At 28.4% G+C, this 57,671-nt stretch carries 54 protein-coding genes, 1 pseudogene and 1 riboswitch (1 of these 56 running past the window's edge); of the genes and pseudogenes, 2 read left to right on the top strand and 53 right to left on the bottom strand.

Annotated features, from left to right (window positions below; genetic code table 11):
• The 4 genes from lepA to gpr all read right to left on the bottom strand — a co-directional run.
• Positions 1-441 carry the 5' portion of a translation elongation factor 4 gene (gene lepA / locus CLPUN_RS17465; protein ID WP_077848583.1) on the bottom strand. The gene continues 1,365 nt to the left of window position 1, outside the view, so only the first 441 of its 1,806 coding nucleotides appear in the window; it begins with the start codon at positions 439-441; the stop codon falls past the left edge of the window.
• A 249-nt stretch (positions 442-690) separates the two neighbouring features.
• Complete coding sequence (locus CLPUN_RS17460) at positions 691-1,029, bottom strand: hypothetical protein (RefSeq protein WP_077848524.1); 339 nt, start codon at positions 1,027-1,029, stop codon at positions 691-693.
• A 417-nt stretch (positions 1,030-1,446) separates the two neighbouring features.
• On the bottom strand, positions 1,447-2,514 hold the full coding sequence (locus tag CLPUN_RS17455) for a stage II sporulation protein P (protein WP_077848523.1): 1,068 nt from the start codon (positions 2,512-2,514) through the stop codon (positions 1,447-1,449).
• Between the two features lie 255 nt (positions 2,515-2,769).
• Positions 2,770-3,753, bottom strand: a complete 984-nt coding sequence (gpr, locus tag CLPUN_RS17450) for a GPR endopeptidase (RefSeq protein WP_077848522.1) — start codon at positions 3,751-3,753, stop codon at positions 2,770-2,772.
• Positions 3,754-3,926: 173 nt separating this feature from the next.
• On the opposite strand from gpr, the gene rpsT reads away from it, so the two are divergent.
• A complete protein-coding gene (gene rpsT, locus CLPUN_RS17445; protein WP_077848521.1) occupies positions 3,927-4,190 on the top strand; it encodes a 30S ribosomal protein S20 in 264 nt (87 codons plus the stop codon).
• Between the two features lie 99 nt (positions 4,191-4,289).
• On the opposite strand, the gene holA is transcribed toward rpsT, so the two are convergent.
• From holA to CLPUN_RS17390, 11 genes are all read right to left on the bottom strand, one after another.
• Positions 4,290-5,321 (bottom strand): DNA polymerase III subunit delta, encoded by a 1,032-nt coding sequence (gene holA, locus CLPUN_RS17440; RefSeq protein WP_077848520.1) that lies wholly within the window; start codon positions 5,319-5,321, stop codon positions 4,290-4,292.
• Positions 5,322-5,410: 89 nt separating this feature from the next.
• Positions 5,411-7,114 carry a ComEC/Rec2 family competence protein gene (locus tag CLPUN_RS17435; protein ID WP_077848519.1) on the bottom strand — a complete coding sequence of 568 codons (1,704 nt, stop codon included), beginning with the start codon at positions 7,112-7,114 and terminating at the stop codon, positions 5,411-5,413.
• Between the two features lie 4 nt (positions 7,115-7,118).
• Positions 7,119-9,638: a P-type ATPase actuator domain-containing protein gene (locus CLPUN_RS17430; protein WP_077848518.1), complete on the bottom strand. Its 2,520-nt coding sequence runs from the start codon at positions 9,636-9,638 to the stop codon at positions 7,119-7,121.
• A gap of 398 nt (positions 9,639-10,036) precedes the next feature.
• Entirely contained in the window at positions 10,037-10,393 is a 357-nt protein-coding gene (spoVAE, locus tag CLPUN_RS17425) for a stage V sporulation protein AE (RefSeq protein ID WP_077848517.1), read from the bottom strand.
• 82 nt (positions 10,394-10,475) lie between these two features.
• Positions 10,476-11,495 (bottom strand): stage V sporulation protein AD, encoded by a 1,020-nt coding sequence (spoVAD, locus tag CLPUN_RS17420; protein ID WP_077848516.1) that lies wholly within the window; start codon positions 11,493-11,495, stop codon positions 10,476-10,478.
• A gap of 187 nt (positions 11,496-11,682) precedes the next feature.
• Complete coding sequence (spoVAC, locus tag CLPUN_RS17415; RefSeq protein ID WP_077848515.1) at positions 11,683-12,150, bottom strand: stage V sporulation protein AC; 468 nt, start codon at positions 12,148-12,150, stop codon at positions 11,683-11,685.
• Between the two features lie 366 nt (positions 12,151-12,516).
• Positions 12,517-13,272 (bottom strand): RNA polymerase sporulation sigma factor SigF, encoded by a 756-nt coding sequence (sigF, locus tag CLPUN_RS17410; protein WP_077848514.1) that lies wholly within the window; start codon positions 13,270-13,272, stop codon positions 12,517-12,519.
• A 10-nt stretch (positions 13,273-13,282) separates the two neighbouring features.
• Complete coding sequence (spoIIAB, locus tag CLPUN_RS17405; RefSeq protein WP_077848513.1) at positions 13,283-13,714, bottom strand: anti-sigma F factor; 432 nt, start codon at positions 13,712-13,714, stop codon at positions 13,283-13,285.
• A gap of 14 nt (positions 13,715-13,728) precedes the next feature.
• A complete protein-coding gene (spoIIAA, locus tag CLPUN_RS17400; protein ID WP_077848512.1) occupies positions 13,729-14,064 on the bottom strand; it encodes an anti-sigma F factor antagonist in 336 nt (111 codons plus the stop codon).
• Positions 14,065-14,590: 526 nt separating this feature from the next.
• Positions 14,591-16,906 carry an AAA family ATPase gene (locus CLPUN_RS17395; RefSeq protein WP_077848511.1) on the bottom strand — a complete coding sequence of 772 codons (2,316 nt, stop codon included), beginning with the start codon at positions 16,904-16,906 and terminating at the stop codon, positions 14,591-14,593.
• Positions 16,907-17,430: 524 nt separating this feature from the next.
• Positions 17,431-18,477: a DNA polymerase IV gene (locus CLPUN_RS17390; protein WP_077848510.1), complete on the bottom strand. Its 1,047-nt coding sequence runs from the start codon at positions 18,475-18,477 to the stop codon at positions 17,431-17,433.
• Positions 18,478-18,705: 228 nt separating this feature from the next.
• Between CLPUN_RS17390 and CLPUN_RS17385 the strand changes: the two genes are divergently transcribed.
• Complete coding sequence (locus tag CLPUN_RS17385; RefSeq protein WP_077848509.1) at positions 18,706-19,134, top strand: hypothetical protein; 429 nt, start codon at positions 18,706-18,708, stop codon at positions 19,132-19,134.
• A 148-nt stretch (positions 19,135-19,282) separates the two neighbouring features.
• Here CLPUN_RS17385 and CLPUN_RS17380 read toward each other — a convergent pair whose 3' ends face one another.
• The 38 genes and pseudogenes from CLPUN_RS17380 to CLPUN_RS17200 all read right to left on the bottom strand — a co-directional run bounded on the left by CLPUN_RS17380 (position 19,283) and on the right by CLPUN_RS17200 (position 57,618).
• Positions 19,283-21,883: a calcium-translocating P-type ATPase, PMCA-type gene (locus tag CLPUN_RS17380; protein WP_077848508.1), complete on the bottom strand. Its 2,601-nt coding sequence runs from the start codon at positions 21,881-21,883 to the stop codon at positions 19,283-19,285.
• Positions 21,884-22,064: 181 nt separating this feature from the next.
• Positions 22,065-23,711: a putative manganese-dependent inorganic diphosphatase gene (locus CLPUN_RS17375; RefSeq protein WP_077848507.1), complete on the bottom strand. Its 1,647-nt coding sequence runs from the start codon at positions 23,709-23,711 to the stop codon at positions 22,065-22,067.
• Between the two features lie 248 nt (positions 23,712-23,959).
• Positions 23,960-24,727 (bottom strand): flagellar hook-basal body complex protein, encoded by a 768-nt coding sequence (locus tag CLPUN_RS17370; RefSeq protein WP_077848506.1) that lies wholly within the window; start codon positions 24,725-24,727, stop codon positions 23,960-23,962.
• 30 nt (positions 24,728-24,757) lie between these two features.
• Positions 24,758-25,534, bottom strand: a complete 777-nt coding sequence (locus CLPUN_RS17365; RefSeq protein ID WP_077848505.1) for a flagellar hook-basal body complex protein — start codon at positions 25,532-25,534, stop codon at positions 24,758-24,760.
• Complete coding sequence (locus tag CLPUN_RS28360; protein ID WP_207652752.1) at positions 25,535-25,690, bottom strand: hypothetical protein; 156 nt, start codon at positions 25,688-25,690, stop codon at positions 25,535-25,537.
• A gap of 38 nt (positions 25,691-25,728) precedes the next feature.
• Positions 25,729-26,331 carry a hypothetical protein gene (locus CLPUN_RS17360; protein ID WP_077848504.1) on the bottom strand — a complete coding sequence of 201 codons (603 nt, stop codon included), beginning with the start codon at positions 26,329-26,331 and terminating at the stop codon, positions 25,729-25,731.
• A gap of 14 nt (positions 26,332-26,345) precedes the next feature.
• Positions 26,346-27,077, bottom strand: coding sequence for a FliA/WhiG family RNA polymerase sigma factor (locus CLPUN_RS17355; RefSeq protein WP_077848503.1), 732 nt, complete (start codon positions 27,075-27,077; stop codon positions 26,346-26,348).
• A 75-nt stretch (positions 27,078-27,152) separates the two neighbouring features.
• Positions 27,153-27,794: a flagellar brake protein gene (locus CLPUN_RS17350; RefSeq protein WP_077848502.1), complete on the bottom strand. Its 642-nt coding sequence runs from the start codon at positions 27,792-27,794 to the stop codon at positions 27,153-27,155.
• A gap of 12 nt (positions 27,795-27,806) precedes the next feature.
• Positions 27,807-28,667, bottom strand: coding sequence for a MinD/ParA family protein (locus tag CLPUN_RS17345; RefSeq protein WP_077848501.1), 861 nt, complete (start codon positions 28,665-28,667; stop codon positions 27,807-27,809).
• A complete protein-coding gene (flhF, locus tag CLPUN_RS17340; protein WP_077848500.1) occupies positions 28,661-29,986 on the bottom strand; it encodes a flagellar biosynthesis GTPase FlhF in 1,326 nt (441 codons plus the stop codon). Before flhF ends, CLPUN_RS17345 begins: the two co-directional genes overlap by 7 nt.
• On the bottom strand, positions 29,987-32,053 hold the full coding sequence (flhA, locus tag CLPUN_RS17335; protein WP_077848499.1) for a flagellar biosynthesis protein FlhA: 2,067 nt from the start codon (positions 32,051-32,053) through the stop codon (positions 29,987-29,989). It abuts the gene before it with no gap.
• A gap of 29 nt (positions 32,054-32,082) precedes the next feature.
• Positions 32,083-33,927, bottom strand: coding sequence for a fused FliR family export protein/FlhB family type III secretion system protein (locus CLPUN_RS17330; RefSeq protein ID WP_077848498.1), 1,845 nt, complete (start codon positions 33,925-33,927; stop codon positions 32,083-32,085).
• 16 nt (positions 33,928-33,943) lie between these two features.
• The gene (locus tag CLPUN_RS17325) at positions 33,944-34,213 is read right to left on the bottom strand and encodes a flagellar biosynthetic protein FliQ (protein WP_077848497.1); all 270 of its coding nucleotides are present in this window, start codon (positions 34,211-34,213) and stop codon (positions 33,944-33,946) included.
• 11 nt (positions 34,214-34,224) lie between these two features.
• Entirely contained in the window at positions 34,225-35,007 is a 783-nt protein-coding gene (gene fliP, locus CLPUN_RS17320; protein ID WP_077848496.1) for a flagellar type III secretion system pore protein FliP, read from the bottom strand.
• Positions 34,997-35,395: a flagellar biosynthetic protein FliO gene (locus CLPUN_RS17315; RefSeq protein WP_077848495.1), complete on the bottom strand. Its 399-nt coding sequence runs from the start codon at positions 35,393-35,395 to the stop codon at positions 34,997-34,999. Before CLPUN_RS17315 ends, fliP begins: the two co-directional genes overlap by 11 nt.
• A 9-nt stretch (positions 35,396-35,404) precedes the next feature.
• The gene (locus CLPUN_RS17310; protein ID WP_077848494.1) at positions 35,405-35,890 is read right to left on the bottom strand and encodes a flagellar basal body-associated FliL family protein; all 486 of its coding nucleotides are present in this window, start codon (positions 35,888-35,890) and stop codon (positions 35,405-35,407) included.
• A gap of 43 nt (positions 35,891-35,933) precedes the next feature.
• Positions 35,934-36,125 (bottom strand): flagellar FlbD family protein, encoded by a 192-nt coding sequence (locus tag CLPUN_RS17305; RefSeq protein ID WP_077848493.1) that lies wholly within the window; start codon positions 36,123-36,125, stop codon positions 35,934-35,936.
• Between the two features lie 194 nt (positions 36,126-36,319).
• Positions 36,320-37,396, bottom strand: coding sequence for a flagellar hook-basal body complex protein (locus tag CLPUN_RS17300; protein WP_077848492.1), 1,077 nt, complete (start codon positions 37,394-37,396; stop codon positions 36,320-36,322).
• A gap of 107 nt (positions 37,397-37,503) precedes the next feature.
• Positions 37,504-37,899, bottom strand: a complete 396-nt coding sequence (locus tag CLPUN_RS17295) for a TIGR02530 family flagellar biosynthesis protein (protein ID WP_077848491.1) — start codon at positions 37,897-37,899, stop codon at positions 37,504-37,506.
• Positions 37,900-38,706, bottom strand: a complete 807-nt coding sequence (locus tag CLPUN_RS17290; protein WP_077848490.1) for a flagellar hook capping FlgD N-terminal domain-containing protein — start codon at positions 38,704-38,706, stop codon at positions 37,900-37,902.
• Between the two features lie 10 nt (positions 38,707-38,716).
• Entirely contained in the window at positions 38,717-40,087 is a 1,371-nt protein-coding gene (locus CLPUN_RS17285) for a flagellar hook-length control protein FliK (protein WP_077848489.1), read from the bottom strand.
• Between the two features lie 81 nt (positions 40,088-40,168).
• A complete protein-coding gene (gene fliJ / locus CLPUN_RS17280) occupies positions 40,169-40,606 on the bottom strand; it encodes a flagellar export protein FliJ (RefSeq protein ID WP_077848488.1) in 438 nt (145 codons plus the stop codon).
• A 102-nt stretch (positions 40,607-40,708) separates the two neighbouring features.
• The gene (fliI, locus tag CLPUN_RS17275) at positions 40,709-42,025 is read right to left on the bottom strand and encodes a flagellar protein export ATPase FliI (protein ID WP_077848487.1); all 1,317 of its coding nucleotides are present in this window, start codon (positions 42,023-42,025) and stop codon (positions 40,709-40,711) included.
• Between the two features lie 119 nt (positions 42,026-42,144).
• The gene (locus tag CLPUN_RS17270) at positions 42,145-42,939 is read right to left on the bottom strand and encodes a FliH/SctL family protein (protein WP_077848486.1); all 795 of its coding nucleotides are present in this window, start codon (positions 42,937-42,939) and stop codon (positions 42,145-42,147) included.
• A complete protein-coding gene (gene fliG / locus CLPUN_RS17265; RefSeq protein WP_077848582.1) occupies positions 42,923-43,939 on the bottom strand; it encodes a flagellar motor switch protein FliG in 1,017 nt (338 codons plus the stop codon). Before fliG ends, CLPUN_RS17270 begins: the two co-directional genes overlap by 17 nt.
• Positions 43,940-43,948: 9 nt before the next feature.
• Entirely contained in the window at positions 43,949-45,511 is a 1,563-nt protein-coding gene (fliF, locus tag CLPUN_RS17260; protein ID WP_077848485.1) for a flagellar basal-body MS-ring/collar protein FliF, read from the bottom strand.
• 21 nt (positions 45,512-45,532) lie between these two features.
• Positions 45,533-45,850, bottom strand: coding sequence for a flagellar hook-basal body complex protein FliE (fliE, locus tag CLPUN_RS17255; protein WP_077848484.1), 318 nt, complete (start codon positions 45,848-45,850; stop codon positions 45,533-45,535).
• 13 nt (positions 45,851-45,863) lie between these two features.
• The gene (flgC, locus tag CLPUN_RS17250) at positions 45,864-46,271 is read right to left on the bottom strand and encodes a flagellar basal body rod protein FlgC (RefSeq protein ID WP_077848483.1); all 408 of its coding nucleotides are present in this window, start codon (positions 46,269-46,271) and stop codon (positions 45,864-45,866) included.
• Positions 46,272-46,348: 77 nt separating this feature from the next.
• Entirely contained in the window at positions 46,349-46,750 is a 402-nt protein-coding gene (gene flgB, locus CLPUN_RS17245; protein ID WP_077848482.1) for a flagellar basal body rod protein FlgB, read from the bottom strand.
• A gap of 308 nt (positions 46,751-47,058) precedes the next feature.
• Positions 47,059-47,150: riboswitch (cyclic di-GMP riboswitch) on the bottom strand.
• Positions 47,151-47,338: 188 nt separating this feature from the next.
• Complete coding sequence (locus CLPUN_RS17240) at positions 47,339-48,181, bottom strand: flagellin (RefSeq protein WP_077848481.1); 843 nt, start codon at positions 48,179-48,181, stop codon at positions 47,339-47,341.
• Between the two features lie 33 nt (positions 48,182-48,214).
• A complete protein-coding gene (locus tag CLPUN_RS17235; protein WP_077848480.1) occupies positions 48,215-48,394 on the bottom strand; it encodes a YjfB family protein in 180 nt (59 codons plus the stop codon).
• Between the two features lie 130 nt (positions 48,395-48,524).
• A complete protein-coding gene (locus CLPUN_RS17230; protein ID WP_077848479.1) occupies positions 48,525-49,760 on the bottom strand; it encodes a motility associated factor glycosyltransferase family protein in 1,236 nt (411 codons plus the stop codon).
• 26 nt (positions 49,761-49,786) lie between these two features.
• On the bottom strand, positions 49,787-50,878 hold the full coding sequence (pseG, locus tag CLPUN_RS17225; protein ID WP_077848478.1) for a UDP-2,4-diacetamido-2,4,6-trideoxy-beta-L-altropyranose hydrolase: 1,092 nt from the start codon (positions 50,876-50,878) through the stop codon (positions 49,787-49,789).
• A 192-nt stretch (positions 50,879-51,070) separates the two neighbouring features.
• Positions 51,071-52,051 (bottom strand): SGNH/GDSL hydrolase family protein, encoded by a 981-nt coding sequence (locus tag CLPUN_RS17220; RefSeq protein WP_077848477.1) that lies wholly within the window; start codon positions 52,049-52,051, stop codon positions 51,071-51,073.
• 30 nt (positions 52,052-52,081) lie between these two features.
• Entirely contained in the window at positions 52,082-54,061 is a 1,980-nt protein-coding gene (locus CLPUN_RS17215) for a glycosyltransferase family 4 protein (protein WP_242954168.1), read from the bottom strand.
• A gap of 37 nt (positions 54,062-54,098) precedes the next feature.
• Complete coding sequence (pseI, locus tag CLPUN_RS17210; RefSeq protein ID WP_077848476.1) at positions 54,099-55,151, bottom strand: pseudaminic acid synthase; 1,053 nt, start codon at positions 55,149-55,151, stop codon at positions 54,099-54,101.
• A gap of 91 nt (positions 55,152-55,242) precedes the next feature.
• Positions 55,243-56,265, bottom strand: a complete 1,023-nt coding sequence (locus CLPUN_RS17205) for a glycosyltransferase family 2 protein (protein ID WP_077848475.1) — start codon at positions 56,263-56,265, stop codon at positions 55,243-55,245.
• A 90-nt stretch (positions 56,266-56,355) separates the two neighbouring features.
• A pseudogene (locus CLPUN_RS17200) lies at positions 56,356-57,618 on the bottom strand (IS701 family transposase).
• Between the last annotated feature and the right edge of the window lie 53 nt (positions 57,619-57,671).

Below are 57,671 nucleotides of genomic sequence, written 5' to 3'. Positions count from 1 at the left end.
CTCTTCTGGTCTTGCAGATGGTAAATCAATCTTATTTATTACTGGTGCAATTTCTAAGTCATTATCTAAAGCTAAATAACAATTAGCTAAAGTCTGAGCTTGAATACCTTGTGTTGCATCAACAACTAATATAGCACCTTCACAAGCTGCTAGACTTCTTGAAACCTCATAGTTAAAATCTACATGTCCTGGAGTATCAATTAAATTAAGGATATATTCTTCACCATTATCTCTTCTATATACAAGCCTCGCTGCTTGAGACTTTATTGTAATTCCTCTTTCTTTTTCTATCTCCATATTATCTAGAACTTGTTCTTCCATTTCCCTTTTTGTTAAGGTCCCTGTAGTCTCAAGTAATCTATCCGCAAGGGTTGATTTACCATGATCAATATGTGCTACTATTGAAAAATTTCTGATATGTTTTTGTCTTTCACTTTTCATACGCATAACTGCCATTTACTAAGTTAAGGCAGTTTCTTCACCCCCGTTATAATTAAATCAGCTAAATTATAACATACATCTATTTAAAAAGGCTAGAAGAAAATGTGCTACAAAGACTTTTCACTAAGCAATTGACAGTTGATTCCCTTTATCGACTGTCTGTAGTAAACATGTACCTTAGTATAAAGTTCACTAATAAAGTTCGAGCAATCAAGTGTCAATTCTCTATTAACAGATTTCACTACTTCACTACTTCACTAAATTAGGAATCTGCTTAAACATTTCTTCTATTTTTTCTATAAAAACAGATTTGTTTCTTATTTTAAATTCACTATCGCCTAACCTTACTAATATGTCTTTCTCTGGCTCTTTGTAAATTTTTAAAAATGAATTATCCTTAATAAAATTCGAAAAATCTTCTCCAAATTTTTCATTTACAATTTTATAATTTTCATTAGTGTTTCCAAGTGGTGATAATGCTTTTGTATTAATCATATCCACTTTAATAATTCCACTAAAAACCAAAACTAATATAAAAAATGCCGGTAATATTTTTTTTAATATGTAACCCTTAAATAAACTCTTCATCAATAAACACCCTTTTCAAATATAATATGTATTCATTATTTAAAGCTTTTATTAAAATCCTTTCCTAGTTTAGTAATTTTATTCACTTATTTATAAATATTTATTGTTTTTAATTATATTCAATTCTATTGCTAGATAAAAATATATATTTATCTTTAAAAAATTCTGCAAAGAAAAATTAATAAATAATTTAAAGCTGGTTTACTTTATAAAATTTGTAATTTTACTAGTTTAAGAACACCTTTAATTAAAAAATTTCCTCAAGGAAAGAGTGAGAGTGAAAATTTACATTTTTGTTCTCGAACTTTCCCTTTGGACTTTTTCATTCATTTTTTATTATTCACCCAATTACTTAGACTTTTGTATGGTCATATTCTTCACCATATATATGATTGCTTTTTAGTGTTGTACATATACTCATTTATTTATAATTTCAGCAATTACTCTAGCCATACATTCTGCTGTAACCTTACATTCTTCTGGAGTATTGGTATGTGAACCTATTTCAAAAAGCATACATCCATCACTCTTACTTTGATTAAATGCATTTTTTCCTCTATTATATGTTAATATTTTTATAGGTAAGCTTGGAAACAATTCAGAAGTTTTTGCAAATACCTTTTCTGTAAGGACTTTATTTTTATCATATCTCGTACTGTTCTTTGCATTCACAAACATTATTTTTGCTGCACTCATTCCATAAATTTCTGTTGTCGTTAGAGCTTTATCCTCTACAGAATCTCTATGCAAATCTATAATCATTTTAAAATCTCCATATTGCTTTAAATATTTATCAACAGTTTCTCCTGATCTTGTATAACTATCATTATAAGAAATACAATGATCAGTCTTATCATGTAATACAGCAATTCCATAATTTTCTTCAAGCTCTTTAGAAAGAACATCTCCAACACCAACAACATTGGTACTTTCATTTAAACTTTCTGGTTCTGTTGCATTATAATTTTCAGTAGTGTGACTATGGTATATTAATATTTCTGGTTTAGATTTATCTAATTGTTTTTTTAGACTTGCATCATATATTTTTGTATTTTTGCTATCATTATTTACTGGTAGCTTAGAAATACTTTCTTCACTTATTTGGAATGGGTTAAACGTAAATGTTGATCTTGTTCCTTCATCATTTATATCACAGAAAAAGCTAATTTCATTTTGGATTATTCCTTTATAACTTAAATTCTTTAACCCAAGTACTTCAAGAGAAACATTTCTAAGAGAAAGTCTATTTTCAACATAATTTCCTTCGTCATAAACTTGGGATTCTATTATTGGCATTCCCAAATTAAGCAGTTGTACATATGCAAAAGCGCCTCTTTCTCTACTACTTTTTAAAACATTTCCTAACCTTATAAATAATATACTTATAATCAAAATCAATACAAGTACACCTATATTGATATTGGATTTTATTTTTATCTTTTTGTTATTTTCATACCACTTCAAACTTCTGCTCATATATACCATCCTACTCCCTCCTTTACATTCTTCTATCTGATATTTAGCATTTCTAACATTTCAAAGCCCCTAAGAACTGCACGACCTAGATTAGTTCAAGTAAATTATTTTAGAATATAAAATTTCTAAATAATAGTTGAACTATATAATTATATTAATGAATTTACATAATTATTCTAACTAAATAACTAATAAGAAAAAATGAAGTATAAATCTAAATTTTAGATTTTACACTTCATTTTTTCATAATTAATATTTAATATATTAACCCATAAATTTATTTATCTCTTCCATATTCATGTTAGGCTGCAAGGCCATATTAATTCCATTTGCTATTATTTTTGATAAGGAACTAATAATTAAGTCAATATCTTTAGGTGTAACTATCATATCTGTATTATTTTTAGATGCTATTACTTCTTTAATGAGATTCTCCTTTTCATTTTTGTCTAAAGATTTTAGCATTTTATAAAATTCTGTTCCATTTGAAGAATTTTTAATTAATGAATCAACAACTAAATCTATAGTATCATTAGTAATAGTAACTGCATCTACAACAGTTGGAACCCCTATAGCAATAACTTTAACGCCTAAATTTTCTTCGTTTATCTGCTTTCTATTGTTTCCAACTCCAGCCCCTGGTGATATTCCTGTATCACCAATTTGGATTGTTGCATTTACTCTTTCAACTCTTCTTGCTGCCAGTGCATCTATGCATATTACTAAATCCGGTTTTATTTTTTCCACAACTCCTTTAATTATTTCCGCTGTTTCAATACCAGTCATCCCCAATACTCCAGGTTCTACACTACAAACAGGCCTAACAGAATCATCAATAACGTCTGGCATTATTGTTTTTAAATGCCTTGTTATCATTATTTTTTCTGTTACCTTAGGACCTAATGCATCTGGAGTCACTTGCCAATTTCCAAGTCCTACAATTAATACTGTCTTTTCTGTATCAATTGTAATTAAACGTTCTAATATTTCCGCTACAACCATAGAAACTCTATCCATAGTTTCTCCATCGTAAGCTGTAAATTTAGGCATATCTATAGTAATATAATTTCCTTTTGGTTTTCCTATTTTCTCAGCACCCTCTTGGCTTTTTACTTTTACGGTAGTTACTTTAATATCCTTTTCACTTTCTTCAATTACTTCAATACCATCTATATCTGGCTCATTTTTGTGGTTCTCTTTGTAAATTTCTCTCGCTTCAAGTACTAGATCTGTTCGAATATTTATCATAATAACACCTCATTATATATTTAGTCAGTCTTATTTTTCCTTTTTCTTTAAATTTAATACTTGAATTACATAACTTCTGATGCTATAATAAGGTTTGTTGAATATGAACTCGTACGCAGATTTCCCCAAAAGCTGCAGAGACCCTATAAAAATTTAAGGGGGGTGAATTAAGAATGGCAAATATAAAATCAGCAAAAAAGAGAATAAAAGTTACTGAAACTAAGACTTTAAAGAACAGAATGGTTAAGTCTGCTTTAAAGACTGCAATAAAGAAATTTGAAGCTGCTGTAGAAGCTAAGAACAGTGAAGACGCTAAAGCTTTATTTTCATCAGTTGTTAAGTCATTAGATATGGCTACTACTAAAGGAGTAGTTCATAAGAATATGGCTGCTAGAAAGAAATCAAGATTAGCTGCAAAGTTAAACGCTATGGCATAATTTTGAAAAACCCATCTAATTAATAGATGGGTTATTTTTATGTACAAATTATCTAACTATATTTTACACAATTTACTAACTTGTATTTAAATAAATATGCTACCTAACTGTAAGCGTATTTATTAATAAAAATTCCATTTCCATAGTTTTATCTAATCCTGTTGACTTTAATTTTGTTTCTACTTTAACGCAAAGTTTAATTAGTTCTGATAACTGTTTTTCAGTAAACCTACTAGTTTGAGTTACTAACTTTTCGCATACAAACTGTGGTAATCTATATTCTGCTATGAGATCCTCTATTTTTTTTCCTCTTGCGACCTTAAGCTTTATTTCATATAATCTAAAGAAATGTTTTTCAATTGCACTTATTATAAGCATATGTTGATCTGATTTATATAAAATTTCTTTCATTATATCTATTGCTTTATCAACTTTCTTTTGAGCTATTAATTCTACTAAATCAAAAATGTCATCTTCATTTGAATTCAAAATAAGCAAATTAATATCTTCTTTTTTTATTTCTCGTCCTTCACAATATGATATAAGCTTATCAGCTTCTCTTTTTATAATATCAAAGTTACTTTGCACTTTTTCGCAAAAATAAGTTAATTCTACTTTTCCAATTGATTTTCCCTTTTCTTTAAAAACCTCTGAAACCTTTTTCAAATATTTATCCTTCTTTAACTTATCACAGTGTACTATGGATAAATACTTCCCCAAAGTTCCTAACTTCTTATTTTTATTAGGTTTATCTCTCTTATCATTTAATAAATAATACATTATTAAAATAGTATAGTATGGTAAATTTGACACATATTCTTTAATTTCATTATATATTTTAGTACCTGTTGAATCACTTTTATCCCGCAAAAAATTTGCTCGATAAACAATTATAACTTTTTTATCCCCCATAAAAGGCATTGTTTCACAAGCATTCATAATATCATCGAAAGTTGTATTCATACCATCTATTCTAATTAAATTAAGGTCTTTTAATTCTTCAGACACTTGTCTTTTTGTAATTAAATTTATTCCATCTTTAATAAGTTCTTCATCTAATCCGCAAAATACATATCCATTTTTAATCTTACCTTTTTCAATTTCTTGTTCATAAACTTCATAATTAATCAATTTAAAATTCCTCTCCATAACAAATAACTTCTCACTGTAATTAATTACCAATATACTTCTTAAGCATAAACTATATAATTAATTTTGAACTATGAACATACTTCTATTGCTTCGCCATTTATTATAAATATTTTATCTGTAAGTCCATCATTAAAATTTATTATATCATATTCCTTTGTTTCATTTTTATTACCTGCAACTTTTAATAAATATTTTTCTTTTAAAGTTTCCATAACATAATCTTTTCCTTGTGATTTTATATTACAAATCCCTTTTATGTCAACTGATTTCGCCTGTCTATAATTCTTTGTTGCAAAAGTTACACTTGAAAGTCTTTTTATATCAATTTGATTTTTATTAGCAATAAGTACTCTCTCACCTCTATAGCTCACTAAAATAGCACCTTCTTTATAATATCTTATATTAAGAATGGGACTATATATCTGAATTACTATTACTAAAATCGATATGAGAGGAAGATAAATAAATTTTTTATATCCCTTTCTTACAAAATAAAAACTTAATAGTAAAAATAAATAGAAAAAAGCTACATATTCATTTCCATAAAACATTGGCAATGAAACTTTATCAATAATATTAAGCACCCAATCAAAGATTTTTATTATAATCAAATTTATATAACTACAAAAATCAAATAATTTAGGAAATGTATATATAAGTGGTAATATATTCCCTGTAATAACTATCAAATCTACAACTGGAACTAAAAATAGATTTCCAATAATAAAATTTGCTGAAAAATCCTTAAATATTAAGATTAAATACGGAACTGTAAAGACCTGAGCACTAAAAGTTAAACTTAATGGCTCTCTCAATTTAGCAGGTAATTTATATAATACATCAATAATTTTTTTATTAAATAATATTATTCCAAGTGTAGCTAAGTAGGTCAAATGAAATGATATATTAAAAATACTAAAAGGTTGATATATTATCAATATAAGTGCTGAAAGGCACAAAGCTGAAATTGAACTATTATTTCTCTTTAAAATATGACCACCCTCTACACATGCAAGCATTACAAATGATCTTATGCTGGAATAATTATATCCAGTAAATATAACATATATGATTGTAGCTAGAAGTCCAAGCTTTCCACCTAAAAATATTCTTAAAAATCCATATACTATAGCTACATGTAATCCTGAAACACTTATACTATGTATGATTCCTAAGTTTTTCATATCCTCTTTATCTTCCAAATCCAAATAATCAGAATATCCAAAGGCAATTGATGATATTAATCCTGCTTTTCTTTTACCTAAATTATCTTCCAATCTAGAATACATGTTTCTTTTAAATTCATAAAGTTTAGTTATCCAATCTCCTTGAATTTTATTAATCATTTGTGGTTCAAGCTCTCCTACTATTCCAGTACTTTTATCTTGTATATTCTCAAGTTTTCCTATAATCTTATATTTTTCTCCTACATACAAATTCTTCTTATCGATTTTTAATGTTATACTCTTCCCTTCATACATTCCTATAATGCTATAGTTAGTAACTTTTACTATTCTTACTTCACCATCTATCTTATTCGAAATTTTATAGTATGAACAATTTATAAGAATTCCTACTATAAAAAATACAATCATCAGATAAGTAAAACTAAGTCCACAATAATAAAGTAAAAAAATAAAAAGGAAGGTCACAATAAAGATTGTGAGCCCTCCAAGCTTTTCATTCAATCCGTAAGAGATACAGCTAATTGCTAATGTTAAAAAGATATATACTACTGGATTCCCTACTTCTTCTATTTTTTTATTGAACATCAACTCACCTCATTAATGAGTTTTGCCACTTTCTAGCTAAAATTTCAAAAATAATCAAAAATATTATTGAAACTACCAATTCTATTAGAATTATATCTCTAAGTAATATATTATTTATTAAAATAATCCCTATTATAGATAATATAATTATTACAAAGGATACTATTCCCATAATCAATTCATTAGATACTCTTCTTATGGAAGTATTACTATTAAACAATGTAAAAATTAAAATTCCCATAGATAAAATGGTTAAAGGAATTATTGTTGCAACCTTACCATCAACCTTATAAATTGAAATCATAGTAACTATACTTAATACTACTGCTCTTGTTATAACTTCATTATTACTAATAGACCTTCCTCGTTTTAATAGAATTATTAAAGATAATGGAATAAATAAAACTCCATTTATAATTAATATATTCCAAAAATCTAAACTTCCAGCTTGTCCCATTATAAGACTGCCGAGTAGAACTAAAAGTTCTGAAAGAACTGCCATAAAGTATATTTTAAAACCTCTATCTATATTCCTATCAAATACTTTTGAAAAATCTCTTATATTAAAGAAGCCTTGAAGATAATTTTCTTTAATATAAACATCTGACAATCTTTTTACCATTGCAGAAGCCTTTCCTTTACCTATTCCTACATTAGACAAATTAAGTGCTGGCAAATCCCCCAAAGTTTCACCTGTTGTTGCAACTTTATGTCCATCTTTTATAAATAAAGAAACAATTTTTGATTTAATTTCTGGATTTACTCTACAAAATACTCTAACTCTAGAAAGCAAATCCTTTAATTCTTCTTGATTCAGTGAATCTAACTCTATTCCTGCTACTACTTGATTGTTGTTTCTTATTATATTAGCTCTTTTAGCATTTGTTATAGCACTTAATTTACTTTCTTCAGTAAATAAAATAGGTACTATAGCCTTGTCCTTAATACGATTTATATTATTTTCAAGGTTTTCTTCAAGTGGGTTTTCTAATCCGATAACACCAACAAAAACCATATTACTTTCTATATTTTCGGATTTAGATGGCTCATAATTAAAGTTTCTATAAGCAAAACCTTCTGTTATTAATCCATCTATTGATAAATTCATATCAGTTCCTTTTATTACAGCTTTATATTCCTCAGTAAGCTCTCTTTCAACACCTTCAATCATGATATGAGTGCATTTCTCTAAGACAGCATCCACATTCCCTCTAGTATTAGCTCTATATCTTTTATTTATCCTAGTTACAACTGTAAAAAATCTCTTATCAGAATCCATAGGTATTTCTAAAGTTTTGACATTTTTACTATCTATAGATGCTTTATAAATTTTCTTTTTAGCAGCATAATCTAAAAATGCAATTTCATCTAATTCACCTTTCCCATTTTCATTTGCTGCATCATAAATAGCATTATTACATATTAATGATATTTCTACTATTCTATCAAAAGTTATTTCTTTTACATAAGGCTCACTAGTTAATATTACATCATTATTAATAAATATCTTTTTTACAATCATTTCTTTTTTACTTATTGATCCAACTTTATCTATAAATAAAATATTTACATCTTTTATCAAATTAAACACTGAAAAATTTATTATTTCAATATTTTCATTTAAAAATTGTTTAATAACTTTTTTAAAGACAATCCTTGAAATTATGGCAACTGGAAAACATCCAAGTGCAAATAACGCTGTTGAAATATAATTTTTTTGTACGTCTTGTCCTGTGTACACAAAGTATGAACCTATGACTATAATGGCTAAAAAATATATAAATAAATATTTTTCTAAAAATTTTGAAATCATCGCTCCAAAATTATGCTTTCTATTACTTGCATATGTAAGCATTGCCAATATTCTTCCTAACTGAGTTGAAGTTCCTGTCGCAATTACTATTCCAAGCCCCTCTCCAGCTTTTACTACCGATCCCTTAAACAATATATTTTTCATATCACCAAGGGAAGAAACACTTCCTATTATTTTGGTTTCAAATTTTTCTTTATAAAAAGTTTCTCCTGTTATACTTTTTTCATCTACCTTTATATCATTAGCGCTTATTATTCTTAAATCTGCTGCAACAATAGAATTTCTGTTAAACTTTACTATATCTCCAATTACTAACTCTTCTGACCTAACTACTTTTTGAACTCCATCTCTAATTACCACAACATCCTCAGAATTTAACTTTTCTAACGAACTAATTTCTTTATCTCTTTTTATAGTATGTTGTACTATTATTACTAAATTTGCTATTAATAACACCGACAAAAATATGCCAAACAAGTAATTTTTTAACGTAAATAATATTATTGTTATTATTATATGTATAATTATAGATTTTTGCTTTAATGCATTTAAAACATGCTTATAAATGCTACTTCCACTTGGTAAATCAATTTTATTTGTACCATATTTTAATCTTAATGCTTCACAATATTTTTCACTAATTCCTTGCTGAACATTACTATTTAAAAGCTCAACTATTTCCGCCCAGGAATTAATACAATACTTCTCCAAAAGAATCCCACCATTCTACATCACTTTTTAATTTCTTTTTCATAATGATTATACTATAAATTTCCTTTTACATTATATATTATTAATATATATTTTTTTATATTAATTTACAGTATAATTATACGTGTTAATACATTAAAAGGCAAAACTTTAATCTATTATATTATCTTTTCGATTTATAACCATTTTTACTTAATAGCATTTTATCATATTATATAGATTCTTTTATATGTAATATTGTTTTGTATGATGTAGTTAAATGTTCTATATTAATTTTTAATAACATTTATTGAAGCTGTCCAATGGGAAAGTCTTTAGCTTTTCATTAACCCTTAATTTATATTTGTTATTACTTTAGATCTAAAATAATTTACTATTTTATCTAGATTTCTATGCTCTTATTTCTTTGTTTTAGGATTAAAAATAAGTGCCATTAAATATCCAAAAAATATTGAGGCTGTAATTCCTGCCGCGGCTCCTTTAATACCACCCGTAAACGCTCCCCAAAATCCTATTTCCTTTACTTCCTTTATTGCCGCCTTAGATAATGAATTTCCAAAGCTAGGTAATGGAACTGTAGCTCCTGCGCCACCAATATTAACTAATTTATCATACCATCCAAAAGCACCTACTATGGCGCCAATAACAACAAACACCACTAATATTCTTCCCGGTGTTAACTTTGTAGTGTCTATTAATATTTGCCCAATAACACAAATTATCCCTCCAACTATAAATGCACTTATATAGTCCATAAATTTTCATTCCTTTCTGCTAACTTTGCATAAAAAAATTATTATCTGCTATGTTCAAAATTAAATATATTTTTTCCAAAGTTTATTTTATCTCTATAGCAACTGCGTGGGCTATTCCTGGAATTGTTTCTCCTTGAAGTGAAGAAGTTGTACTCATCAGTGCTCCAGTGGAAACTAATAAAACTTTTTTTATCTCTCTTTTCATAAGTTTCTTATATAAGTATCCTGTAAATACAACTGCTGAGCATCCACAACCACTGCCTCCTGATTCAGTTTTTTGTTTTTCATTATCAAATATAATTTCACCACAATCTATATGCTGTTTTCTAATATCATAACCAAATTCTTCAATTAATTTATCAGCAAGTTCTCGTCCTATTACTCCTAAATCACCTGTAGCTATAAGATCATAATCACTTGGTTTTCTTCCTGTATCTTTAAAATGATTTACCATTGTATCGACAGCTGCTGGTGCCATGGCGGCTCCCATATTATTAGCATCTTTTTGACCAAAATCTTTTACCTTCCCGGTTGTTACATGAGTCACTACAGGATAATTTCCTTCATTTCCAAGGATTAATGCTCCAGATCCAGTTACTGTCCATTGGGCTGTTTTGGATCTTTGTGAACCATACTCAAGAGGAAATCTAAATTGTCTTTCTGCTGAACTAAAATGAGAAGAAGTTGTCGCAATAACATATTTAGCAAATCCACCATCCATGATAATTGAAGCTAAACTTAAAGATTCTGACATAGTAGAACATGCTCCATATAGTCCAAAGAATGGAATACTAAATTCTCTTGCTGCAAAACTTGATGAAATTATTTGATTTAATAAATCACCTGAAAATAAATAATCTATATCCTTTTCTTTCAATTTTGCTTTTTTTAAGGTTTCACTTATAGCAGTAAACATCATTTGACTTTCTGCCTTTTCGTAGCTTTCTTTACCTAAAGTATCATCATTTAATATTTGATCAAAATATTCACTTAATGGTCCTTGCCCTTCTTTTGGTCCTACTATAGAATATGCTGCAATTATTTTAGGCGGATTATCAAATTTTACTGTTTGACTTCCTAATTTCTTATTATGAATTTGCATATTATCACTCCTCTACAATTTTACCCTTAAAATCGCTAATTTCTTTTGTTTATACATTAATTTTTATTATATAAAATGGATAATATATTACATTAATATGATCAATCTTTCTCTTCAAATTCTATTTATTAAATAGTAAATTACTCTTCATAATTTACTATTGTAGATTCGTTCTCATCTTTGTTTATTAAAATAATGAAATTATATAGTAAATTATCCCTACAATAACTGAAGTACCAATACCATATACCAAAACTGGCCCTGCAATTGTAAACATCTTTGCAGCAACACCAAATATAAATCCTTCTTTTTTGAATTCTATTGCAGGTGCAACTACAGCATTTGAGAAACCAGTTATAGGAACAACAGTCCCTGCCCCTCCAAATGCTGCTAATTTACTATATATTCCTGTACCTGTTAAAAGAGCCCCTAAAAAAATCATTATAATAGAAACAATGCTTGAAACTTGCTCTTCTGGGAATCCAAAATTTACTGTCATGTTATGGACAAATTGGCCAACATCACAAATTAAGCCTCCAACTAAAAAAGCCTTCAAACAATCTTGAAATATTTTAGATTTTGGCACTACTTCATTTGCCATAGTTTCATATTTCTTCTTAATTTTTTCTTCCTTCATTTCACTCTTACTACTCAAAACTATTCACACTCCTTACTTATCATATTTAAATTTTAACTATTAATTTAAAAATAACTGATTATATTTAAATAATATTAACTTTTTCATTTTAGTAATCTGAATTAATCATCACCGTTAGTGTATAAAACTAAGTTCATCATATAACATAATAATTCACATAAATGTTTAACTTACTATTTTTTAATGTACTTTACCCATATACCTATCATTTGCAAAATAGTAAGAATTACTCGTGTTATTTATTAACAATTATTTTAAGGTAATTTTAGCTTAAACATAAAAAATCACATGTGCAAACTAATTTTAATAATCTTTTTGCAAAATGTGATTTTATTTTTTGCTTTATAGTTTACTTTTTTAATCTTATTCTTCCAATTTTTTTCTCATTTGAGATAACACTTTTTTTTCAATTCTAGATACTTGCACTTGACTTATACCAAGCATTTTAGCTACTTGAACTTGTGTCTTGTCTTTAAAATACCTTAATACTATAATCTGTCTTGCTTTACTATCTAAACTTTGAAGAGCTTCTTTAAGAGCTATTCTTTCAATAATATTTCCATCATCAACGCCCTTTTCACTTAACTTATCTATTAAAAGGACTGGTGCACCATCATCTTGATGAATTGTATCATATAAATATTGCAAGCTATTAGAAGATTCTATTGCAAATAAAATTTCCTCCTTATCAACGTTTGCATAATCTGCAAGTTCCTCTATAGTAGGTGATCTTTTAAGCTTTTTAGTTAAAATTTCTTTGTAGAAGTTCACCTTTCTTGCTAAACTTTTAACATTCCTACTCACTTTTATCATTCCATCATCTCTTAAAAACCTTTTGATCTCTCCTATAATCATGGGAACTGCGTAAGTTGAAAACTTAACATTATAAGTTAAATCAAAATTATTAATAGCCTTAACTAATCCAATTGATCCTATTTGAAATATGTCCTCATAATCATATCCTCTATTTAAGAACTTCTTGCTTATAGATGATACTAATGGTAAATTCATCTCTATGAGTTCATTCATAGCATCAGCATCCCCACCTTTTGCTAAAGCTAATAATTCTGGATTCTTGTCATAATTATAATCCTCTCGTTTTAAATCCTCTTTTTCCATATTATTTCACCTAACTTACCACGTTGAATTTCTTCTTAATTACCACCCTTGTACCAATTCCCTTTTTGCTTTCTACCTGTAATTCATCCATAAATGTTTCCATTACAGTGAACCCCATACCTGATCTTTCTAAATCTGGTCTCGATGTATATAATGGTTCCATAGCCTGATTTATATCATCAATACCAATTCCATTATCAATAATAACTATAATTACCTCATTTTTATTGATTTCTGCTTCGATTTTAACTATTCCATCTTCTTTATTCTCATATCCATGTATTATAGAATTAGTAACAGCTTCAGAGACCGCCGTTTTTACATCATTTATTTCATCAACTGTTGGATCTAATTGAGCAACAAAAGCTGCAACAGCAACTCTTGCAAAGCCTTCATTTTGAGATTTACTTACAAATTCTATACTCATTTTATTATCAGACATGATAATCCCTCCATCTATATGCACCTTACGGCTTCATCTACAGTATTATAATTTTTAATTACTTTATACAATCCTGCTAATTCAAAAATTCTATTAACATTCTTATTAGGTGCTGCAATACAAATCTGTCCACTTTTATTAGATATTTTCTTATATCTACCTAAAACGGCTCCAATCCCTGAACTATCCATAAAATTAACTCCCGAAAAATTTAAAATTACCTTTTCTATGTTATCTCTATCAATTCTATCATCAATCTTTACCCTGACCTCTTCGGCACTATTATGATCAAGTTCTCCACTAAGATTAACTATTAGAATATTTTCATTTTTATCAAAATTTAAATACATACTTATTTAGAATATCTCAAATTAAAATTCTAATTTAAAACCATATACATTTCACATTTATGCCTTTAATAAAACCACCTCTAAAAATACTATTATTCTATTGTTTGCAATTTACTGCCTTTATACTATAATAAATTACTATTAGAAAAGCTCTTTTTGCATTAGCAATACAGACTAAATATTAATATATATATCTTTTGAGATATCCTCATTTCACCTCCTTTATCTTAAACTAACTCTTTTCCATATTTTAACATAAGTTTTCGTTATACGTCAAATCTTTTTATTCCATTTTTTTCTATTTTATTATTATCGAACTACTTAATAATTATAAAATTGTAGCTTTTCCCTCATTTATATGAACTCAACTTTAAAATTAAATTATCTAATAAAAAAAGATATCTTTCGTTAATTAAAAAATCAACTTAACAAAGATACCTTTCATTTAATGACCTTTAAAACTAATAATGTTTTATTTTTTAATAATTTTCCCAAACTTTTTCAGTTTTATATTGAATTTAATGCACTATTTTTCCTTACTCTTTCTTTTTAAACCTTTATATTTTAATATTTCATTATCTATTTCTTTAAAAAAGCTTTTAACAGACTCGCCTTCCTCTAATATTAATACTTCAATTGCATCTTCTAAAGTTTCCATTGTATAAATATGAAATTTTCCTTTTTTAATATCTTCTTCAACTTCACTTCGGAGTATTAATTCATCTGCGTTAGAATTAGGAATTAATACTCCCTTATCATTTGTATTATCTATAATATTACAAACTCTATGAAAGCCTTCAATTTTTTCATTAGCACCACCAATTGCCTGAATTTCTCCAAACTGATTTATAGATCCCGTTACTGCGATATTTTGCCTTATCCCTCGTCTGCTTAGAGCTGATAAAATACAAATTATTTCTGCAACAGATGCACTATCTCCCTCAACCATTCCATAAGTTTGTTCAAAACTCAATTGAAGATCTATGGGAAGCCTTTCATAAGGACTTATTAAATTACTTAAAATTCCTCCAAGTATAGCAATTGATTTTTCATGAATACTTCCACTTAATTTACATTCCTTATGAATATCAATTATTTTGCCATCTCCTATATGAGATAAGCATGTCACCCTCATAGGCTTACCAAAGCTATATGATCCTGTTCCAACTACAGAAAGTGCATTTATTACTCCGACTTTCTTTCCATCTGTAGTTATTAATATCTTTTTATTTTTATAATTATCCAATATATCATCTAATATCTTTTCATCTTCATAAGCTACCTCTATTACATCCTGCTTTTCTATATTTTTTCTATTTTCTTCTTTTGCATTATTATTTGATAAATACAATAATTTATTTATATAATAATCATCTATAGAAATTTTATTCCTTTCCCCTGTAGTTCTAACTAAAAATTTAATGATTTCATCAATTGCATCTTCTTTAATATTTAATAGCTTTTCTCTATTTATCTTTTCCTTAATCATTGCTACTATGAAGTTTCGAGCTGCTTCATTATATTTTACCTCTACATCTGCTTCAATTTTAATTGGAAATATTGTTTTAAAATCTTCATCATTCTCATATAATATTTGAAAATTTTCATAACTCCCTATTACAATAACCTTTACACTAATAGGAATAGTCTCGGGTTTCAGTCCTGCAATAGAAAGTACTTCCAAGTAACTTTTAGTGTAATTATAATTCACATTTCCATGAAGCAATGCTTTTTTCAAATAATAATAACTTAATCCACTACTTATTAAAGACGATAATCTTAATATTAAACACCCTTCATTAGCTTTTAATAAACTTCCCGCACTTATTAAGGAAATATCTGTACTGTACCCGTTATTGTTGTTTTTATACTCAATATTTCCTATTAAATTACCTATAGTTGGATCTTCCTCATAAATAACACTCGGACGATTTCTTTTTGAATTATCAACTATTACATTTACATCATACTTAGATAATATTTCTTTTATATACTCTTCATCTTCTTCTAAATTTATGGTATAACATTCAACTATTTTTTCTTCAACATCAGCATACATCTCACATAAATATTTATATACATCATCTTGAGAAATAAATTGTAACAATAAATCATCCTTATCTTGCTGCATATTCTTTTTTATATAATCCTTATAAAGTTCCTTAAGCTTCTCAATGGATTCTATTTCAATATCTTTTAATGTTTCTAAAATAGATTCTGCTTCCTTTTTTAAATTAGAAGCTTTTTTTTCAATAGTTTCTTGAGTTGGACTTTCTAGTTGATTATATTCATTTTCTGTCATCTCATGTCCTTCTTCTTTTAAAGGTATAAAAACAAAACCTCCACTAGTTGCTTTAACATCAAAATTTTTAGTCTTTGCTGACTTCATGAGCTTAGTTATATAATCATTTCTCTTTTCACTTATATCCTCAATTATTTCTTCCTTTTCATCATCTGATGAACTGCTATAAAAATTCACTGCACATTCAAAATATCTCTCTTTAATATCATCAATCATTTCCTTCAATAAATTACCTTTGCCATTTTGCAAAAATAAAGCTATAGGCTTCAATTGATCATGTGATGTCACGTAACAAATGTCCTTAGGTGGAGGAAAATTTTCATATATATTATTAACGTATTTCATTAGATTTTCTAATTTTTCTTTTGAAAATGAATCCACATAATATATATTGTAACTATCTTTTTGAACACTTAAACCTTTTTTTATCTTACTTAAAGTAGAAGTTATTTCAGTCATTCTATTAATATTACTTTTCTCAATAGTATCTACACAACCTGTACAAAAAATAATTTCTTTTGGAGTTAATTCTTTTTTCATATTTTATACTACTTAGAATTTACCTAAAAACATTCCCAAGTAGACTCCTCCCTAAATTGATATTATACATCGCTCTAACAAATCTTATATTCTTTTCAAAACTATTTGGCTTTTTTATTTATTATATTCTTATATAATATAGAAATTTAATTAGAACATATATAATATTAATATTCTTAAAATGCTAAAATAGATATACTTTTTTCAAACTTTTATGGTCATAAGGAATACCATTATAAACCAACATCAACATAAATTTCTTCTCTTAGAAAATTATATAGAAAATATTTATGCTTAAGAACAAATATAAAACAATATATTCTTAAGCATAAATAAATGATTATAAAATTATTGATGTTTTATTTATTAGTTATACTTCGCAATTGAAAGTTTAAATTATAAAATACAATATACTTCAATATATTAAATAAATCATCTGTGAAATTTATAAATTCTATATGAATAAATTTTAAATAATTATTAGTATAATATCTCATAAACTTTGCGCAATTAACACTTTCTAACTATAATAGAGTTAACTGCTGAACTTGTGTTTCTTTAAAAGAAGATATACTAATTCCAATTAATCTTAATTCTTCATTTAATTCTTCACTTTCTAATAGTTCTTCAGCTGCCTTAAAAATCTCAGCACTAGTTCCAATATAATTATTTAAAGTTTTACTTCTTGTATGATTTTCGAAATATTTAGTCTTATATTTTAAAGTGATAGTTTTTCCACTAATATTTTTTCTACTTAAAACCTCTTCTATTTCAAACGAAAATTCCTTTATATATTCCAATAATTCTTCCTTATTTTTTGTATCGGCCTTTAAAGTTCTTTCTTTTCCAACAGACTTTCTTTCCTGGACAACTTCAACTTTCCTATTATCAACGCCTCTTATTCTATTATATATTTCAGTGCCATTCTTACCCAAATATTCCACATAAAACTCCTTTGGCATTCTATATAAATCCCTAATATAATATATTCCCATATTATTAAGCTTAATAACTGATACTTTCCCTAATCCATGAATTTTTGATATAGGAAGTGGTAATAATATTTCTGGTATCATTTCTCTTCCTATTTCTTTAATTCCATTTGGTTTATTCCAATCTGAAGCAAGTTTTGCTAGAAATTTGTTATAGGATATTCCAATAGATAAAGTCAATTCAACTTCCTTATAAACTTTATTTTTAATATATCTTGCAGCTTCCATTCCATCTCTAAATTTTCCTTGAGACAAATCTAAAAAGCCCTCATCAATAGATACCTGTTCAACTAAAGGAGTAACTTCGCTAAGTATTTTAAATACCTCTTGCGAAACCTTTGTATACTTACCATATCTCCCTGAAACATAAATCCCATTAGGACACCTTTCTCTAGCCATAAACATGGGCATAGCTGAATGTACTCCAAATTTTCTAGCTTCATAAGAGCAAGTTGATACAACTCCTCTCTCACTTACACCGCCTACAATAACAGGTTTGCCTCGAAATTCGGGATTATCCCTTTGCTCGACAGCGGCAAAAAAAGCATCCATATCTACGTGTAATATTTTATTTTCCATTTTATATAGCTCACCTCATTATTATATTCTTACAACTTACTATCTCATTAAATAAATTCAGAAGCCAAACATCTGTTTACTTTTCTAATACTCTTATTATACCCAATCAAATGAATACTTAGCAACAATAAAAAGCTACCTATTATTTCACTTCATATGGTATAATGATAACGTATTATAAGTATAATATCGTTATCATCGATATTTTTATGTAAAGGAGCAATTATAATGGGTTTTAAAGAAAAATTAAGTAGTAAATTTGGTAACTACTTTCAAAATGCTTATATGGAGAAATATGGTGACAGAATTACAAGTATATCTGGAACTATTCTATCTGTAAAGATTATTCCAAAAAGTTACTTTATATTCCATAGATTAATGGTTGAAATGGTTGTTAAACCTGAAGTTGGAAGAACAGTTGTTAAGTGTTGGTATAAAAAAAATAGATGGTTTAAAAAACCTGAATTCATAGCTGTAAAGCAAGGTCATAAGGTTATTATTATGGGTGTTACTGGCGAAAAGGATAGTAAGAAAGAAAATTCACAGGAAGTTCAAATTATGAATGTACTAAATCTTACAACAAAGAAGGATTTAGTACCAATAGATCACAGTCAAATAAAAAAGTCACGTCAACAAGCAACAAAAATGAGAAGATAGGCACATATATAAAGTGTGAAGCACAATTAGGAACTTATAAAATAATTACATTCCATAAGAAAAGTTCAAGAATCCAAATCTTGTATTTGAATTCTTGAACTTTTTTAAGGTTTATAATTCATTACACCTTGTGAATTATGCATCATTTTTATTTTGATTTAATTAATAAATAAACGCTATTAATAAACGCAATTATCCCAGAAAAGAACATTACAATAAGCCATTGATTAATAGATAATGCTACAGTGTGAAATATTCCTTGTAAAAATGGCACATATAATACTGCACATATTAGTATTATTGATATCATGACTGCTCCAACTAAATATGGATTTGTAAACAATTTTATTTGGAAGATTGAGTGTCTTTCTGATCTACATTCAAATACATGTATAAGCTGAGACATGACTAAAGTGCATAAAGCTAATGTTCTACAAGTCTCTAAATTCATTTTATAATATCTACCTGCCATAAATGCTAGCAAGGTACAAAGGCCTATTAATGAGCCTCTAATTACAATCTTCTCAACTAATCCTCTAGCAAATATACTTTCTTTCTTTTCTCTTGGCAGCTGCCTCATTATATCCTGCTCTGGTGGATCAACCCCAAGTGCTATAGCTGGAAGCCCATCTGTCGCCAAATTTACAAGCAGAATTTGTATTGGACTTAATGGATTAGGTAAATAAAAGACTGTTGCTAAAAACATTGTTAAAACTTCACCTAAGTTACAAGATAATAAATATCTTATAAACTTTCTTATATTATCATATATTATTCTACCCTCTTCAACAGCTGCAACTATAGTAGAAAAATTATCATCCATGAGAATCATAGAAGATGCTTCTTTAGTTACATCTGTTCCCGATATTCCCATTGCTATTCCTATATCTGATTCTTTAATAGCTGGTGCATCATTTACACCATCCCCTGTCATAGCAACAATATTTCCCTTTTTCTTAAATGCTCTTACAATTCTTAACTTATGACTAGGAGAAACCCTTGCAAAAACTCTTATTTTTTTTATTTTTCCTTCCAATTCTAAATCACTTATTGCTTCTATTTCTTCACCTGTCATAACTTGCTCAGAGGTATTACATATGTTTAAAGATTTTGCTATAGCAAGTGCAGTATTTTGATGATCTCCTGTTATCATAACAGGTTTTATTCCTGCAAGCTTACATTTTAAAACAGCATCTCTAGCCTCTTCTCTTGGAGGATCTATGCTTCCTGCTATCCCTAAAAATATTAAATTTTCTTCGATTCTTTCTCCTTTTATTAAATTATCTTCTTTATATGCTCCTGCAATACATCTTAATGCTCTTGATGACATTGCTGTAATAAAATCAGCTACTTGCTTTTTCTTTTGATATGTGAACGGCTTGATTTTATTATTTTCTAATATATAGTCACATCTTTCTATTACTCTTTCTGGAGCACCTTTTACATAACAAGTTTCCTTTTCTCCTTCTCTAATTACAACTGACATCATCTTTCTAGTTGAATCAAAAGGTATATCAAATACTCTGTTTGCACCATTTAAAAAAGCTTCAAGTTCTTTAACTTCATGAAAAAACATATTTATTAGTGCTGTTTCTGTTGGATCTCCATGAAGTGCTTCATCAATTTTTTTCTTAGTAAAATCATAATTACAATCATTACAATAAACAAGTGCCTTCTTAAGCTTTCTTTCCTCATTTAACCTTTCTTTTTCAATTTCATAGATTCTACCGTTTAAGTAAACTTCCTTTACTGTCATTTTATTTTGAGTTAAAGTTCCTGTCTTATCAGAACATATTACAGAAGTACATCCTAAAGTCTCTACTGCTGGTAATTTCCTTACAAGAGCATTTTTCTTAAGCATTCTTGATACACCAAGCGCTAATGAAACTGTAACAATAGCCGCTAATCCCTCTGGAATTGCTGCAACAGCAAGACTTACCCCTAACAAAAACATCTCAGTTATATCATGTCCTCTCATTATTCCCATTATAGTAACAATCCCACAAATTATAATGCAAATAATAACTAAAATTTTCCCTAGAGAATCCAACCTTTTATTTAGAGGTGACTTTTCTTCTTCAATATTTTGAATCAACTCTGCTATCTTTCCCATTTCAGTCTTCATACCTATACAATCAATTTTAAATAATCCTTTTCCTTTTACAACTGTAGTTCCCATAAAACCTGTATTATTTTTGATCGTTTGCTTCTTTTCATTTTGAGATTTAGAATTTGAATTATTAATCTTATATTGTTTAGCATCTTTATTCACGCCAACTGATTCACCCGTTAACAAAGATTCATCTACAACTATTCCTGAACTTTCAATAAAAAATCCATCTGCTGGTATTCTATCTCCTGCTTCTAAAATAACAATATCTCCGATTGTTAAATAAATTGAATTTATAATCTTTAAGCTTGAATCTCTTAAAACCTTACACGTTGGAGCTGCAAGCTCCTTTAATGCCTCTAGCGACTTTTCTGTTCTAAATTCCTGAATAAATCCAAGTATTGCATTAATAACAATTATTATAAGTATAGTAACTGCATCTGCCTTATCCCCAATAATTCCTGAAATTAATGTTGCTGCAATTAACACCCAAACAATAAAGTCATTAAACTGAGATAAAAATATCTTAAGTGCTGATGCTCTATTATTGTGTTTTAATTCATTAAGTCCAAATTCCTTAATTCTTTTTTCTGCTTCCTTGGTAGTAAGACCATCTGTCAACTCTTTTTCCTGTATCACAACTTCTCCTCCTATATATAAGATTACTCATATAATATATATATTTCTCTTTAGAAAAGTTATTCCCATAAAAAGTAACTAACACAATTAAGGTTTATAAAAAAAGATATCTTAAAATGATATGCTATTCATTCTAAGATATCTCATAACAAAGATATTTACTTCTCAGTTTTACACTATATTATTTCATTGAATTAATTACATTTGTAAGTGGTGGTATTACTTGTTTCTTTCTTGATAGTACTCCAGGTAAAAATGCCATTGAATCTTTTAATTCAACATTGAATGTCTTTTCAACATAATCATGTCTTTCACCTGCAACTAAAACTTGCGAACCTTCTGTTAATATATCAGTTAATAGTAACATTACTACATCATAGCCTTTACTATCTGCTTCGCTTTTCATAAAGTCTAACATTTCATCCTTTAATGGCATAAATCCATCAATATCCATAGTATTAACTTGAGCTACTCCAACCTTAGCTTCTCCCATTGCAAAAGGTTTAAAGTCTTGATTAAAAATTTGAGATACAGTTTTACCTTTTAAAGATGTTCCTGCTTTAAACATTTCCTTTGCAAAATTTTCTAAACTTTCAATACCAGCTATTTCAGCTAATCTCTTACATACTATCTTATCTTGTTCTGTACAAGTTGGACTTTTAAATAATAAGGTATCTGAAATTATAGCACCGCATAATAATCCAGCTACTTCTTTAGATGGTATCATATTAAGTTCAAAATAACACTTTCCAACTATAGTGGATGAACTTCCAAGTGGTTCATTTCTAAAATATATTGGATTGCTTGTTTGAATATCAGCAACTCTGTGATGGTCTATGATCTCAAGAACTTCTGCTTCTTCTAAACCATTAACAGATTGACCTCTTTCGTTATGATCTACTTGAATAACCTTTTTCTTATGATTTGAAATAAGATGATATCTTGAAACTGTTCCAATAACCCTTCCCTCTTCATCAGTTACAGGATAACTATTGTATCTAGTTTCAGCCATAACATCTTTAATATCTTCAACTAACTCATCCTTTGAAAAAGATATTAAGTCATCAGTAGCCATAACATAACTCACAGGTATACTTTGGATTAATAATCTTGAAGCCGTGAAAGAATCATGAGGCGTACTTATTATAGTAACTCCATTTTTCTTAGCTTTAGAAAGTAAGTTTTCTCCAAGTTCATGAGAACCTGTTATTATAATTAATGATGTTTTTATATCAATTAAAGCTTCTTGAACATCTGGTCTATCTCCTACAATTGCTATATCGCCTTCATCAACAATTTCTTTTAAGCTTTCTGGTTGCATTGCAGTAACAGCAATTTTACCTTTAAATACTTTACAATCTTCATTTATGTATATACTGCTAGCTGAAAGTGTATCTAATATATTTTCTATTGGTGTTTTACTTTTAGCTAATATGTTATTATCATCTATTTCCATATATGATGATGTTAAATTTGAAATTGATAAAATTCCAACTAATCTTTCATTTTTATCAACAACCGGTAAAGATTTAATATGGTTATCTCTCATAATAATCCATGCCATCTTTAAAGAAAGACTTGGTAATATTGATGCAATAGTATCAATATCTAAATCTTCAATCTTAAGTTTAACTGTTTCTAATAAATCAGGAGCTTTAACTCCAAAATAATCTAAAATAAATTGTGTTTCTGCATTTACATTTCCTAGTCTTACTGGCTTTGTCGGAAGGTTACCAGTTTTATTCTTAAATTCTGAATAACCATATGCAGCACAAATAGAATCTGAATCAGGATTTTTATGTCCAGTTACATAAACTATATCTTCCAAAATAATTCCTCCTATAAATCTTCATTTTATAATACATATTTATTTTACTTATAAACCCAAACAATGTAAAGACTTAATTAAGGTTACACTTTATAATTCATAATACCGCTATGATGTTTTTGATTTCTTAGCAGCTAAAATTTTCAATTTTTCTTTCCCAAAAGAAAACCTTGTTAAATGATTTTACTGTATCCATTTAACAAGGTTAAGTTCATATACATACTATAAACATTAATATTTTCAATTTGTTATCTCATACCATTTATCATGCTCCAAAGGTCATCAGCAGTAGTTATTGCTTTTGAACTAAGTTGAAAAGCTCTTTGAGTTAATATTAAGTCTGAAAAAACTTCTGCAGAATCTACATTTGATGCTTCTAAAGCTCCTTGTATAACATTATAATCCTCACTTATTACTACTTGAGCATCAGAGCTTGGAGTAAAATAGTTGTTCCCTTGTGGTATAAATCCTTTATCACCAATAGCTGTAAAAATAGGTATATTACCAATCTTAACCATTTCTTCTCCAACCTTCATAGTTATACCACCTGATTGGTCTATTGATATATCTTTACTTTTTAAGGCTGGTGCTCCTTCTGAAGCTCCATTTTCATATTCAATATATACTTTACTTCCACTTGAATCAACCAAGGTCCCATTTGAGTCAATTTTAAAATTACCATCTCTAGTATATACAACATTCCCGTCAGCTTTCATAAGTGCAAAATACCCAGTTCCATCTATTGCTAAATCAGTTTTCCCTCCTGTAGTTAGCAAATTTCCTTGCTTATTTCTTGCATAATTAATACCAAGCTTAACTCCAGTACCACTTATTGCTGTTTTATCCTTTAACGGCGTTCCATTTCTATCTAATGACTCTGTCAAAAGATCTTTAAATCCTACATCTGTACTCTTATACCCTGTTGTTGTACTGTTAACCAAGTCATTTGAAAGATAATCAAGTTTTTCTTGATATGCAGTCATACCACTTCTTGCAGTTCCAAATATATTAAACATATTATTCCCTCCTATCTTTATATATTATAATTATACACGCCCTAATTCAGTTGCAGCTTTTTGAACAGTTTCATCCTGCATCTTAACAAATTTCTGATTTGTTTCAAATTGTCTTTTTATTTCCATAAGCTTTACTAATTCTGCTGAAGGATCAACATTTGAACTTTCAAGAAAATTTTGTCTTACATTAACCACCGCATCATATATAGGTGTATTTTTTGTCATATAGTTATCCCCAAGTGGCTCTAATGACTTATAATCCTCATTTGTAAAATCAACAGTCATTAGCTTATGAGTAGGACCAATACCATCAATGTCAATATTATTTTGTCCATCTAAAGAAAATTTTGAATCTCCTATATATATATGTTCTCTGGCACCAGTTGCAATATTGGTTCCTAAAACCTCACTACCATCATTGGTTATTAAATACCCTTGCTGATTAATTTTAAAGTTTCCATCTCTTGTGTAGACTTCTTGATTACCATTTTGTGCTACAAAGAAACCTCTTCCATCAATAGCAAAGTCGGTCATACTATCTGTAGACTTAAGCGGTCCTTGAGTAAAAGCTGTTTCTACATCATTAATTTTTACCCCTAAATTTAAATTTCCAATATCATTTTTAACATATTTACCATCTACAAGCTTTTGCCTATTAGATATCATTACATCTTCAAAACTACTTTTTGTAAGTTCACGTTTCTTATAACCAGTATTATTTACATTTGTAATATTATTGGTAGTTACTTCTTGCTCATTTTGTAATGTTATTAAACCAGAAATGGAATTATAAAATCCTCTTATCATTTAATTCTCTCCTTTTAAAATAGCCTTACTCTCATTCTCATAAATCATACCTAATCCTCTAGCTCTTTCTTCTATCTGGCTATCTGAAAGAGTTGCTGTATATTTATATCCAAACATAAATATAACACCTAGAACTAATCCAATTCCTATACCCAAACAAATTCTTTTATCTAGGAGAAAAGAGACATTCTTTTTTATTTTTTGAATAAACCCTTTACTAATAGCACTTCCCCCTTGCTCACAGATAAATTATGACATATTTGCTCCTCTGTTAATCCTTCACTTAAAAGTTTTTTAATACTTGTAGTTTTATCACTATCCACTTTTTCAGAAAAATTAATTTCAGATATTACTCCATCATTTATCTCAGAATCAAAAAACATACTGTTATCTATTTCATCATTAATATGACTTGACTCCTTAATTTCTTCTTTTTCATCTTCTAACTTAGAATCAAGGTGATTTATAGTAGTTTCCACATTATTTTCATTGATATGATAACTATTTTCTAAACCTTCTTTATTTTCGTATATTTTACTGTTACCCTTAAGTCTATTTATATCTTTTTTTATATGAAAAATTTCTTCTTGTAATTCTGTTAAACTTTCAGCTATATCTTTTCTTAAAAGTCCAAGCTCCATTTTATAATCATCTAATTCTTCCTTATTATCTTGTAATACACTTTGAAATGATATATCTAAACTACCCTCTTCTTGCTTTGTTTGATTTTCTCGCTTAATAGTACGATAATTATAAACTATTAAAATAATTCCTATTATTAATAATATGAATGGCATAAAACACCTCTGCTCTATTGGTCAATATAATGCAACTTTTTCATGCATTCTCTTAAATTACTAATTGACCTACTATGTAATTGACATACTCTTGATTCAGATACACTTAATATTGCACCTATTTCCTTTAAAGTTAATCTTTCATAATAATAAAGATTTAATATAGTCCTATCTTTTTCTTTAAGTAAACTTATTGCTTTGGTTAAAACTTCTAGCTGTTCTTTATCTTGCAGATAAGAATCAGGACTTGGACTATTTTTATCTTCTATAATTCCAATAAGATTTACATCTTCATCATCCGAGAAAATCACACTTTCTAAAGACACCATTGAAATATAATTTATATAGTTTTCAATTTCTGCAACTTCACTTAAAGAAATACTCAAATATTTAGCAATTTCATCATTTGTAGGTTCTCGCATTAGTTCTCCTTGCAACGTATCAATAGCCTTATTATATCTATTTAACTTATCCATTGCCCCCTTAGATATTGGTCTATTTCTTCTTAATTCGTCAATCATTGCACCTTTTATCCTTATAGATGCATAAGATGAAAACTTCATACCTTTTGTATTATCAAATTTATTTAATGCATCCATAAGTCCGATCATTCCATAACTAACCAAATCCTCATATTCCATATATTTGTTTTTACCAAACATAACTCTAGAGGCAATATATTTTACTAGTGGAATATATTCTTGTATTATTTGTTCTTTCCCATCCACTTCATTTATCATGTGCATATCTTATTACCTCCTACCTTCTATCTATACTATATCCCATATACCACAAGACATTATTTTCAATTATAATTATATTTATGAATTTGCTCTTTGTCTTCTCATTATTTTAAAAAGCTCTCTTACTATCAATTCACTTTGAGCTTGTATAATATCTATAAATCTTAAACCGCATAATTTTTCTTTATCTTCGGTATTTTGAATTCTAACAATATCACATTTTAAATTTATTTCAGCCTCATTTAACTTCATCTTAACTAAAAGCAAATCATCATTTCCTATATTATCCTTTGTCTTAAGTTTTAATCCACCAGCACTTAAATCTATCATTATCCCTTTTTTATAAGGTATATTATCAAAATCATCTTCCTCAACTAATGTAATTTTTTTGTATTCAATCATATCTGTTAAATCTACTCTAAAAAAATTTCTCCTTTGTATTTTCTCTATATTAAAAGGTTGAGACATTTTATAATATATTATATTATTTTCTTTACCTCTTGAAATTACTGTTGTATAAAATTTAAAACACCTGCCATCTTCTAAATAACAATTCATTTCAACTTTTTCATTTGAATTTAACATTAAATAATTACCATCATTAACAGGTAAATTTATTCTAAAAAAGTCATCTTGCATGTCTATAATTAAAGCTTTATAGGCTTTTTCTTCTTCAATTACCTCTACTCTATCATTAATTTTCAACCTAAAATCCTGCACCTTAAAATCCTCCTATGAAAATATATTAAACAACCTCTTAAATAGCCCTTTTGCTCCATTAGATGCATTTATCTCCTGCCCTATAAGTTTCAAAGATATAGCTTCTATCCCCTTAGCTGCATCACAATTAGGATATAGTACTATAAATGGTTTTTGCTGTCTTACACTTTGTACTAACTTCCTATCTTCTAGTATACATCCTAAGTATTCAATTTCAATCTTTAAAAATCTACTGACTGCTCTATCAAATTTATTATAAGTCTCTTGGCCTTCTTCTTTTGAAAAAGCTTTATTCACTATAATTTTTGCCTTTGTTTTAAGCTTATAATGATCTGTAGCTTTAATTAAGCTATATCCATCTGTTAAAGAAGTTGGTTCAGGAGTTGTTATTATAATCAATTCTTCTGATGCTGCTATAAATGACAACACATCTCTATTAACACCAGCACCAGTATCCATTAATATATAATCAAATTCATCTAACGTTTCTAACTTTTCTAAAAATAATTTTCTTTCTTTTTCTTCTAATTCTTGGGCTTTGCTTAAGGCAGAACCTGCTGGAATCAAACTTACTCCATTAGTTCCTTCTATAATTATATCCTTTATTTCTAAATCAGTATATATAATATCAAATATATTATATTTAGGATATAATCCCATTAATACATCATCATTTCCCATACCTAAATCTGCATCAAAAATCAAAACTTTTTTTCCTTTATTTTGAAGTGCTATAGCTAGATTAACAACAAAATTACTCTTTCCAACTCCACCTTTTCCTGATGTTATTGTTATAATTTTACTACTTGTATTTTTACTTTGTTGTTCTTCATTAGTGATCAATTTTCTTAATGCTTCTGCTTGATCTAGCATATAATTTCCTCCCCTAGAATGAAGTTTGCAACTTCTTCTTTTGTAGGCACCATTATATCATCTGGTACATTTTGACCTATAGTTATAAAATTAACTGGCTTATTTGCTATCTTAGCTATATTATACAAAGAGCCATATACATTAGTTTCATCAAGTTTTGTAATAATGATATTATCATATTCAAGCTGCGAATATCCTTTTAATATATTTTTTATATCACTATTTTTAGTAGTTGCACTTATTACCATGCTAATATGAGTAGGATTTGCTTTTTGAACAAAAGCTCTAAGTTCAGATATTTGCATTGCATTCTTACAGCTTCTTCCTGTTGTGTCTATAAGTACCACATCACAATCTTTCATGCTTTCAATAGCTTCTTCCATTTCCTTCATTGTAATAACCACTTGAAAAGGAATATTCATTATTTCCGCATAAGTCTTTAACTGTTCTATTGCTCCAATTCTATATGTATCTACTGTTATTAATCCAACTTTCTTTTTTTCAATAAGAGCAAGTCTTCCTGCAAGTTTTGCTATTGTAGTTGTCTTCCCAACTCCTGTTGGACCAACTAATACAACACGCCCATTTAAACTTTTTTTAGATATTAAAATATCTCTTTCAAACACGTCTCTCAATGCTTCTGTTTCATTAATCTCATCTTTAGAATTTTCTTTTATTGATTGCACAATCTCATCTTGAAAATCTTCATCAATTTCTAAAACTCTTAATTTTTCTTTCAAAGAATCATTTGATTCTTCATCTACCGAATTATTTTTTATTACTTTATTTAATAGATCTTTTAATTCACTTACTTCCTTATGTATCGCTTCTATATTATTCTTCTCTAAATCTTCTTTTTGATTTTTTAGAGACTTTAATTCTTTAATACTATTTTCTGATTTAATAATATTATTTTCTGTTTGCTTATCCATCTCAGCTTTTTCTTTTTCAATATTAGCATTATGCTCCAATATTTTACGGTTTATCTCTCCAATACTCTCCGTTTCTTTAATTTTAACTGTATTTTCCTTCGCTAATACTTCATCTTGCATCAATTTCTTAATGCTTTCCAAAGAGTTTTGAAATTCTTCATCTTTTTTAGAATGATTTACATCTTGATTAGAATAATTGCTTTTATCTTGATTAGACGAATTTTCAACAGCTGCTGTAACCTCTATTACTTTCTTTGAGAATAAACCTTTTAATCCTGGTTTTCTAACTTTTCTTTGACTTATTATAATAGCATCTTTTCCCAATTCATATCTAATGCGAGTCAAACCTTCATTCATATTTTTCACAAGATATTTTTTCATAATCATCTATATTCTTACGACTCCTTCACTATTAATTTGAACGTCATTTGGCACTTCATTTAAAGAAATTATCATAATATGAGGAAATACCATTTCTATTAATTTTCTAAATACAGGCCTTATATTAGGAGAAACCAATATAAGAGGTTGATTATTATAAAAATAAACTGATTCCACAACATTCTTTATACTTGTAAGTATTTTTGTAGTTGTGTCGGGATCTACTGTTGGGAAAGAGCCTTGAACTGATTTTTGAGTATTGTTTGCTATTATCTCTTCTATTTCAGGATCTAATGTTACAACTGTGATTGTTTTATTTTCGTCAACAATTTGATTACATATTGTTCTAGCTAATGCAAATCTAACATATTCAGTTAACACTTCTAAATCTCTAGTGTTCTTAGAATTATCTGCCAAAGATTCAAGTATAGTAACAACGTCTTTAATTGGAACTTTCTCTCTAAGTAAATTTTGTAATACTTTTTGAAGTTCACCAATAGATAATAAATCTGGTATAAGTTCTTCAACCACCGCACTATATTTTTCTTTAGCATTATCCACAATAAGCTTAACTTCTTGTCTTCCAAGTAATTCATAAGAATGACTTTTTATAGTTTCAGTTAAATGAGTTACCATAACAGTCGTTGGATCAACTACTGTTAAGCCCTTAATTTCAGCCTCTTCTCTTTGATCCTTATTTATCCAAACTGCTGGAAGTCCAAAAGTTGGCTCAATTGTTTTTATTCCTGGCATATCTGAATTTTCACCAGTTGGATCCATACAAAGCAGCATACTTGGCATTAATTCTGATGAAACAACCATTGTACCTCTAATTTTAATTATATATTCATTAGTCTTAAGTTGAAGATTATCTCTAATTCTTATGGGTTGGACAACAATTCCCATTTCTATTGCACACTGTCTTCTAACAGATGCAATTCTTTGAAGTAAATCTCCACCAGAAGCTTCATCTGCAAGAGGTATAAGCCCATATCCTATCTCAACTTCCATTGGTTCTACAGAAATTAAATTCATAACATTTTCAGGCTCTTTACGTTCTGATTGAATAATTTCTTCTTCTTCTGATACATATTCTCTTGCTTCTTTTTCTGCTTCATCTTTATAAAGTAAATAAGTTAACCCACCCATAGCTATAGATGCAACAAAAAATGGAATCTTAGGCATACCTGGTATAATTCCCATAAATAACATTAATGCACTTGCAATTCCAGTCGCAATAGGAAAAGCTGTTAATTGTTTAGATAATGTATTCCCTAAATTATCTACACTTCCTGAACGTGTAACTAAAATACCTGATGCTGTAGATATAAGTAATGCAGGTACTTGGCTCACAAGCCCATCTCCCACGCTCAATATAGTATACGTTTGAGCTGCTTGTGCTGCAGTCATGTTTTTTCCAATCACGCCAATTATAATACCACCTATTATATTTATGACAGTAATAATAATACCAGCTACAGCATCTCCTTTAACAAACTTAGACGCACCATCCATAGAACCATAAAAATCAGCTTCTGATTGAAGATCTTGTCTTCTTTTTCTAGCTGTAACTTCATCAATCATTCCTGAATTTAAATCTGCATCTATACTCATTTGCTTGCCTGGCATAGCATCAAGTGTAAATCTAGCAGATACTTCTGCAACTCTTCCTGCACCATTTGTAATAACCATAAATTGTATTACTACTATAATTAAAAATATTATAATACCAACAACATAATTTCCACGTACAACAAAATTTCCAAAAGCTGTAATAATAGTCCCTGCATCTGCTTCTGTAAGTATTAATCTCGTTGAAGATATGTTAAGTGCTAACCTAAATAATGTTGTAACCAGCAACAATGTAGGGAAGACTGAAAGTTGTAATACGTTAGTTGTAAACATTGTAATTAAAATTATAACTATAGAAATTGTTATGTTTAGTGCTAAAAGTAAATCTACTATTTCTTTTGGCAAAGGTATTATTATCATAAGAACTATTGTTATAACTCCAAATGCTACTAGTACATCTAAATTATCTTTTATATTTAACCTTTTATTCCCGAATTCCAAAACCTAATCCTCCCCTTTTATAACTGTGACTATTTCTTTTTAAGCTTCATTACTATTGCTAAAATCTCTGCAACACCTTGATATAAGTCTTGAGGTATATCATCATCTATTTCTACCCTATCATACATCATTCTTGTAAGCGGCTTATTCTCAATAACAGGAACATCATGTTCCTTAGCTATGTTCTTTATTTTTAACGCTATATAGTCAGCTCCTTTTGCTACAACTTTGGGAGCTTCCATACTGCCACCTTCTTCATATTTTAATGCAATAGCCAAGTGAGTAGGATTTGTGATTACAACTGTAGCATCTGCAACAGATTGCATCATTCTTCTCATACCAATTTCTCTTTGCTTTTGCTTTATTTTCCCTTTTACTTGAGGATCTCCTTCTGATTGTTTATATTCATCTTTGACTTCTTGTTTGGTCATTTTCATCTCTTTATTATGCATTCTAACTTGCAAAACATAATCAATAGCTGCAACAACAACAAGAACAATACTTATCTTTTTAAAAATACCTAATACTAGATTTTTAACCTCATCACCTAATGATGGTAAATATAAATTGGAAATTCCTAAAATATTTTGATAATTTGATACTATATAACTGTAAGCCAAATATGATACTATACTTATTATAACCATATTTTTAGATAAATCCACTAAACTTCTTTTTGATATCATATTTTTCATTCCTGATAATGGATTTAACTTTCCAAAAGAAGGCTTTAAAGGTTCCTTTGTAAATAAAAAACCTGTTTGAAGCAAACTAGCAATAATTCCACCTAACATTATAGGTAATGCAAATGGTAAAATCAATCCTGCCACTTTTAATGCAACTGTAATTATTATATTAGAAAGTGTTCCTCCTTCATTTAAGGTTTCTAACATAGGAAATTTAAAAAAATAAATAATTACATTTTTAAACCCATTAGTTAATGTTCCCCATAAAATAGAAATAAGCATTGTACAAACAACCATTGTAATTGCTACTGATACATCTTTACTTCTAGCTATCTGCCCTTTTTTTCTAGATTCAGATTGCTTTTTGGGTGTGGCTTCTTCTGTTTTATCATCACCAGCAAAAATCAAAGCCATTGGCACTAAGGGGATTAAATTAACTATTTCCCTGAAAATATTTGGTACATTGTATATAGCTGTCCCAACTAACTTAAGCATTAATGGTAATAGTATGATAAATGTTACAAGTCCCAATATATTTTTAATTGGCATACCAAAAATCATGATTGGAATTGTAGGCACCGTTCTTGAAATTAACCCTAAACACAAATCTGTTATTATAAGTATTAATACAAGTGGTATTGCTATTTTAACACCTAATGCAAAATAAGAAAATATAGTTTGCATAACTCCCATCAAGGACTCTTGATAAACTATTGTTTTTCCAATTGGAACTATATTTATGCTTTCAACTAACATCTTTATAATTATATGATGCCCATCTATTAAAAAAAAGAAAACTAGCGCAATAAAATAAGAAAAATTTCCAAGTAAAGTAGAAGTTGTATGGCTACTTGGATCTAATAGAGTAACCATAGAAAATCCTGCATGAATATCCATCCATGCACCCGCTAACTTCACTGCTTGAAAAACTAAATTAGTTATGTATCCTAGTATTATTCCTGTCATCACTTCACTTATTGCACCAAAAGCCAAAGCATATCCAGTATTAATAGAATTTATTGTTGAATAATCTATTCCAGATATAATTCCAACTGCAAGTATAAGCGAAAATGCTCCCTGTAAAACTTGAGGGGTTCCTGTTGGAAAAAATACTTCAACAGCTATAAAATATGATGTAATCCTTAGAAATATTAAAAATAATGAAAGAAAGTAGGCTGTATCCACCACAATGCCTTACCTCCTATTATGTAGTAATCTTCGAAATCATATCAAAGATTCTAGTTGTAAAAGACATAATTGTTTCCAGCATCCAACTTCCTAAAAATATTCCCACAACAGCTGTTGCTATTAATTTAGGTACAAATGTCAATGTTTGTTCTTGTATTTGTGTTGTTGCTTGCAGTATGCTTATAAGCAACCCTAGTACAAGAACTGTTATTAATATAGGTGCTGATACCTTTGCTGCAGTTATTATTGTATCTTTAACTACAGCATTAAGCATAGTTTGTGTCATATCATTTCACCTCACATAAAACTCTTTATCAATGATTCTACTAATAAATACCATCCATCTACCATTACAAATACAATTAATTTAAATGGAAGAGATACCATAGTAGGTGGTAACATAAACATACCCATAGACATTAGAACACTTGCTATTACCATATCTATTACAATAAAAGGCAAATATATCAAAAATCCTATTTCAAAAGCAGTTTTTAACTCACTTATTGCAAAGGCTGGAATTAATGTAGTCATTGGAATATCAGTTTCTTCTTTAAAATTTGTTGTATCTAATTTGCTAACTTCTATAAATAATTTCAAATCTTTTTTAGTGGTCTGTGCAAGCATAAAAGTCTTAAGAGGTTTTGAAACTTCTGTAATTGCTTGTTCTTGATTTATTTTATTTTCTAAGTACGGCTGAATTCCATTTGTGTTCATTTGATTATAAACTGGTGTCATAATAAATAATGTTAAGAATATAGCTAATCCGGTTAAAATTTGATTTGGAACAGCTTGTTGTATTCCCATTGCACTTTTCAAAAATGAAAATACTACTACAATTCTAGTAAAAGACGTCATCATTATTACTATAGATGGTAATAATGATATAATTGTAAAAAATATTAATAGTTTAATACTTGATGCATAATCTTGTGGAGTATTTCCTTTATCACCAAGTGATATATTAAGTTGCGGTAAATCTGTATTACTAGGAGCAGCATATGCATTTATAGTGCAAAACATCATAATTCCAAGAACCATCATGAGCGTAACTGCAATTCTTTTCTTATTATTTTTCATGTTTATCTTCCTTTGAGTTTATATTCTTTATTATCTTAGAAAAGCTTCTTTTTGATTTTAACATCAATTTCTTATAATTTTCAGCTATTTCTTCTGCTGCTTTTTTCTTTTCTTCTTCAATAAGATTAATTTCATCTTCTGATAATTCCGACAATTTTCCCATATGTCCTGTAGTACTAGTCATTATATATCCTTTTTTACCAATCTTAACTACTAATATAGTATTTTCCTTTGATACTTGTACTCTTTCAATAACCTTAACATATTTATTATTATTAATAGAATTAACTTTTGTTCCCATTAATTTAAATGTTAAAAAGATTAATCCTAATGTTACTCCTAATGCTAAAATAAGCTGTACAAACATTCCAAAAAAATTCAAATCCATCTTTTCACCTTATTGAATTATCATACTTTTAAATCTTATGTCTGTAATCTTACCCTTTGTTAAATCCTTATTAATAGCATCAATTAATTGTTTTTTCATATTTTCAGCATTTTCTATATTATTTATATAATCGGCCTTTTGACTTCTAAAGTAGAATATAATATCATCTCTTATAACTACTTCTTTTCCTTTTAATTCTTCTGCTAATTTTTCTTTACTTTTATCATATCCTATAGAGATTTCTCCCTTAAAAAATCTTTTTCCACCTTCATCACCTAAATTAACGGTAAATTCTTTTAATTCCATATAAGTATTTTCTATAATTACTTCTTGAGATTCTACTGTACTTTTAGTTTTCATAAATAAATATACTCCACCAAAAGCAGCTCCACCTAATACTACTAGTCCTAAAATAAATAAGATTATTAAAACTCCTTTATTAGTTTTACTTGAATTTTCACCATTTTCTTTTGCTTTTCCTTTTCCAAAAGCCATAAGTTTCACTCCTCACTATTTGCAACAATCAAAATGTTAATTTTTATATTTTATATGTGAATATTTTATTTTTGTATTTTATAACTGAATTCTTTACATCATCTACACTCTCTAATACTATATATTTTCTTCCATTAGTTAATGTAATTATTGTTTCTGGAACCTCTTCTATTTTTTCAATATGGTCTGCATTTAATATGAATTTTTCATGGTTCATCCCTGTTACGTCTATCATAAATTTTCACCCCTCATTTTTTAATATCTTTAATCAATGTACAGTTCACAATACACAAGTTCCTTTGTGTATTCTGCATTATCCATTGTAATTTAATAAATACTTGCAAGTTGAACTTAAAGCTCAACTTGCTTATTTATTTTTGTAAAGTATTTAAATATAAATATATTAATAGATAATATATTTTATTAAAATTATCTCATCAACCCAGTGATAGTCTGAAGAATTTCATCTCCAGTAGTTATCATTTTAGAAGATGCTTGGAAACTTCTAGTTGCTGTAATCATATCTGTAAATTGTTCTGTTAAATCTACATTTGATCCTTCAAGTGCTCCTTGGATTAAAGATCCAAATCCTGCTGAATTATCTGCTGTTGTAGATGTTGCAGTACTAGAATCAATTTTTCCAGTTTTATAAGTTATTGGACCAGAATTTGAAGAATTTAAACACATATTTCCACCAAGGTCAGTTAACCCTTCTGGGTTTTTAAATCCTGCCATAGCAATTTGGCCAATAGCCGCCCTTTTACCATCTCCTAATACTGCTACAATAATACCATCTTTTCCAATTTCAAATTTCTTAACTGGTTGCGTTACTGCTGTACTTCCAGTTCCTGAAACAATAACACTATCTGGTATTGCTAATGGCTTTAATGTGTCATCAAGTTGTTTTAAATCTTTTTCATCTGCATTTACATAATTGGCATTTAATACTGTGTTAGTGGAATCATATTCTAAACTTTTTGCACTAGCAGTACCTCCGGTGTTTGTGGAACTTGTTAAATAATATCCCATAACTCTATGACCATCAGCTGTTAACAGATTTCCTTTATAATCCAACGTAAGATTTCCATCTCTTGTAAATAAAGTTTCTGAAATTGTTCCTGTTGAATCAGTAGCAGTTTTATCCAAACCAGTTGCTTGATCAACTCCAATTCCTGCAGTTATATCACCTTTAGTTACTACTAAATACCCATCACCATCAACACATACATCAAGGCTTCTACCTGTTGATAAAGCATTACCTTGTCCCATCATTTTATTTATACTTGATAATTGTGCACCAAGCCCTACTTGTTTAGCATTTGTACCACCAAGTACTGTAGATGGTGCTGATGCTTCTCCTGCATTTTGATAAAGCATATCTTTAAATCTTGCTTGTGAAGATTTAAATGCCGTTGTACCTACGTTTGCTATGTTATTACCTATAACGTCTAATTTAGTTTGATTAACCTTCATTCCGCTTATTCCAGAATACATACATCTTAACATAAACGTTCCTCCTAATCCTAATTTGTTTTTAACTTGCTTCTGTCAGTCCACAAGTTTAGCCTCCGCTGCTTCTGTTAACAGTTTACGGTTAACTAGCTTAAGTCCGGCTATAAAATTACCACACTATCTACATTTGTAAATATATTATCTTTTGCTCTTTCCTTATCAACTGCTGTTATTAAAGTTTTGTTTTCAACACTTGCAATTATTGCAACATCTTTATATAGCATAACTGTATTTTTTGAATTTTTATCTTTTGCAATTTCAAAACCTTTTTCTATTTGCTTTATGTCTTCTTCTGTGAAATTAATCTCATCTAGTCTTTTAGCTGCATGCTTAGATATAGTAAAACCTTCCTCTTTATTCTTAACGCTATCTAAAATATTTTGGAAACTGGTTTTATCATTACTACTTACTTTATTCTGTATATTAGGTTGTGTATTAGAAATTTGTCCAAAGTTTCCTACTGAATACGCTTGTCCATTAATTATTCTATAGCTCATCTATACGCCTGTTGCAGTGCTTTGTGTCGAAGATGTTGTTGAAGCTGTCTTATCTTTTATTGCTTTTTCCGCAGCGTCCATCTCCTCTGTAGTCAAATCACCTGCTCTTATAATATTGTCATAATCATATGTCTTAGTAGTTGATTTTCCATCAGCATCTAAAACATCAACTTTTATTTTTACTGATGCGCCATTAACAGTATCAATATATGCACCGCTTACTGTTCCTCTTACTAAAGTAGCATTTCCATCGCTATCATACTCTGCTATGACGATATTTTTCTTATCCGCCGCCAAAGCTGAAGCTGCTGTAAAATCTGAATTCAGTGCTGCTTTACTGTTGGCAATTGCATTAGTATCAGTTCCTGCTGTAACTCCTATTATATTTGAAACAGCAACTTCTTTATATTTTCCATCAATAAGCATATTCAAATAAGTTCCACTAGACTTTTTTATTACTTCTGCTACATACCCCTGAACATAGTTATTATTATTATCTTTCTCACTTGTTATTACTGTCTTTCCAACCATTTGTTGATATGCAGAATCTGACATGGTAGTATTTAAATTTGTCATTTGTTCCATTGATGCGAATTGAGCCATTTGACTGACATAAGCACTTGAATCTTGATTTTGCGTCGGATCTAAATTACTTAATTGTGCTGCTAAAATTTTTAAAAATGCATTTTTGTCCATATTTCCACCAGCAGCATTCTTAGCTACTATTTTAGTTCCTCTATCAGTGGTTCCAGAACTTGCAATATTAACAGTTGTATAATTCAAGGAATTTACCTTAGTATCACTCATTTTTTACCTCCTATGCAAAAAATTCAATATTATTGTCATCAGATGTAATATTATTGTTATTTAACTCTTCTTCAATACCCACTACATTCCCTATAGTATTGCTGTTGTCGTTTCCACTTTTCCCCTTTTCTTCAGAAAGTTGTCTTCCAAAACCTTGTTCACTAAAGAAAGTTGTATCTTCTTGATAAAGCTCGATATTAACATCTGCTATTTTTATATTTTGCTCAGTTAATTGCTTCTTTATATCAGCTAAATTTTGTGAAAGTAACGCCGTTGCTTCCTTTGAATTAGCTTTTAAATTAGCTTTCATAACTCCATCTTCTTGAATTAACTTTATAGTTATTTCTCCTAAATCTCCTGGATTAATTTTAACTGTCAATTCTTTCATTGCATTAGTGCTCATAAATTTAACATCTTTTATCAAATCATTTGCAAATGTAGCTTTATTAATTGTAAGACCTCTAACAGTATCTACTCCCTGATTTTGACCAACTTGAGTTCTAGATGCAAATAAATTAATCTTATTCAAAGAATTATCATTTTTATCATCAAGTAAAGAATTTAAAAATTTATCTTCTTTAGAAACCTCTTTATTATTCTTTGCAGTTTCTGAAGTATCACTCTTATTGCTTTCACTTTCAAATGAACCTTCTTTATTATCCTGTGAATAGTTTTTCAACATATCTTCAAGCGTTAAGACTTTTGTATTTTGCTTATTTTCTATAATATTAGATATTTCTGACATCAGATTTTTTATAGAATTTTTTACATCCTTTGTCTCTGCTGTATCATCTGTAATATTAGAGCTTAAATTACTTAAAATGCTTTGTATAGATTTCAGTGAATTATCATCTAGTGCTTCTTTTACAGAATTATTTTTCATGAGTTCCATTAATTTTTCCATAGTAGCACTTAAACTATTACTAGAAGAAATATTTTCATTAATATCTTTTATAATATTTTTTAAAGCTTCAGCATTAAGTTCTCCATCTTTCTTCAACTCTTCACCATTAATGCCTAATTTAGCAAGTAAATTAAGTAATTGATTTAATATATCATCCACATCATCTTTAGAAGCTGCTTTACTATCATCTTCTAACTCTTTAAGTTCTTCCTTCACTTCATCAATTTTAGTCATATCTTTTGTTTCATTATTACCACTTACTCTTTGCTGATCATCTTCCTTGTAATTAACTTTTGAAGTTAATACATCTTTAAAATCTTCACTTTTAGAACTTTCAGACTTTGAAATAACTTTATTATTCTCTGTCTTATATACATCTGAACCAACTCTATCTGAAAAATTTAACTTAGAAGTTTTTGATAAAAAATCCAAACTGCTAGATTGTGAATTCACAGTTGTTTTTGTAGCTGTAACCATTATTCTCACCTCCTTTCAAGTACTATAAAATAACTTTCGAATATTTTTCAAACAACTTTATTAGCTATTGCTAATTATTTTCTAATTATCCTTATTTCTTACATATGCATAAAGAGCTAATTCATCAAGATTTATCTGTTCAACTCTATCTTGTTCTTTTACATATGCTTCATACTTCTTATCTTTTAAGGTTTGAACTGTTTTTCTTTCCATTTGCTTTACCATTAAATCTCTTCTACACTTATCAACTTCTTGATTTTTTATTGCTAAGTCTTTTTCATTTGATTTTATTCCATTTTGTACTCCTTGAATATAATACCTCTTTAATTTTTGATATACTATATCCTCATTTGGAGCTATCCCCTTGTATTTATTATAATTTCGATTAAGCTCTTCTAACTTTTCTTCTACTTTTCTTTTTTCTCTCTGACTTTCAGTAAATGATCTTTTACTTTCTTCTTCTTTTGTTTTTCTAATTTCAAGAAGTTTATCTAAACCAAATTTAAATCTTTGAGCCAAAATAAAACCCCCTTAGTTCAGTTAACAATCCATAGTTGATTCCTTTAGTATATCCTGTAGGTAATTAACTGTTTTATCGATTTAATATCAATTCGTATACTTTTACTTAAACAGTGCTATTAAAGTATTTTGGGATTCCTCAAAGCTAGATTTTTCATCAATACCTTGGCGTAAAAAACTATTTAATGAATCATTATAAGCAATTGCCATATCAATTTTTTTATTACTGCCCTTAACATAAGCACCTATATTTATCAAATCTTCTGAATCCTTATAAGTTGCTAACAGGTCCCTAGCTGTAGATGCTGCTTCTTTATGCTCTTTTGGTGCTATTTGACTCATAAGTCTGCTGACACTGTTTAATATATCAATAGCTGGATAATGATTTTTATGTGCCAAATCTCTTGATAAAACTATATGACCATCTAATATACCTCTAACAGCATCTGCTATAGGCTCATTAAAATCATCTCCATCAACAAGAACTGTGTAAAATGCAGTTATTGATCCATCTGTAGATGTACCTGATCTTTCCATAAGCTTAGGAAGCTTTGCAAAAACTGAAGGTGTATATCCTTTAGTTGCTGGCGGCTCACCTATAGCAAGTCCCACTTCCCTTTGAGCCATAGCAAATCTAGTAACTGAGTCCATCATAAGAATTACTTTTTTGCCTTTATCTCTAAAGTATTCTGCTATTGCTGTAGCTGTTAGCGCTCCCTTAATTCTTATTAATGCCGGCTTGTCTGAAGTAGCACATACTACAACAGACTTTTTCATACCTTGTGGACCTAAATCTTTCTCTATAAATTCTAAAACTTCTCTTCCTCTTTCACCAACTAAGGCAATAACATTAACATCCGCCTCAGCTTCTCTTGCTATCATTCCAAGCGTTGTACTTTTACCAACACCACTACCTGCAAAAATACCAATTCTTTGCCCATCTCCACAAGTTAAAAATCCATCTATTGCTCTTACTCCCGTTGGCATAATCTCTTTTATTCTTTTCCTTTTTAAAGGATCTGGTGCCTCATTTTCTAACGGATACTCTTCACCCTCAATAGATATAGATTCGCAATCTAGAGGATTTCCTAATCCATCGATTATATGTCCAAGTAACTTGTCCGAACACTTAACGCTTAATGGTTTGTGCTGTGGTACAACTCTACAGCCTGGTGAAATTCCTATAAGTTCATCCAAAGGCATAAGAATTACAAATTCATCTCTAAATCCTACAACTTCACAATTTACAGGAGTATTTTTTTCATTATATATTATACATAATTCACCAACAAATGCTTTAATCCCTTGCACTTCAATAGTAAGTCCTATTACCTTTTTAACAGCACCTTCACTATATATTGTTGAAATAGTATTCACTTTTTTACTTAATTTGTGAAAATCTAAATCCAATTCTAACATAGAACTCCCCCACTTTTTTTCAGTTGACAGTTAACAACATATGTTTGAAATTTCCATGAAATTTCTTAAATCCATGTTTTTCAACTCTTTAAAGAACTTTCCTTTAAACTATTTCTTGTTTAATTGATTAAAGCTTTTCGTATTTGTTCCATTCCAATGTCTACACCTACTTTTACTATTCCACTAGGTTTTTCTAAAATTGCATTTCCAGGTTCCATAGAATCGTCTTTTAATACAAAGATTTCATTTTTTATTCCATAAGTTATTTTCCATCTTTCAACTTGAGATTCTATTTCTTCAACATGAATTGAATTTGCTTTTAAAATAACATTATCTTCTCCTTTTGAAATCTTAAAGGCCTCTTCAATAATTGAATTCATTGAATCCTCATTGCTTAATACTTTTTGTGCAATACTTTCAGCTATTTCTAATGACAATTTCACTACATCAATTTTTTTTGATTCTAAATACTTACAATAATTTTCATGTGCAGATTTTAAAAGTAGCTCTGCTTTATTAACAATTGATGCTGCTTCTGCTTTTGCTGCATCAATTGTTTCGTCATAAGCTTTTTTATATCCATCATCATATCCATTTTGAAGCCCTTGCTCATAACCTTTTTCATAAGCTTTTTTTTCAGCAACATTAGCATCCATTTGAGCTCTTAAGGTAATGACTTGTTTTTCTCTTTTTGCATCCTGTATTATTCTTTGTCCTATATCTTCATAACGTCTTAAAAGTTCTTCTGGATCAACTTCTGGCACCTTCACAACCGCAGTTTCTTCTTCAAGGTTTTCAATTTCCTCTTCAATTGGTTCAGTTTCTGTTTTTTTTATATCAAATTTTGTTGAGATAACCCTACTTTCGCCATCTTTGGAAAAGCCTTTCTTTATTAAACTATACGATGATTGCATCTTCTCCACCTCTTGAAATGATGATTTCATTAGCATCATCTAACCTTCTAATAACAGAAACAATCTTTTGTTGTGCTTTTTCAACATCCATAAGCCTTACTGGTCCCAAGAATTCCATATCTTCTTTTAATGAAGCAGCAGCTCTCTTCGATTGATTTCTGTAAATACTATTCGCAACTTCATCTGAACATCCTTTAAGTGCAAGTGCAAGATCGTTAACTTCAACTTCTCTAAGGATTCTTTGAATAGATACATCATCAAGAGAAATAATATCTTCAAATACAAACATTGAACTCTTAACTTTATCAGCAAGTTCTGCATCTTCTCTTTCTAATCCTTCAGTAATATTCTTTTCAGTGGTTCTATCAACTGCATTTAATATATTAACCAAAGTTTCTACTCCACCTAAGCTTGTCATCTCAGTTCTTACTACTGAAGATAATTTGCTTTCAAGTACAGATTCTATTTCTTTAATTACCATTGGAGAAGTATTGTTCATAGTTGCAATTCTATATGCAACTTCACTTTGTGTTTCTTCTGGTAATTCAGCCATAACTTGCGCGGCCTTATCTGCTTGAAGATAGCATAAAATTAAAGCAATAGTTTGTGGCTGTTCTGATAAAATTACATTTAGCAACTGATGCGAATCTGCCTTTCTTGCAATAGAGAAAGGTCTGTATTGAGCTGTTGCTTCTGAAACTTTCTCTAAAATTTCGCTTGCTCTTTGTGATCCTAGTGCTTTTGACAATAATGTCTTAGCATAATCCATACCACCTTCAATAATATAATCTCTCGCTTTATTTATTTGTAAGAATTCATTTAATATTTCTTCTCTCTGTTCAGGAGTAACAGAAGTAATATTTGCAATTTCATAAGTTATTTTTTGAATATCATTCTCTGGCAATCTTTTTAATATTGCAGATGAAGCTTCAGGACCAAGTGTTATGAATAATATTGCTGCCTTATGAACTCCTGTTAATTGAACTGTTTCTTTTGCCATAGCTATCACCTACCTCTCATTTTCAGTCAACCATGATTTAATTATTTCTACAACCTGTTCTGGTTTTTCCATTGCATATTTCTTAATCTCGTTTTCTAAATGAGATTTTTGTGTTTTAGCTTCAAATTCTATTGGACTAAATGTTTCTGGTTCTTTAGGTATTATACTATCGTCTATTAATGTATTTAATAATTGTTCTTCTTCTACAACTTTCTTCTTTCTTCTCTTTATGATTAAGAAAATGATTAGACCTAGAAGTATTGCTCCTAAGACTCCTGCAATAATCATCATTCTAAGGTTGCTAGATGCTGCTACTTCTGCTGTCTTCGCATCATTCACTGCCTTTTCTGCATCTTTAATACTTGTATCAAATGGCATTCCAACTACTGAAACTTTATCTCCTCTAAGCGCATCATAACCAATCGCATTTCCTACAAGCGTTTCAATTTGCTGTCTTTGCGCATCATCTAAAATCCCATCAATTGTAACAGCCGCTGTAATCCTCTTTACAGTTCCTTGAGCACTTATAGTCTTTGATTCACTTTTCCCAACTTCATAATTAGTTTTTTGATTTTCTTTGCTAGAAGTTGATTTTTCACCATTAGTGTCAGTTATTGTATTAGTCATATTGTTGTCTACAGGACTTTGACTTGTGGTTCCATCTGTTCCTGTTGTATTAGCTTCTTTATTATTTTCTTGACTAATAATAACTTTGTTAGGATCCACTGATGTTTTTGTATTTTGCTTTGAATCAAAATCCAAATTAACATTAACAGCTGTTTTAACTTTATTGGCACCAATAGTTGGTTCTAATATATCAGCAATTTTCTTTTTGAGATTATTTTCATATGATTTTTCCGCTTCTTGTTGTTTCGATATTTCCTCTGAACTTGCTTGACCATTTTGTTCATCATTAATATCTTTAGTAAGTAAATTCATATTCTCATCTACAACATCTATATTGGCTCTTGGAATATTATTAGTACCACCTGATACTAAAGCTACTATTGCTTTAACTTGATCTTCACTAATCTTTGTTCCTTTTTTTAACTTTAAATAAACAGCAGCTTTCCCTGGCTCAGAATCTTTTACAAAAACGGAATCTTTAGCCTCTGTTATATGTACTCTTGCTTCTTCCACTTGTGGAAAATATTTTATAGTTTTTTCTAATTCTCCTTGTTGCATCCTAACCTTTTTGATTTTAAACTCTTCATCTGTCATACCAAAGGAGCTTCCAGCATCCATTAGTTCATAGCCTTTACTTCCAGATGTTAAATTAGGTGCTAATTTTAATCTCAATTCATCTACATTATCTTTGGGAACTAAAATAGAAGTTCCTTCGATTTTATATTCATTCTTACCCTCTTCTAAAGTTTTCACTACAGTTTGAGAATCTGTTGCATCAAGGTCAGAAAATAAAATTTGATATTTATTGGAAGATGAATAAAAAATTCCACTTATAATTGCGATAATAACTGCTAAAATTGCTACTATAACAGCAATTTTTATTTTCTTATTCTGGGATTTAAACTTTTCTAAAAGCCCCTTAACTTTTTCTAAAAGTTTCTTCATTATTTAGCTCTCCTCACCTTACTACAATTGCAACCTTGATAATTGATTATATCCTTCCAACAACTTATCCCTAGTTTGAGTTAAAAATTGTAAGCTTAAACTAGCTTCTTGACCTTTAACCATAACTTCATCAATATTAACATCTTCTCCTTTAACGAAACTATTGGTAACTGAGTTAGCTTCGGATATTTTACCATTAGTATCATTTACACATTTTTTTAAAATATCTGAAAACCCAATCAACTCAGTTTTTTCATCTGCTTTTTTATCATTATTAACACCATTAAATTTACTATTAAATATTGCTTCTGTCTGTGCGAACTTGTCCTCTATTCTCATATCTCATTCTCCCTTACTTTCCAATTTCTAAAGCCTTTGAAAACATACTTTTCAAAGCATTAAATGTATCAACATTCGCTTCATAAGATCTTGTTGCCACCATCATATCCGCCATTTCATTTAATACATTTACATTAGGCATAGTAACATATCCAGTTCTGTCAGCATCTGGATGTGTTGGATCATATACCTTTCTTAAAGGCGACTTATCCTTTTCAATTTTCACTGCTTTAACTCCTGCAACTTCTTTATTAGCATCAAGTGCTTCTTGAAATACCGCTACTTTCCTAACATACGGACCACTTCCATCTGCACTTCTTGTAGTACTTGCATTTGCCATATTAGATGTTATGGTATCCATTCTTAATCTTTCTGCCGAAAGACCTGTTGCACTTATTTGCATAGAACTAAATGCGTTCATTTAAAATTCCCCCTCATTAACATTAAAACTCTCCATAATTTTCTTGAATTTTTAGTTTAACTAACAAAATCTTAATTCTATTTTATTACCATTTTTAAGTCATTAAATTTACCATTTATCTTGCTTATTAAAGCATTATACTTTAGTGTATTAGCAGCTTGATTAACTTTTTCTATGTCTAAATCAACATTATTGCCATCACTTCTCATACTAGTGTTTTTGTCTTGTTCAATTGAAATATTATCAGTTTTTGAATTTTCACTAGCAAAATGAGCTGCATTAGTTCTTTTTAGTTCAAAATTTAACTCATCATTTTGTTTTTTCAAATTTTCTTCATAAACCACATTAAATCTCTTATAATTTTTAGTATTAATGTTAGCCATATTATTAGCTATTGTTTTAGCTCTAACATTAGATGCTTTGATACCATTTTTGATCAAATCATAAGTTTGATCACTTCCAATTAATTCTATTGCCATAAATTCACTCCCTTACATTTTCCCTAATATGCATAAATATACAAAATTCTATAAATAATATTACATTATTATCTATTTATAAAACAAGTTGCCTAACTCCAAATTGAACTTTACAAAAGACTTATAATTATAGCTAAATAGAATTTGTATTGTAATTACAAATTATTTTATTATGTTAATTATAAAATAATTTATATTATTTAGCTATAAAATTTTTCTTTATTTTCAAAAATAGTCGTTATGACAACAAAAAAATGGCACCTTTGTAATACACTGGCACCAAAGCATAAAATAATTACTAATTATATTTTGGCAACCTGACAATCATAGAAAGAATTTAACTTTCCTTAGACTCATGGCTTTGCGTCCTTACCTTTCGATAAGTATGCTAGTTTCATTTATAATTTTTCTTTATATACTATATTAACATTTTTTTCTTCATTTTTCAATAAAATATCTATTTAACAAAAACTTTCATACAAAAAAAGAAAGAATATTCCTAATTTCGTAAAAGTAAATATTCTTTCTATTAGACGCTTCATTAATTTTTATTTATAATTAACTTTAAAGTTACTTTTAATAATACATTTATCTAACACTAGCTAACACGTTTAAAGAATCTTGTGGTAATTTATTACTTTGAGCCATTAATGCAATTGCAGCTTTGTACATTATTTGTGTCCTTGAATTTTGAAGGGATTCCTCCGCTATATCTGCATCTTCTATACTACTTTGAGCTTTAGTAAGAGATTCATTTATTCCAGACATATCCTCTAAGGAATCATTTAATCTAGATTGAATAGAACCATACTTACTTCTTATTGCACTTATCATATTTCCTGCTTTATCTACATTTTCGATATTGGAACTTAATAAAGCTGAATTGGTAACATCAATTCCATCAATGTTAAGTGCTGTATTTGATAAATTATAAATAGGTATATTAATTTTTTCGTCTGCTAACGCTCCAATTGTAGCTTGTTTATAACTAGGATTTGTAGCTGTTGTTGGTGGATTTGAATCTGACATAGGAATATCATTAAATAATGTATTTTTCCCAATATAGTCCATACTTTCTTTAATTTTATCAATTTCCTTTTGGATAATACTTCTATCCTCTGGGGTATTACTTCCATTAGCTCCTCTAACAGTTAACTCTTTAAGTCTTGATATATTATTATTCATTTCTTGTAATGCTCCATCAAAAGTTTGAAGCATCGAATTTGTATCCTGTATATTTTGACTTGCTGCATCACGACTTAATAAATTTATTTTTAAGTTTTCTACTTGAGCTATTTTATTAGGATTATCTTTTGCTGAATTAAGCTTTTTTCCCGATCCTATATTATTCATTGCTTTTGAATTTTCCACAAGAGTTGATTTATAATTTTTATATAACCCCAAAGAAAACATATTATGACTTAACCTCATTTATCTATCACTCCAATGCCTTTTTTTATAATATTAAACAGTTGCGTCTATATTCTCACCCTTATATGGTTCAACAGTCATATTATCTATCATATTTACCATTTGCCCTGAGCTAACCTCAACACTATTCATTGCTATTTTCATAACTGATAATTGAACTGAATTTTCAAGTGAAGCTTGATGCATCCCAATTGACATTGCTGCTATATCCATATTTTTCACATCCTATCTAATGATTTTTTTTACTATTTTATTTTTCGTGTGATTTTATCAAAACTTAACTAAACATTTCCAAAATTAAATAAAAATATTAAATCAACAATTATAAATTATTAATTGCTCTCTATTTTTCTAATAATTCTAATAATTGATTGCTTTTAAAATCCATATGGTCAGCGCCATTTATAAATGCACCCTTACTACAATTTACGAATTTTACATTTTTATATTCTCTTATTAATGATTCTATTTTATTTTTAAACGTAATATATGATTGTCTTGTGTTAAGAAACTCTCCATCAACCCCCATGACAGTTTTCCATTTAGTATTTTTTTTATCTTCATCTTTAAACCCATATACTTCTTCAAATGCTTTCGTATGAGACCTATCCTTTAAGAAAGCTAAATCTTGACCTAAAAATATAATATTTTTAGCACCACACTTTATTGCAATATCTATAGCCGCTACTGCTACTGTACCTCTAGTTTTTATAACAAGCTCATCCTCTTCAGTTAGGTTAAATATATATTTAGGTCCATTATATAAACCTACTGCCCATCTTGATGCTGTTGCTGAAAAGCATAATGGTATATTTTCATTTTCATACCCTTCAAATTGCTTTTTAACAATTTCATGCCCATCAATTATAACTACAACATCTGGTTTTATACCTTTGTTCATTAATGCTCTAAGTGCGCTGCCAACACTTATTATATTAACTTGTTCTCTATATTCCTTTAATAAGTCAAGTTCATCGTCAAGAGACGGACCTGCTGCGGCAATTACATATGGCTTATTTGAAGATCTATATTTTTCGATAAATTCATTTATCATATTATATTTTTGTTCTTTATTTGCTTCAAAATTTTCCTCAGAAAGGTTAATTGTATCCAAATCAATTTTGCTATATTGTTTAACTATTGAATAATCATTAATTAAATTATATAAAGTTTCATTAGATGTAATAATAGTCTCCAAAGATGGTTTATGTATTAAAATATCTTTTGCTTGCTCTAAACATTTAGCTAATTTTTTATAAAAGTCTTTATCATTATTTTCTATTATTTTTACATTTTTGTATTTAAATACAGTTCCATTTACCTCTTTACAATAATCAACTAAAATCTTATTCCATTCAAAGACATATAATATGGAATCTGAATTCATTTTCTTAACAATCGCATCTATATGATATCCTAATCCTAAACCATATAATAATATGATAGGCTTCTTTATTAAATCTAAATTTCCACTTGCGAATTGTTCACTTTCAATTATCGGATCATATTTACTATGTACATATCTATTCTCATACTTAAGTGTCAATGAACCATTCTTTGATTTTTCAACTTCTATCATATTTACTTTTCCTTTCAAAATATAATCTAAACACAATTTTTGATTAATGCGTTTATTTCATCTGCCAATAATTTTACCCCTTCGGTATTAACAACTTTTCTTTGCTTAATAATAATGTCTTCTCTAATTTTTTTATCATTTATTAATTTATTTAATATTGTAGATAATTTTTTCTCTTTTATTTCATTTATCCAATAAGCATCGGCTATTAATCCTTCTTCTTTCATTTTCAGTGCCACTTGCTCTTGGTTTTCTGCTATTATTATCCCTATTGTTGGAACATTCATTGCACATAGTTCATATAAAGTTGATCCACCTGCTGATATTGCAACATCACATTTCACCATTAAACTAGACATCTTTGCATTTTCATATATTTTTATATTATTATGTTTTATAGATAAATCATATAATTCGTTTATAAGCTTTTTATTAAATGCGCTTCCTATAACAACACGAATGTTTATATAACAATTAGCAATTTCATTAAGTATTGTTAAAGTATTAAAATTCTCATCCATTCCGCCTAATGTTAATAGTAAATCTTCACACTTTCCCCTTAGTTCTTTCTTGCTAATCTCTTTTCTAAATTCATCTCTAAGCATACAATATTTTGTTCCTAAAAATAACTTAGTGTTGTGCTCTACATTATTTATGTAATTCATATCCTCTGCATTTATGTTTTGATTTATTATAAAGTCAACATTCATTTTACACTTGTTCATATCATCTACATATCCATTTAATTTGAAATATGGTTTTAGTGTATTGAAATAAAGTTCATCTACATCGTAACTATCTGTAATTATTAAGTCAGCCTTGTATTCATTTTGAAGATTTATAATCTCTTCTACTACACATTCGTCATTAATCATAAAAACTTTAAATTCATTTTTTCTTACCTTTTCAATTCCAGCTTTAAACTTATCATCTTCACTATTATAAGTGGAAGCTCCTTTATTTATATCACTTTTTTTATTAATATTATTTGCTTGTTTTCCTCTACATAAAAATATCACTTCATTGTTTTTCTTTAATTCTTTTGCCAAAACTAGCATCCTCATTATGTGACCAAGTCCTATAGTATTTCCTCCATCAGCTCTGATAAAAATTCTCATAATTTTTCACCCATCTTTAAGTATTAATTTATTCTGCATATCTTTCATATTAGATATGTTGCCAAATGAGTCTTTTATAAAATTTGTAAATATTCACTTCATTCTATGTAAATATTTAATTACAACATATATACTAAAAATCTTCCATAATTATATCAAATATGGAATAACCTATTATAGAAATTCTATTCCTTAATCAATTAAAAAGCCGCCAATAATAACTTTATTCCCCAAACTATTAGTATTTTTTTTATCACTAACTATCATAGTTAAAGTATGTTCGCAATCATCTAAATCACTTAAATTAATTGTATTATCATAGTACCTATCTGTATCTGTATCCTTATATAAATCAACATTAAACTCTATATTATCAAGCTTACACTCTAGCACTCCTGAATCTTTTGTAAGTAAATTCATCATACTTAAATACTTTCCTTTAAATTTAAAAATAACACCATTTCCTATTGAATTAGTTATTGCACCCTTATCAAATTTATTATTTAATTTAAAACTTTGTTCTGCCCAATTTCCATAATACTCTACATTTTCATTATCGTAAGCTATTATTTTAGGATTATTAAATCTATATTTCATCAATACTCTATTATCTATTTTTAATTGAAGATTTTCTAAATCTGTATTCTCTAATTTCTCTTTTATTATTTGGAAATACAAATCATGTCCACTATCATTCGGATGAAGATTATCAACAGATATTTTAGTCCAAGTAAACTCTCTATTGCCTATTCTCTTCCACACCTCGTCTTGAACATCTATAACAGGTATATTATAAAAATATGCTATCTTTTTATGTACGCTTGTACAACTATCACCTAAGCTAGTTGGAAAATCAATTATAATTATTTTTTTAGTTATATTAGCACATTGTCTAATTACCCCTTCGAAATATTTACTTGCTTCAATTGAATTATATATTCTATCATTTACTGCAAACTCAATAAAAATTAAATCCGGTTTAAAATCACCTAAATCTCTTTTTAGTCTAAAAAGTCCAAAGTGAGATGCTGTTCCTCCTGCACCTAAATTCTTTATTACTGTAGCTCTATTTTTTTCTTTTAAATACTGTTCCAATTTATATACATAAGAATTCTTATATTCACTTGCTCCAGCACCTTCTGTTATAGAACCACCTATTATTGCTATATTCACTTAAAACTCCTCACTCTCTGTTCGAATATATCACTCGAACAAAGTATTGTTTACTATGTTATCATACATTTGATTTAAATATTTTCTTGTATCCATAAGATCCATCGCTTTAAGTTTAACTTTATTACTCATTTGTATATAAAATTGCGGATTTTTCTTGCACATTTCAACTAAATCAGTCATCTCCTCATAATTTCGAACTAAAAGTTCTTCTTCTATAAGGATTGATACATCTCCATGTTTCAATGAAATTGCTGGTTTGCCTTTATACATACATTCTACCGCAGAAGTTCCACCTCCTTGTCTATTAGGATTTATATATATATCAACTAAATCTATGCACGCCAAAATATCCTTTTGAAATCCTAATATTTTAAAATTATTATTCATATTGGGATACTTTTCTAAAAATTCATTTGGAAGTTCATACTTTCCAATAATAACAACAAAACATCCTTTAGCTATTATTTTATCTAATGTATAAATAAATTCTTCATCTATTTCTCTTTGCAATCTTGCACCTATAACACATACCACAAATGCATTTTCTGGAATTCCAAAATCTTTTCTTGAATAGTTGTCTTTTTGTGGTTTTAAATCAAAAGTAAACGGACTTTCTATTATAGCTTGCTTTTTATATCCTAATTTTGATATATAATCATAATCAGATTTCTGTGGCTTACATCCCATAATAAAAAATTGGCCTTTAGTTTTAGAAATTGAATAATTACCTGATGTTGATATCGTTGCTAATGGAGCTATTTTAGATGCTAAATCAGCTACTATGCTATAACCACCTATATTAAACATTAAATATGGTTTATGCTTTTTTACTAAATCCAAAATATTTCTACATTCATTTTCCTCTGGCATATTATAAATTGGTTGATAATATGGTATATATAAATCCTTATATCTAAATTCTTTTATATTACTGTATTCTTCAATTATAGACCCCGATCTAATATTATCCATAAGCACAATTCCCTTAGTAGTAATAAGTTCTTTAGTGTTTATCAAAAAAACTCTCTTATTCATATACTTAATCAAATTATAGCATCTATCTAATGCAGTCTTAGTAGGACCATGTTGAATTGCTATAAATTGGCTGGTAAAAACAAAAATTACATCCTCATTTCTTTCATTTTTAGGAATATAATTATATTCTCCCATATTTCTCTCAAAATCATCAAATACTTTATCATATATCATATTTATCTTATTATTATCTAAACTATTAGAAATTCTATTATCTGAAAAGCCCCTTGATATTAATTGATATATAATAAAAAAACAATTATTTTTATTAAGTGCTTTTAAATTTAGAACAATATCTAAAATTTTATCTCCATATATTTTTTTCTTAAATGTATATAATAGAAATGAACTAATATATATTCTATAAAGAATATCATTATTTTTCAATTCTTTTTCAATTATCTCTTCTGTCTTTTCCCTATCTTTAGAGTTTAATTTATTTATATATTCTTTAATTCTATTAGACTTATTATCTAAATTTAAGTAATATTTAAAAAGTTCATTATTTTCACATATTTCTTTAGATGACTTTAAAAAGTTTTTCAATTTATAGTTTGAATATTTATATACATTAGTATCCGTTAAAATACAATAATCAATCTTTGTATTCCACTTTATTACTGAATACAAGTTAAAATTATATTTACATACATAATCTTCATTGATCAAATTAATTTCTTCTTTAATGGAAATCGAATTATCAAAAATAAAGGAATTATATTCAAAGCTATATTTTTTAAATAGATCTATTATTAAACTTTCTATATTGCTTATAATATTTATTGTATCTTTTTTATAGTTTTTACCTAAAGAGTTAATTAATATATTTTGTAAATTAAAATTTTCTAAGGTATTATCATCAATATTATCAAATCCATAAATTAAAAAAACATCATCCTCAAATTTTTTTAGTATATCCATATGTGCTTCTATACTATTATAATAAAAACATATTAATATTTTATCATCCAATACTTAACTCACCCCTTTATAATCAAGTTTTTATGTGTTATTTAATTAAGTTCCACTTCATAGGTGTTCCTTTTTTTATATTGCACTTAGCCTTTTCACCTAATATATCGTTAATATATTTTGTTTCTAATCCAAACCCTGGTCTTATACTTCTAACATTCTTCTCTGTAAACATATCCCCTTCTTTAACATCTTCCACAACAAAAAGACTTCTTGAATGTTCTCTTGAATTTCTTTGTTTTTCTGTTAAATCATATGTTACCTTTCCTAAAGCCTTTTCAACTATTCTTATATTGTCAACCATTTCCTTGAATTCTTCTGGCTCCATAGAAAATTTAGAATCTGCTCCTCCATCAGAACGCCTTAAAGTCATGTGCTTTTCAATAATTTTAGCCCCTATTGCAACACCACCAACTGAAACAGCATTTCCCATAGTATGATCAGATAATCCAACTATAACTTCAAAGGTTTCTTTCATATTAGGAATGGTTTTTAAGTTTATCTCTTCTATTGGTGCTGGATATGATGAAGTACATTTTAATAATGAAATATTTTCATTGCCCATCCTCTTACAAGCATCAAGAGCATCCTGAATATCGCCCATTCTAGCAATTCCTGTAGACATTATTATAGGCTTTCCTTTTGATGCTATATATTCAATAAAAGGAATATCATTTAATTCAAAGGATGCTATTTTATATGCTGGAACGTTCATATCTTCTAAAAAATCAACTGAAGTATAATCAAAAGGTGAAGAAAAGAATACCAAGCCCTCTTCTTCTGCAACCTTTTTTAGCTTAGGCTGCCATTCCCAAGGAGTATAAGCTGTTTGATAAAGTTTATGCAAAGTAGTCCCATCCCAAATAGTACCTTGTTTAATTTGAAAATATTCATTATCACAATCTATTGTTATAGTATCAGGAGTATAAGTTTGAAGCTTTATAGCATCTGCTCCTGCCCATGCTGCCTTTTTTATAAGTTCCACTGCTCTATCATAATCTTGATTATGGTTTGCTGACATTTCTGCTATTATAAAAGTTTTTTGTCCTTCACCAATTTTAATTTTATTTATTTCGAAATACCTATTCATTTATCTCACCTTATATAATAAAATCTACTAACTTCATTATAACTTTCTTTTTTATTTAATAATTTATTTATAAATTAATCTAAAAATATCTCTATTCATTATGTATTATCTTTCTATATTCTTCAGCAAACATATTCCATTGTTCTCCACTCCAATCCAGCTCTATAGTATTTAAAACGCTATGATATTTGTTAGGGTCCTCAATAAAATATGGATTAGATTTATAATTAGGGAATATATCAAGTACAGTTTCCTGCATATAATGTATAATATTAATTGGTACCAAATCAAACTTTGTAAATATTATAAATAATGTATTCACGTAAAATAGATTTAAAAATTCTAATTCTATTTCAGCATTATAAATATCAAATACACCTTTTTCTTTATATGTATCTATTTTCATCATTTCCACATTTAAGCGATCTAAATGATGTAGAGCATTTCTACTTTGAACTGTAGAACCCGGATTTACAGAATAATGATATAAATTTTCTTTTAATACATAAATACTACTGCAATGTAAACTTATCATAGAATTCCAATAGTTATCTTCATATTTTAACTGTTCTGGAAATAAAATTCCATTATCTATTATCAAGGATTTATGATACAGCTTACAGCATACTCCACCACCTGAATCTATTTGAGAAAATTTTTTTCTTTCTTCAATTGTATTAATTTGAAAAAAAGCATTATTACCTGTAGCTATTCCTATAGATGTTCCGTTAGGATAATCTTCAAAAATATAACAAGAAACAAGATCACAATTATATTCCTGCATTTTTGAATATAATTTTTCATACATATCTGGTTCTATCCAATCATCAGAATCTACAAAACCAATATAATCAGCATTCGCATACTTTAATCCAATATTTCTAGCAGCACCTTGCTTTCTATTTTCAGGCATATTTATAACAAGAATATTATCTGGATATTCTTGTTCAATTTCAGATAACATGGATAATGTTGAATCTGTAGATGCATCATTTACAAATATTAATTCTAAATTTTCTATACCTATAGATTGTTCTATAAGTGATTTAGCACATCTCTTAATATATTTTTCTACATTATAACAAGGTAATATTATACTTATCTTAGGTTTCATAATTATTCTCCTTAATATATATCCATTTTTCCGTTTTATTTATTCAAAAAATAATTTATTAACTAGGCTTGTGCACTATATAGGAAAAAATTAAGCTACTAGTCCTAATTGGGAAATAACTGAATCTAAACTTATCCCGTTATCCGCACAGGTATGTGCAAAACTAACTATTTGCACCAAATAGTTGTTACGGAAGTAAGATATTGTATCTCCTAAAGTTTTTAATTTGAGAGTCTTACTATTTTTTACTCTGAAAACCTCGAGAAAAGTATATGTTAGAAATACCATGCTCCAATATCTATTTATTGATTTTGAGGATTCAACCTGAAATTCATCAAAACCAAGAGCTGATTTAAGATATCTGTAGCTTACTTCAATATTCCAGCGTTTTTCATAGTAAGAGATTATAGTTTGATTATCTAATGATATATCCGTGCTTATTAGAAAACAAGGATTATCCGATAAGTCTTGTTTATTCCAACTTATAAGTACAACTGCGTTTTCGATGTCATTAAGTTTTCCTTCATATCTATAAACATAATACTTACTGTTACTAGCTGTAACAACGCTAGTTTCATTACGCATAATGTGCTTTGAAATCTTATCAACACCAATTTTAATACCTGCTGGATATATAACTCTACTAGATTTAATTCTTCCTATGCTGCGACAACCATTTACTAAACCGTGAAGCAAGATTTTTGCTGAAGTACCATGAATCAATCAGCAGATAATTAGCTTTGGTAGCTGGAGCAAACTCATTTATTAATTCTATAGCTAGTTGCTGTTTATCCTTAAACTTTTTTAGGATTATTCTTAAAAACTTTTTTACGTTGATACTGTTTAAAGTTCAAAGGAATTGAATAATCATTAATTCTATAATGAGATGTTACCAAGCAATGAGACCACATAGGTTTGTTTCCATCTGAATAAGAATTATGAAAATCTAAACCTTTTATATGTTTTGTGGAAAAGTATCCTTTTTACTTAAAATATTATCAATAATTAGAAATCCAACATCATCATCTTTCGATGTATTTGAGATTTCAGATATAGCATGAAATATTCGTTCATCTGTTACATACTCATGATTCCATGAGTATGAGCCTAGAAACCTTGAACCTGTACTTCTATGCCTATTACAAGTAAGTTTGCTATAAATTGAAGAGAGATTTTTACTACCTTCGGTGACGGTTATTCCAGAAACTAAATTTATCATATGATTCTTTAACGCAGAAGAATATGGTAGATTTAACTCTAAAATATAGTTGCTTATTAATTCATTTTGGTTTAATATTGTTGTCAGCATAGATTAACCTCCTTAGGTTTGGTGTTGCAACTTAAACCTAACATATTTGAGGCATCTATGCTATTTTTTTGTAAAATTTTGTTGAAGTAATTTATGG

It is taken from the genome of Clostridium puniceum (assembly GCF_002006345.1).
Lineage (GTDB): Bacteria > Bacillota > Clostridia > Clostridiales > Clostridiaceae > Clostridium > Clostridium puniceum.
Note: the sequence above shows the minus strand (reverse complement) of the source record. Positions and strands in the feature narration are given on the sequence as shown.

Coding starts and splice junctions, on each gene's coding strand:
- CLPUN_RS17365 (WP_077848505.1), bottom strand. CDS start 25,534: ATGATAAGAGGATTTTATAATTCCATTTCTGGTTTAATAACATTACAA.
- CLPUN_RS17235 (WP_077848480.1), bottom strand. CDS start 48,394: ATGGATATAGCAGCAATGTCAATTGGGATGCATCAAGCTTCACTTGAA.
- spoIIAA (WP_077848512.1), bottom strand. CDS start 14,064: ATGTATTTAAATTTTGATAAAAATGAAAATATTCTAATAGTTAATCTT.
- fliF (WP_077848485.1), bottom strand. CDS start 45,511: ATGAAGAAACTTTTAGAAAAAGTTAAGGGGCTTTTAGAAAAGTTTAAA.
- CLPUN_RS17295 (WP_077848491.1), bottom strand. CDS start 37,899: ATGAGCTATAGAATAATTAATGGACAAGCGTATTCAGTAGGAAACTTT.
- fliI (WP_077848487.1), bottom strand. CDS start 42,025: ATGTTAGAATTGGATTTAGATTTTCACAAATTAAGTAAAAAAGTGAAT.
- CLPUN_RS17345 (WP_077848501.1), bottom strand. CDS start 28,667: ATGCTAGATCAAGCAGAAGCATTAAGAAAATTGATCACTAATGAAGAA.
- sigF (WP_077848514.1), bottom strand. CDS start 13,272: ATGGAAAAAGAGGATTTAAAACGAGAGGATTATAATTATGACAAGAAT.
- spoVAE (WP_077848517.1), bottom strand. CDS start 10,393: ATGGACTATATAAGTGCATTTATAGTTGGAGGGATAATTTGTGTTATT.
- CLPUN_RS17455 (WP_077848523.1), bottom strand. CDS start 2,514: ATGGTATATATGAGCAGAAGTTTGAAGTGGTATGAAAATAACAAAAAG.
- CLPUN_RS17435 (WP_077848519.1), bottom strand. CDS start 7,114: ATGTTCAATAAAAAAATAGAAGAAGTAGGGAATCCAGTAGTATATATC.
- CLPUN_RS17230 (WP_077848479.1), bottom strand. CDS start 49,760: ATGATAGAAGTTGAAAAATCAAAGAATGGTTCATTGACACTTAAGTAT.
- CLPUN_RS17385 (WP_077848509.1), top strand. CDS start 18,706: ATGGGTTTTAAAGAAAAATTAAGTAGTAAATTTGGTAACTACTTTCAA.
- spoVAD (WP_077848516.1), bottom strand. CDS start 11,495: ATGCAAATTCATAATAAGAAATTAGGAAGTCAAACAGTAAAATTTGAT.
- CLPUN_RS17305 (WP_077848493.1), bottom strand. CDS start 36,125: ATGATAGACGTAACAGGGATGAACCATGAAAAATTCATATTAAATGCA.
- gpr (WP_077848522.1), bottom strand. CDS start 3,753: ATGATAAATATTCGAACAGATCTAGTACTTGAAGCGAGAGAAATTTAC.
- pseG (WP_077848478.1), bottom strand. CDS start 50,878: ATGAGAATTTTTATCAGAGCTGATGGAGGAAATACTATAGGACTTGGT.
- CLPUN_RS17460 (WP_077848524.1), bottom strand. CDS start 1,029: ATGAAGAGTTTATTTAAGGGTTACATATTAAAAAAAATATTACCGGCA.
- CLPUN_RS17240 (WP_077848481.1), bottom strand. CDS start 48,181: ATGAGGTTAAGTCATAATATGTTTTCTTTGGGGTTATATAAAAATTAT.
- CLPUN_RS17315 (WP_077848495.1), bottom strand. CDS start 35,395: ATGGATTTGAATTTTTTTGGAATGTTTGTACAGCTTATTTTAGCATTA.
- flgB (WP_077848482.1), bottom strand. CDS start 46,750: ATGGCAATAGAATTAATTGGAAGTGATCAAACTTATGATTTGATCAAA.
- CLPUN_RS17300 (WP_077848492.1), bottom strand. CDS start 37,396: ATGTTAAGATGTATGTATTCTGGAATAAGCGGAATGAAGGTTAATCAA.
- flhF (WP_077848500.1), bottom strand. CDS start 29,986: ATGATTATGAAAAAATATCTTGTGAAAAATATGAATGAAGGTTTGACT.
- CLPUN_RS17355 (WP_077848503.1), bottom strand. CDS start 27,077: ATGCACATGATAAATGAAGTGGATGGGAAAGAACAAATAATACAAGAA.
- fliE (WP_077848484.1), bottom strand. CDS start 45,850: ATGAGAATAGAGGACAAGTTCGCACAGACAGAAGCAATATTTAATAGT.
- CLPUN_RS17270 (WP_077848486.1), bottom strand. CDS start 42,939: ATGCAATCATCGTATAGTTTAATAAAGAAAGGCTTTTCCAAAGATGGC.
- CLPUN_RS17370 (WP_077848506.1), bottom strand. CDS start 24,727: ATGTTTAATATATTTGGAACTGCAAGAAGTGGTATGACTGCATATCAA.
- fliG (WP_077848582.1), bottom strand. CDS start 43,939: ATGGCAAAAGAAACAGTTCAATTAACAGGAGTTCATAAGGCAGCAATA.
- CLPUN_RS17360 (WP_077848504.1), bottom strand. CDS start 26,331: ATGCCATTCATATTATTAATAATAGGAATTATTTTAATAGTTTATAAT.
- CLPUN_RS17390 (WP_077848510.1), bottom strand. CDS start 18,477: ATGGAAAATAAAATATTACACGTAGATATGGATGCTTTTTTTGCCGCT.
- rpsT (WP_077848521.1), top strand. CDS start 3,927: ATGGCAAATATAAAATCAGCAAAAAAGAGAATAAAAGTTACTGAAACT.
- CLPUN_RS17325 (WP_077848497.1), bottom strand. CDS start 34,213: ATGACACAAACTATGCTTAATGCTGTAGTTAAAGATACAATAATAACT.
- CLPUN_RS17310 (WP_077848494.1), bottom strand. CDS start 35,890: ATGGCTTTTGGAAAAGGAAAAGCAAAAGAAAATGGTGAAAATTCAAGT.
- CLPUN_RS17395 (WP_077848511.1), bottom strand. CDS start 16,906: ATGAAAAAAGAATTAACTCCAAAAGAAATTATTTTTTGTACAGGTTGT.
- pseI (WP_077848476.1), bottom strand. CDS start 55,151: ATGAATAGGTATTTCGAAATAAATAAAATTAAAATTGGTGAAGGACAA.
- CLPUN_RS17285 (WP_077848489.1), bottom strand. CDS start 40,087: ATGGTTACAGCTACAAAAACAACTGTGAATTCACAATCTAGCAGTTTG.
- CLPUN_RS17290 (WP_077848490.1), bottom strand. CDS start 38,706: ATGAGTGATACTAAGGTAAATTCCTTGAATTATACAACTGTTAATATT.
- CLPUN_RS17205 (WP_077848475.1), bottom strand. CDS start 56,265: ATGAAACCTAAGATAAGTATAATATTACCTTGTTATAATGTAGAAAAA.
- fliP (WP_077848496.1), bottom strand. CDS start 35,007: ATGAAAAATAATAAGAAAAGAATTGCAGTTACGCTCATGATGGTTCTT.
- spoIIAB (WP_077848513.1), bottom strand. CDS start 13,714: ATGTCTGATAATAAAATGAGTATAGAATTTGTAAGTAAATCTCAAAAT.
- flgC (WP_077848483.1), bottom strand. CDS start 46,271: ATGAACGCATTTAGTTCTATGCAAATAAGTGCAACAGGTCTTTCGGCA.